General features: G+C 43.0%; 65 protein-coding genes (1 of these 65 running past the window's edge). 12 read left to right on the forward strand and 53 right to left on the reverse strand.

Features of this window, described 5'->3' with window-relative positions; translation table 11 throughout:
* Nucleotides 1-87: 87 nt before the first annotated feature.
* The 3 genes from NIE88_RS13275 to NIE88_RS13285 form a co-directional block, all read right to left on the reverse strand.
* Nucleotides 88-1,293 carry a Glu/Leu/Phe/Val family dehydrogenase gene (locus NIE88_RS13275; RefSeq protein ID WP_253062920.1) on the reverse strand — a complete coding sequence of 402 codons (1,206 nt, stop codon included), beginning with the start codon at nt 1,291-1,293 and terminating at the stop codon, nt 88-90.
* Nucleotides 1,294-1,517: 224 nt separating this feature from the next.
* Nucleotides 1,518-2,138, reverse strand: coding sequence for a genetic competence negative regulator (locus tag NIE88_RS13280; protein ID WP_253062778.1), 621 nt, complete (start codon nt 2,136-2,138; stop codon nt 1,518-1,520).
* A 212-nt stretch (nt 2,139-2,350) separates the two neighbouring features.
* Nucleotides 2,351-3,133, reverse strand: coding sequence for a metallophosphoesterase (locus NIE88_RS13285; protein ID WP_253062780.1), 783 nt, complete (start codon nt 3,131-3,133; stop codon nt 2,351-2,353).
* A gap of 178 nt (nt 3,134-3,311) precedes the next feature.
* Here NIE88_RS13285 and NIE88_RS13290 point away from each other — a divergent pair, with 178 nt between their 5' ends.
* The 3 genes from NIE88_RS13290 to NIE88_RS13300 are packed head-to-tail and all read left to right on the forward strand — an operon-like array spanning nt 3,312 to nt 4,402.
* Complete coding sequence (locus tag NIE88_RS13290; RefSeq protein WP_290446483.1) at nt 3,312-3,548, forward strand: spore coat associated protein CotJA; 237 nt, start codon at nt 3,312-3,314, stop codon at nt 3,546-3,548.
* Nucleotides 3,541-3,810 (forward strand): spore coat protein CotJB, encoded by a 270-nt coding sequence (locus NIE88_RS13295; protein WP_253062784.1) that lies wholly within the window; start codon nt 3,541-3,543, stop codon nt 3,808-3,810. The genes NIE88_RS13290 and NIE88_RS13295 overlap by 8 nt, the downstream gene beginning before the upstream one ends.
* Before the next feature lie 25 nt (nt 3,811-3,835).
* Nucleotides 3,836-4,402 carry a manganese catalase family protein gene (locus tag NIE88_RS13300; protein ID WP_253062786.1) on the forward strand — a complete coding sequence of 189 codons (567 nt, stop codon included), beginning with the start codon at nt 3,836-3,838 and terminating at the stop codon, nt 4,400-4,402.
* Nucleotides 4,403-4,465: 63 nt separating this feature from the next.
* On the opposite strand, the gene NIE88_RS13305 is transcribed toward NIE88_RS13300, so the two are convergent.
* The 4 genes from NIE88_RS13305 to NIE88_RS13320 form a co-directional block, all read right to left on the reverse strand.
* A complete protein-coding gene (locus tag NIE88_RS13305) occupies nt 4,466-4,924 on the reverse strand; it encodes a DUF2663 family protein (protein ID WP_253062788.1) in 459 nt (152 codons plus the stop codon).
* Between the two features lie 84 nt (nt 4,925-5,008).
* A complete protein-coding gene (locus tag NIE88_RS13310; protein WP_253062789.1) occupies nt 5,009-5,572 on the reverse strand; it encodes a CPBP family intramembrane glutamic endopeptidase in 564 nt (187 codons plus the stop codon).
* Nucleotides 5,569-7,119: a RecQ family ATP-dependent DNA helicase gene (locus NIE88_RS13315; RefSeq protein ID WP_253062790.1), complete on the reverse strand. Its 1,551-nt coding sequence runs from the start codon at nt 7,117-7,119 to the stop codon at nt 5,569-5,571. The genes NIE88_RS13310 and NIE88_RS13315 overlap by 4 nt, the downstream gene beginning before the upstream one ends.
* A gap of 14 nt (nt 7,120-7,133) precedes the next feature.
* Nucleotides 7,134-8,183: a YpbB family protein gene (locus tag NIE88_RS13320; RefSeq protein WP_253062791.1), complete on the reverse strand. Its 1,050-nt coding sequence runs from the start codon at nt 8,181-8,183 to the stop codon at nt 7,134-7,136.
* 399 nt (nt 8,184-8,582) lie between these two features.
* Here NIE88_RS13320 and NIE88_RS13325 point away from each other — a divergent pair, with 399 nt between their 5' ends.
* Nucleotides 8,583-8,840 (forward strand): ferredoxin, encoded by a 258-nt coding sequence (locus NIE88_RS13325; protein WP_253062792.1) that lies wholly within the window; start codon nt 8,583-8,585, stop codon nt 8,838-8,840.
* 91 nt (nt 8,841-8,931) lie between these two features.
* On the opposite strand, the gene NIE88_RS13330 is transcribed toward NIE88_RS13325, so the two are convergent.
* The 19 genes from NIE88_RS13330 to NIE88_RS13420 all read right to left on the reverse strand — a co-directional run bounded on the left by NIE88_RS13330 (nt 8,932) and on the right by NIE88_RS13420 (nt 25,551).
* A complete protein-coding gene (locus NIE88_RS13330; RefSeq protein ID WP_253062793.1) occupies nt 8,932-10,731 on the reverse strand; it encodes an ATP-binding protein in 1,800 nt (599 codons plus the stop codon).
* Nucleotides 10,728-11,450: a response regulator transcription factor gene (locus tag NIE88_RS13335; RefSeq protein WP_253062794.1), complete on the reverse strand. Its 723-nt coding sequence runs from the start codon at nt 11,448-11,450 to the stop codon at nt 10,728-10,730. Before NIE88_RS13335 ends, NIE88_RS13330 begins: the two co-directional genes overlap by 4 nt.
* Before the next feature lie 223 nt (nt 11,451-11,673).
* Nucleotides 11,674-12,396, reverse strand: a complete 723-nt coding sequence (locus tag NIE88_RS13340) for a pseudouridine synthase (RefSeq protein ID WP_253062795.1) — start codon at nt 12,394-12,396, stop codon at nt 11,674-11,676.
* Nucleotides 12,397-12,617: 221 nt separating this feature from the next.
* Nucleotides 12,618-13,148 (reverse strand): spore maturation protein, encoded by a 531-nt coding sequence (locus NIE88_RS13345; RefSeq protein ID WP_253062796.1) that lies wholly within the window; start codon nt 13,146-13,148, stop codon nt 12,618-12,620.
* Nucleotides 13,148-13,741, reverse strand: coding sequence for a nucleoside recognition domain-containing protein (locus NIE88_RS13350; RefSeq protein WP_253062797.1), 594 nt, complete (start codon nt 13,739-13,741; stop codon nt 13,148-13,150). Before NIE88_RS13350 ends, NIE88_RS13345 begins: the two co-directional genes overlap by 1 nt.
* 4 nt (nt 13,742-13,745) lie before the next feature.
* Complete coding sequence (locus NIE88_RS13355; protein WP_253062799.1) at nt 13,746-14,885, reverse strand: D-alanyl-D-alanine carboxypeptidase family protein; 1,140 nt, start codon at nt 14,883-14,885, stop codon at nt 13,746-13,748.
* A 175-nt stretch (nt 14,886-15,060) separates the two neighbouring features.
* A complete protein-coding gene (locus NIE88_RS13360; RefSeq protein ID WP_253062801.1) occupies nt 15,061-15,378 on the reverse strand; it encodes a hypothetical protein in 318 nt (105 codons plus the stop codon).
* 65 nt (nt 15,379-15,443) lie between these two features.
* The gene (gene scpB / locus NIE88_RS13365) at nt 15,444-16,040 is read right to left on the reverse strand and encodes an SMC-Scp complex subunit ScpB (protein ID WP_253062803.1); all 597 of its coding nucleotides are present in this window, start codon (nt 16,038-16,040) and stop codon (nt 15,444-15,446) included.
* Nucleotides 16,009-16,797, reverse strand: a complete 789-nt coding sequence (locus NIE88_RS13370) for a segregation/condensation protein A (protein WP_253062804.1) — start codon at nt 16,795-16,797, stop codon at nt 16,009-16,011. Before NIE88_RS13370 ends, scpB begins: the two co-directional genes overlap by 32 nt.
* A 113-nt stretch (nt 16,798-16,910) precedes the next feature.
* Nucleotides 16,911-17,288 carry a GNAT family N-acetyltransferase gene (locus NIE88_RS13375; protein ID WP_253062805.1) on the reverse strand — a complete coding sequence of 126 codons (378 nt, stop codon included), beginning with the start codon at nt 17,286-17,288 and terminating at the stop codon, nt 16,911-16,913.
* A gap of 125 nt (nt 17,289-17,413) precedes the next feature.
* Nucleotides 17,414-18,736, reverse strand: a complete 1,323-nt coding sequence (lysA, locus tag NIE88_RS13380) for a diaminopimelate decarboxylase (RefSeq protein WP_253062806.1) — start codon at nt 18,734-18,736, stop codon at nt 17,414-17,416.
* A 237-nt stretch (nt 18,737-18,973) separates the two neighbouring features.
* Entirely contained in the window at nt 18,974-20,464 is a 1,491-nt protein-coding gene (locus NIE88_RS13385; RefSeq protein WP_290446484.1) for a spore germination protein, read from the reverse strand.
* Nucleotides 20,465-20,493: 29 nt separating this feature from the next.
* A complete protein-coding gene (spoVAE, locus tag NIE88_RS13390; protein WP_253062807.1) occupies nt 20,494-20,844 on the reverse strand; it encodes a stage V sporulation protein AE in 351 nt (116 codons plus the stop codon).
* Nucleotides 20,841-21,860 (reverse strand): stage V sporulation protein AD, encoded by a 1,020-nt coding sequence (gene spoVAD / locus NIE88_RS13395; protein WP_253062808.1) that lies wholly within the window; start codon nt 21,858-21,860, stop codon nt 20,841-20,843. The genes spoVAE and spoVAD overlap by 4 nt, the downstream gene beginning before the upstream one ends.
* A gap of 77 nt (nt 21,861-21,937) precedes the next feature.
* On the reverse strand, nt 21,938-22,387 hold the full coding sequence (spoVAC, locus tag NIE88_RS13400; RefSeq protein WP_253062809.1) for a stage V sporulation protein AC: 450 nt from the start codon (nt 22,385-22,387) through the stop codon (nt 21,938-21,940).
* A 230-nt stretch (nt 22,388-22,617) separates the two neighbouring features.
* Nucleotides 22,618-23,376 (reverse strand): RNA polymerase sporulation sigma factor SigF, encoded by a 759-nt coding sequence (sigF, locus tag NIE88_RS13405; RefSeq protein WP_253062810.1) that lies wholly within the window; start codon nt 23,374-23,376, stop codon nt 22,618-22,620.
* Between the two features lie 12 nt (nt 23,377-23,388).
* Nucleotides 23,389-23,829, reverse strand: coding sequence for an anti-sigma F factor (gene spoIIAB, locus NIE88_RS13410; protein ID WP_253062811.1), 441 nt, complete (start codon nt 23,827-23,829; stop codon nt 23,389-23,391).
* Entirely contained in the window at nt 23,830-24,180 is a 351-nt protein-coding gene (gene spoIIAA / locus NIE88_RS13415; protein WP_253062812.1) for an anti-sigma F factor antagonist, read from the reverse strand.
* 198 nt (nt 24,181-24,378) lie between these two features.
* On the reverse strand, nt 24,379-25,551 hold the full coding sequence (locus NIE88_RS13420; RefSeq protein ID WP_253062814.1) for a D-alanyl-D-alanine carboxypeptidase family protein: 1,173 nt from the start codon (nt 25,549-25,551) through the stop codon (nt 24,379-24,381).
* Nucleotides 25,552-25,792: 241 nt separating this feature from the next.
* Between NIE88_RS13420 and NIE88_RS22835 the strand changes: the two genes are divergently transcribed.
* Complete coding sequence (locus NIE88_RS22835) at nt 25,793-25,960, forward strand: DUF5937 family protein (protein WP_373689440.1); 168 nt, start codon at nt 25,793-25,795, stop codon at nt 25,958-25,960.
* 548 nt (nt 25,961-26,508) lie between these two features.
* On the opposite strand, the gene NIE88_RS13425 is transcribed toward NIE88_RS22835, so the two are convergent.
* The 6 genes from NIE88_RS13425 to NIE88_RS13450 form a co-directional block, all read right to left on the reverse strand.
* The gene (locus tag NIE88_RS13425; RefSeq protein WP_253062815.1) at nt 26,509-27,318 is read right to left on the reverse strand and encodes a purine-nucleoside phosphorylase; all 810 of its coding nucleotides are present in this window, start codon (nt 27,316-27,318) and stop codon (nt 26,509-26,511) included.
* 38 nt (nt 27,319-27,356) lie between these two features.
* A complete protein-coding gene (locus tag NIE88_RS13430) occupies nt 27,357-28,256 on the reverse strand; it encodes a tyrosine-type recombinase/integrase (RefSeq protein ID WP_253062816.1) in 900 nt (299 codons plus the stop codon).
* Between the two features lie 4 nt (nt 28,257-28,260).
* The gene (locus NIE88_RS13435) at nt 28,261-28,503 is read right to left on the reverse strand and encodes a DUF4227 family protein (protein ID WP_253062817.1); all 243 of its coding nucleotides are present in this window, start codon (nt 28,501-28,503) and stop codon (nt 28,261-28,263) included.
* 146 nt (nt 28,504-28,649) lie between these two features.
* A complete protein-coding gene (gene fur, locus NIE88_RS13440) occupies nt 28,650-29,150 on the reverse strand; it encodes a ferric iron uptake transcriptional regulator (RefSeq protein WP_253062818.1) in 501 nt (166 codons plus the stop codon).
* A gap of 224 nt (nt 29,151-29,374) precedes the next feature.
* Nucleotides 29,375-30,007, reverse strand: coding sequence for a stage II sporulation protein M (gene spoIIM / locus NIE88_RS13445; protein WP_253062819.1), 633 nt, complete (start codon nt 30,005-30,007; stop codon nt 29,375-29,377).
* Nucleotides 30,008-30,102: 95 nt separating this feature from the next.
* Nucleotides 30,103-30,651 carry an NUDIX hydrolase gene (locus NIE88_RS13450; RefSeq protein ID WP_253062820.1) on the reverse strand — a complete coding sequence of 183 codons (549 nt, stop codon included), beginning with the start codon at nt 30,649-30,651 and terminating at the stop codon, nt 30,103-30,105.
* A 296-nt stretch (nt 30,652-30,947) separates the two neighbouring features.
* On the opposite strand from NIE88_RS13450, the gene NIE88_RS22985 reads away from it, so the two are divergent.
* Both NIE88_RS22985 and NIE88_RS22990 read left to right on the forward strand, forming a co-directional pair.
* Nucleotides 30,948-31,292 carry an MFS transporter gene (locus tag NIE88_RS22985; protein WP_444965495.1) on the forward strand — a complete coding sequence of 115 codons (345 nt, stop codon included), beginning with the start codon at nt 30,948-30,950 and terminating at the stop codon, nt 31,290-31,292.
* A 107-nt stretch (nt 31,293-31,399) separates the two neighbouring features.
* Nucleotides 31,400-31,621 (forward strand): hypothetical protein, encoded by a 222-nt coding sequence (locus NIE88_RS22990; RefSeq protein ID WP_444965496.1) that lies wholly within the window; start codon nt 31,400-31,402, stop codon nt 31,619-31,621.
* On the opposite strand, the gene NIE88_RS13460 is transcribed toward NIE88_RS22990, so the two are convergent.
* The 3 genes from NIE88_RS13460 to NIE88_RS13470 form a co-directional block, all read right to left on the reverse strand.
* Nucleotides 31,622-32,251 carry a DNA-3-methyladenine glycosylase I gene (locus NIE88_RS13460; protein ID WP_253062821.1) on the reverse strand — a complete coding sequence of 210 codons (630 nt, stop codon included), beginning with the start codon at nt 32,249-32,251 and terminating at the stop codon, nt 31,622-31,624.
* Between the two features lie 16 nt (nt 32,252-32,267).
* Nucleotides 32,268-32,810: a cysteine hydrolase family protein gene (locus NIE88_RS13465; protein WP_253062822.1), complete on the reverse strand. Its 543-nt coding sequence runs from the start codon at nt 32,808-32,810 to the stop codon at nt 32,268-32,270.
* 343 nt (nt 32,811-33,153) lie between these two features.
* Nucleotides 33,154-34,101 carry a cation diffusion facilitator family transporter gene (locus NIE88_RS13470; protein ID WP_253062924.1) on the reverse strand — a complete coding sequence of 316 codons (948 nt, stop codon included), beginning with the start codon at nt 34,099-34,101 and terminating at the stop codon, nt 33,154-33,156.
* Nucleotides 34,102-34,363: 262 nt separating this feature from the next.
* Between NIE88_RS13470 and gloA2 the strand changes: the two genes are divergently transcribed.
* Together gloA2 and deoD are read left to right on the forward strand one after the other, a co-directional pair.
* The gene (gene gloA2, locus NIE88_RS13475; protein ID WP_253062823.1) at nt 34,364-34,756 is read left to right on the forward strand and encodes an SMU1112c/YaeR family gloxylase I-like metalloprotein; all 393 of its coding nucleotides are present in this window, start codon (nt 34,364-34,366) and stop codon (nt 34,754-34,756) included.
* 75 nt (nt 34,757-34,831) lie between these two features.
* On the forward strand, nt 34,832-35,542 hold the full coding sequence (gene deoD, locus NIE88_RS13480) for a purine-nucleoside phosphorylase (RefSeq protein WP_253062825.1): 711 nt from the start codon (nt 34,832-34,834) through the stop codon (nt 35,540-35,542).
* Between the two features lie 181 nt (nt 35,543-35,723).
* On the opposite strand, the gene NIE88_RS13485 is transcribed toward deoD, so the two are convergent.
* The 7 genes from NIE88_RS13485 to NIE88_RS13515 all read right to left on the reverse strand — a co-directional run bounded on the left by NIE88_RS13485 (nt 35,724) and on the right by NIE88_RS13515 (nt 41,874).
* Nucleotides 35,724-36,035: an NUDIX domain-containing protein gene (locus NIE88_RS13485; protein ID WP_253062926.1), complete on the reverse strand. Its 312-nt coding sequence runs from the start codon at nt 36,033-36,035 to the stop codon at nt 35,724-35,726.
* Nucleotides 36,035-36,181 carry an NUDIX hydrolase gene (locus NIE88_RS13490; protein ID WP_253062827.1) on the reverse strand — a complete coding sequence of 49 codons (147 nt, stop codon included), beginning with the start codon at nt 36,179-36,181 and terminating at the stop codon, nt 36,035-36,037. The genes NIE88_RS13485 and NIE88_RS13490 overlap by 1 nt, the downstream gene beginning before the upstream one ends.
* Nucleotides 36,182-36,205: 24 nt before the next feature.
* Nucleotides 36,206-37,282, reverse strand: a complete 1,077-nt coding sequence (locus tag NIE88_RS13495) for an AI-2E family transporter (RefSeq protein WP_253062829.1) — start codon at nt 37,280-37,282, stop codon at nt 36,206-36,208.
* Between the two features lie 292 nt (nt 37,283-37,574).
* Nucleotides 37,575-38,813, reverse strand: coding sequence for a dihydrolipoamide acetyltransferase family protein (locus tag NIE88_RS13500; RefSeq protein WP_253062831.1), 1,239 nt, complete (start codon nt 38,811-38,813; stop codon nt 37,575-37,577).
* Between the two features lie 86 nt (nt 38,814-38,899).
* Complete coding sequence (locus NIE88_RS13505; protein ID WP_253062833.1) at nt 38,900-39,934, reverse strand: alpha-ketoacid dehydrogenase subunit beta; 1,035 nt, start codon at nt 39,932-39,934, stop codon at nt 38,900-38,902.
* A gap of 30 nt (nt 39,935-39,964) precedes the next feature.
* A complete protein-coding gene (locus NIE88_RS13510) occupies nt 39,965-40,960 on the reverse strand; it encodes a thiamine pyrophosphate-dependent dehydrogenase E1 component subunit alpha (protein ID WP_253062835.1) in 996 nt (331 codons plus the stop codon).
* 131 nt (nt 40,961-41,091) lie between these two features.
* The gene (locus tag NIE88_RS13515) at nt 41,092-41,874 is read right to left on the reverse strand and encodes an SDR family NAD(P)-dependent oxidoreductase (RefSeq protein ID WP_253062837.1); all 783 of its coding nucleotides are present in this window, start codon (nt 41,872-41,874) and stop codon (nt 41,092-41,094) included.
* A 331-nt stretch (nt 41,875-42,205) separates the two neighbouring features.
* Here NIE88_RS13515 and NIE88_RS13520 point away from each other — a divergent pair, with 331 nt between their 5' ends.
* Nucleotides 42,206-43,468: an ammonium transporter gene (locus NIE88_RS13520; protein ID WP_253062839.1), complete on the forward strand. Its 1,263-nt coding sequence runs from the start codon at nt 42,206-42,208 to the stop codon at nt 43,466-43,468.
* Between the two features lie 141 nt (nt 43,469-43,609).
* On the opposite strand, the gene rnz is transcribed toward NIE88_RS13520, so the two are convergent.
* The 6 genes from rnz to NIE88_RS13550 all read right to left on the reverse strand — a co-directional run bounded on the left by rnz (nt 43,610) and on the right by NIE88_RS13550 (nt 50,030).
* Nucleotides 43,610-44,545 carry a ribonuclease Z gene (gene rnz, locus NIE88_RS13525; protein ID WP_253062841.1) on the reverse strand — a complete coding sequence of 312 codons (936 nt, stop codon included), beginning with the start codon at nt 44,543-44,545 and terminating at the stop codon, nt 43,610-43,612.
* 63 nt (nt 44,546-44,608) lie between these two features.
* A complete protein-coding gene (locus NIE88_RS13530; protein WP_253062843.1) occupies nt 44,609-45,814 on the reverse strand; it encodes a DNA polymerase IV in 1,206 nt (401 codons plus the stop codon).
* A gap of 41 nt (nt 45,815-45,855) precedes the next feature.
* A complete protein-coding gene (locus NIE88_RS13535; RefSeq protein ID WP_253062845.1) occupies nt 45,856-46,977 on the reverse strand; it encodes a M20/M25/M40 family metallo-hydrolase in 1,122 nt (373 codons plus the stop codon).
* Nucleotides 46,978-47,194: 217 nt separating this feature from the next.
* Nucleotides 47,195-48,289, reverse strand: a complete 1,095-nt coding sequence (locus NIE88_RS13540) for a sensor histidine kinase (RefSeq protein ID WP_253062847.1) — start codon at nt 48,287-48,289, stop codon at nt 47,195-47,197.
* Complete coding sequence (locus NIE88_RS13545) at nt 48,286-48,960, reverse strand: response regulator transcription factor (RefSeq protein ID WP_253062850.1); 675 nt, start codon at nt 48,958-48,960, stop codon at nt 48,286-48,288. Before NIE88_RS13545 ends, NIE88_RS13540 begins: the two co-directional genes overlap by 4 nt.
* 152 nt (nt 48,961-49,112) lie before the next feature.
* Nucleotides 49,113-50,030, reverse strand: a complete 918-nt coding sequence (locus NIE88_RS13550) for a DMT family transporter (protein WP_253062852.1) — start codon at nt 50,028-50,030, stop codon at nt 49,113-49,115.
* A 118-nt stretch (nt 50,031-50,148) separates the two neighbouring features.
* Here NIE88_RS13550 and NIE88_RS13555 point away from each other — a divergent pair, with 118 nt between their 5' ends.
* Both NIE88_RS13555 and NIE88_RS13560 read left to right on the forward strand, forming a co-directional pair.
* Nucleotides 50,149-51,030, forward strand: coding sequence for a LysR family transcriptional regulator (locus NIE88_RS13555; protein WP_253062854.1), 882 nt, complete (start codon nt 50,149-50,151; stop codon nt 51,028-51,030).
* A gap of 223 nt (nt 51,031-51,253) precedes the next feature.
* On the forward strand, nt 51,254-51,538 hold the full coding sequence (locus tag NIE88_RS13560) for a chorismate mutase (RefSeq protein WP_253062856.1): 285 nt from the start codon (nt 51,254-51,256) through the stop codon (nt 51,536-51,538).
* 76 nt (nt 51,539-51,614) lie between these two features.
* On the opposite strand, the gene NIE88_RS13565 is transcribed toward NIE88_RS13560, so the two are convergent.
* From NIE88_RS13565 to NIE88_RS13585, 5 genes are all read right to left on the reverse strand, one after another.
* A complete protein-coding gene (locus NIE88_RS13565; protein ID WP_253062858.1) occupies nt 51,615-52,907 on the reverse strand; it encodes a dihydrolipoamide acetyltransferase family protein in 1,293 nt (430 codons plus the stop codon).
* Nucleotides 52,908-52,925: 18 nt separating this feature from the next.
* Nucleotides 52,926-53,909, reverse strand: a complete 984-nt coding sequence (locus tag NIE88_RS13570; RefSeq protein WP_253062860.1) for an alpha-ketoacid dehydrogenase subunit beta — start codon at nt 53,907-53,909, stop codon at nt 52,926-52,928.
* A 15-nt stretch (nt 53,910-53,924) separates the two neighbouring features.
* Nucleotides 53,925-54,950, reverse strand: coding sequence for a thiamine pyrophosphate-dependent dehydrogenase E1 component subunit alpha (locus NIE88_RS13575; protein WP_253062862.1), 1,026 nt, complete (start codon nt 54,948-54,950; stop codon nt 53,925-53,927).
* A complete protein-coding gene (lpdA, locus tag NIE88_RS13580) occupies nt 54,947-56,371 on the reverse strand; it encodes a dihydrolipoyl dehydrogenase (RefSeq protein ID WP_253062864.1) in 1,425 nt (474 codons plus the stop codon). The genes NIE88_RS13575 and lpdA overlap by 4 nt, the downstream gene beginning before the upstream one ends.
* 242 nt (nt 56,372-56,613) lie before the next feature.
* A protein-coding gene (locus tag NIE88_RS13585; RefSeq protein WP_253062866.1) for a DUF4003 family protein crosses the window boundary here: on the reverse strand, nt 56,614-56,990 show its 3' portion. The gene runs 607 nt beyond the window's last position; only the last 377 of its 984 coding nucleotides appear in the window; the start codon falls outside the window, past its right edge; the stop codon is at nt 56,614-56,616.

The following is a 56,990-nucleotide window of genomic DNA, read 5'->3' on the forward strand; positions in this document are numbered from 1 at the left end:
GATCGTTTTTACTGCACAAAAAAAACGATTATGGACACACATAATCGTTTAAAAATATCATTACTTTTTTATTTATCATTCATTCATTTAAATCCAACCGCGAACACGTGCAGATTCTGCGAGTGTGTATACACCAGCGAAACAGGACGCTGTCTTCAATGAAATACCGCGTTCCTGAGCAATATTATGAACACGCGTAAACGCATCTGCCAAGATCTGACGTACTCGGCGTTCGCCCTCCTCTTTGCTCCAGATCAAGCCTTGTCTGTTTTGAACCCATTCAATATAGGAGGAAGTCATATCACCTGAACTGGTCAAGATTTCAGGTATAAAAAGAATTCCATTTTGTGTCATCCAATCGGCAGCCTCATCGGATACCGCTCCATCCGCGGCCTCAACCACAAGTTTACTTCTGATTTTAAGAACATTGTTAACTGTAACTTGGTTCGCGACAGCGGCAAGCACCATAATATCGCATGGCTTTTCAACAAGTTCCTGACTTGTCAGCGTATGCTTGTAAAGCTTGGTTATTGTTCCAAAACTGTCCCGACACTCAATCAATGTGTTCATGTCTAATCCTGCCGAACGATAAACCGCCCCATAGGCATCTGATAGCCCGGTAATGGTCACACCCGAATCTGCCAGCGATTTGGCGACATAGCTTCCCAGTGACCCGAATCCTTGCACAATTGCGGTTGAATGCTGCAAATCAATACCTTTTTTTTTCGCCGCTTCGGAAATAAATAAGACGATACCTCGGCCGGCCGAATTTTCGCGGCTTTTCAGACCTCCAAGAACAATTGGTTTACCTGTTATAAATCCGGCCGACTGATCTGGGCATAATTTGCTGTATTCATCCATCATCCAGGCCATCACCTGAGAATTGGTGAAAATATCCGGAGCCGGAATATCCTGATAGGGTCCGATAACGGAACGAATCGCTTGTATGTATCCTCTGCTTAGAAGTTCAAGCTCATGGAAAGACAGCTCCCTAGGTTCGCAGATGACGCCGCCTTTCGCACCGCCGAATGGAATATTGAGCAAACCGTTTTTAAGACTGTTCAGCATAGACAAAGCTTTCATCAAGGGCTCCGAAACCTCAGGATGAAATAAAACGCCGCCCTTAGTTGGTCCTGTTGAAAAGCTGTGTTGAACCCTGTAACCCAAAAAGATGCGTACCTGTCCGTTGTCCATTTTTACGGGTATTCGAACAGACAGCATCCGCTGCGGCTCCTTCAACAGCTCAAACACATCCTGCGAATAGCCGAGTTCAACAAGCGCTTCTTCGATCATCGCCTGAGCCGATGCTAAGAAGCGTTTGTGCTTCGTTATAAGATCGTGTTGATCAACCGACACCCAAATCTTCCTTTCTCTTCTTCTGCAGAACATTTTCTCTGTCGTCTTTCCATTTGACGCAGCTATTGATTCATCAAGAGGCATGCTGTTGCATAAAGTCTAATGTAGCAATCATCCATCCTTAACCTGATTATGCAACCGCAGGGAAAAACCCCGCGTGATTAAGAATGCGGAGCTTTAATAAAATAGCGATATAGCTCGGATATGGCAATGTCCTTTATCAGACATTTACCATATTCTCCAAGTCTGTAAATGGTAATGGTTGATGTATTTCCATACTCCGCAAGGATAGCGACAAGCGTTTCGATATCAAATGCGTCCGTTAAGTGCTGTTCATTAAAATGTATATAATATTTGTTTTCAAATAGAAAAAGGCTTCCTGTTCGAACCCCTAAATCATAAAGTGCTTTCGATAATGCAATCACATCATCGAATTGTTCAAACTGATAAAGTACGTCCTGACTTTCATCCAAAGTTACCTGCATTTGAATGAAATCCTCATCATCTTCAAAGTCATCGTCGGAATCATCATCACGATCTTTTCTTCCCCTTGACACAATGACAACCATTCCTTGCGCAGGGAGAGAGAATACTTCAACATCGATCGAGCCGGATGCTTCAAAACCCAGCTCGTCATCCGCCTCAAGCATCATGTCCCGAAATAATTTCTCGACCCTCGGCAAGTCGTGCCACATATCTTCTTTTGTAATGCCTCGTTCTTTGAGATCGTCAAAAGTCAGGAAAATTTTGATCCTGTCGCCATTTAAACGTTCCAGTCGCATCGCAAATATCCTCCTTGCCGTCCAGCCTAATCACTTTTGTGTAGTGTCGCAAACCTATACTATAGTTATATGATCTTGACGAATTTCGGTGTCTCTTGCCAGGACATGTATCCAACAATGATGATGAGAGCAAAGAGCAGATTCGCCTACCAAATCGTCGAACGAGAGACTTGAATGTAGTATACAACGCAAAGACATAATTGTACATGCTTTTACACATTTTCAATTTGTTTCCGCATGAAAGTAAGCATTAATGCATCAGGCTTTGCACCTAAACGCAAAGGCAGTTTGGTTGTTCCGTAACCGCTGCTGATTATTAGTGTTCCAAATGGCAGCTCTTTTACCCCTGCCTTCTCTTTCAAAGTAAATCCAAATAAGTTAATTTGTCCGCTGTGCGTATGTCCTGAAATGCAGTAAGCGATACCCATTCGCTTTGTCAGTACCTTCTTAATATTCGGATTGTGACTGAACAATAGCGTAGGTGCTCCGTTTTTTCGCGCGGCAAGTGTTTTATTTAAATTCGCGTGATGATGCAGCAAATCATTTACACCCGAAAAATTAAGAGTCGCACCATTTTTTCTTACACTATATGTCGTGTTGTCTAAAATCACAACATCGCTTTCATCAAGCAGCTTTTTTAACCGATCATATCCGAAATCCCAATCATGATTCCCCCAAATGAAAAAAACGGGAGCAATTTCCGACAGTATTTTGATATTTTTGCGGACTCTGGCAAGCGGCACACCTTTCTCAGCGAGGTCCCCTCCAATAAGAATATAGTCTGGAGAATACATAAACGAATCGATCCATTTTTTCGAAATCGTACGTCGATGAATATCTGAGATAAAAAAAAGTTTCTCTCCAATAAATGGTTCGGGCAGCTCATCAAATTCAAGGTTAATGGAAATTAAACGATTCAAGTGCGCTTCACGAAACATGTAAGCAATTAATAATACAAAAAAGGTCATCATTGCAGCCAATAGATCAACAGTCATTGGAAATCACTCCGCATCATAAGGCATATAGCCGTGCCTCTGCTAAAAGATTCGAACGAATGTGCGTTTATACGGTCCTGATTAATAAAATCAATGGAATCAATCGGTCTATGTACAAGCTGGAGCAGCATATAAAGAACTGATGAATCGAAAAATAGTTGAGAAAGGAGGCACAGATTTGTCAACATCTAGAAAATGGTATATCCCATACGTCAGTCCCTATGATCCATGTCCGCCGCTCGGACCAATTTCTTATGAGACACCCGTGCAGCTCTATCTTGGTTTTCAGCCGCAGGGCATGGAACAGTTCTCGCCGTTTGAAGCACTCGCTCACGGCACACTATGGCCGGGACTTTTTACACCATATACCAATCCATATCTCTCAAAAAGAGGGGAGCTGAACACAGATGGATGAACCAACACAAGTACCGGACAGCTATTACTCTGATCTGAAGGCACTTCAAGCCGTCGACTTTACGCTTGTTGAACTGACTCTTTATCTGGATACTCATCCTAATGACCTTGAAGCACTGAAGCAGTTCAATTCAACTGCTAAGAAAAGTGCCGAACTTCGTGACGGATTCGAAGCACGGTACGGCCCTTTGAGACAGTTCGGGCACAGTTTATCCGCTTATCCGTGGCAATGGAAGGATACACCATGGCCGTGGCAAGTATAATTGATGACCGAGGAGGCGGATTTAAGTGTGGTACTACGAAAAGAAGCTGCAGTATCCGGTGCGCGTCGGCATCTGCAATCCAAGGATGGCAAAATTCCTGATTGAACAATACGGCGGTGCCGACGGCGAACTTGCTGCGGCCCTGCGCTATCTGAATCAGAGATACACCATACCCAGCCGGGTTATGGGCCTGCTCAATGACATTGGGACCGAGGAGTTCGCCCATTTGGAAATGATTGCTACAATGGTTTACAAGCTCACAAAAGACGCAACGCCGGAACAATTAAAGGAAGCCGGTTTGGGCGAACATTATGTCGATCATGGCAAGTCCGTCTACTATCACAATGCTGCCGGTCAGAAGTTCGACATGGGCGTTCAGTCAAAGGGCGATCCAATCGCTGATTTGTATGAAGACATTGCAGCGGAAGAAAAAGCGCGCTCGACTTACCAATGGATCATTAATATCTCAGATGACCCGCAGATCAATGATTCCTTAGGCTTTTTACGCGAGCGTGAGATCGTTCATTCGCAAAGATTCCGAGAAGCCGTCGAACTGCTTAAAGAAGAACAATCAAAAAAAAGAGTGTTTTAACGACGAACAAGACAAGCGATTGAGCGGCTGCTTTTCAACAGATTGGAAGCAGTCGTTTTATCATTACTTATAGAATAAATTGATATCAAATTCTTTTTTCAAATATCGAAGAATCCCATATCGAACAGTGTCGCCAAACTGGTCGGGCTGATCTTTCAGCCACAGCTCTTTCTCACGGTCAATAACTTCTTCCCGCAATTCGTCGTAATCATCCTCAGCATCCTCACGTTCCCCGTGACAATAAGTAAAGAAAAAAAGAAAAGTGCCGCAAAGGATGAGGAAAGCCCAGCTTGACGGACGGCTGATCATTGTATGCAGATGATGCATCGAATTGAGCGTACCGGGATAAATGAAAAAAATAGAAATAATTCCAATACTTGCAAACAATGTAAGACAAAGACCAAGAACTGCTTCTCTGCGCTTCCATTTGTCTTTTTCCTTCTTCCTTTTAATGAGCTCCATCAAAATAGTGAATGTGATTCCGGAAATCCGACCTTTATCGCGATACTCCTGAAGCGACATGTCCTCCACCTCTCTCATACTCATAAATATGAGTGTGACCACAAAATTAGGACAATCACAGCTTACAAGTCATTATTGAACGTATCAAGGACGCCCCCTTTTCACATCATTGATCACAAGAGCCAATGTATCCATTGTGAAATGTGCGATGATCGGTGCAGTCAGGCTATTGGTTTGAATGAACAGAAAACCGAGACCGAAACTCAGGGCAAGAGTTATTGCCAGAAGTGCCGGCTTTGTCACATAACGAACATGTACAAAGGCAAAAATGAGACTGGCAGCAGCATATCCGAGTAAATGCTGAAGAATACCTCTGAACAGAGTCTCTTCAATTAAAGAAACAGCAACCATAATAAGAGCAAGCACCGGCAGAGGAAAGGCATGAAACAGCTGTTCATCAATCCCCTTGTCATCAAACCATGCGCGCGGCAAAATATGCTCAATCATCGCCTGGAGCACAACCATAACCATTCCGAAACAAACACCAATCATAAGATCCATCCAACCGAATACATACCATTTTGTCGGAAGAAAGGATGCAGGGAACATCAAAATAAACACGACGGACAGCAGCAAAAGCAGACCTTGTGATACATAGAGCGCGCGACGTAGTTCAGCATTGGAAAAATGATGATCAGATCGGTTCATTGCATCGACCGATCACCTTCTTTAAAAATATAGGGCAGTCTTTCTTTCCAATTCATCAGCTGTTCCCGATGAATCACCGTATCATCAAAGTTCGCCTGATCAAAATCAGCAAGACTGATCCCGCATCGATCACAGCAATAAACAGGCTTTTTCCCTGGACTTTCATGATAAATATTTAAATAATAAGTTCGTCTGCATTCTGTTGCTGCTAAATAGTTCTTCATGACGAGAAGATCGCGCAGCAATACGCTTCGGCGCTGCTCAATAATTGACCTGCTTCGTTTAAAAATTGATTGAAAGGATTGATGTACAGGCTTTTCACGCACTCGTTCATAAATGAAACGGGCAGCGGTTTCGCTCGATCCCCGCTCCTGTAAATCGTTCAAAAACTGATCTTTATTTTTAATCGTCAGGACTCCATTGTCTAATTCGTAATAAATATGACGCAAAAAGCTCTCCTCCGGAAAATTACTGTTAATAAATCCCTCAGGGTATTGATTATCTTGCGGTGAATAATACAGAACGGCAAGACCCTGCTGTCCGTCACGTGAAACGCGGCCGATCTCCTGAAGGTATGCATTCATTGTTGCGGGAAAATGAAAATGAACAACGAGTCGAATGTCAGGCTTGTTGATCCCCATACCAAAGGCATTGGTACAGCACAGAAGATCTAACTGATTATCTAAAAATTGATTTTGTATTTTTCTTCGATCAAGTGCCTCCATTCCGCCATGATAAAAAGCGGCCCTGATTCCGAGTTTGCAGTGCACAAGTTGAGCCAGTTTCTCAGTCCAGTCGCGGCTCGCACAATAAACAATTCCCGGAAGCCGTGTGGAGCGAAGCAGCGTGCACAAACGTTCCATTTTTTCATCGTCACTTGAGACTTCCCGAACAACAAGTGCAATATTCGCTCTGTCAACGCTCATGATCGTCTGGGCAGCCTTATGCAACCCCAAAGATCGAATGATATCTTCCCGCACACGTTCATCCGCTGTCGCGGTCACAGCGAGGCAGGCAGGATGCCCAAGCTGTTCTCGGATACGGGCGAGGTGCAGATAGTCCGGTCTGAATTCATGTCCCCATTGCGATACACAGTGTGCTTCATCAACGACAAAAAGGGAGATTTTTATTTTCGCCAAGGCTTCACGTATGTCAGAACGACAAAGCATCTCCGGAGAAATATAGAGAAAGCGCAGGTCACGCAAATGGCGAAGCACCCGGACACGTTCTCGTGCGTGCATCATTCCGTTCAATGCGCGCGCATGCATTTCACCCGCGGAACGCAATGCCTTAATCTGGTCCTCCATTAATGACAAAAGCGGTGAAACAATTAATACAGTACCATTAAGCATGTACCCGGGAATTTGATAACATAGCGATTTACCGCTCCCCGTCGGCATCATCGCAAAGACGTCCCTACCGTTTAAAACGTCTTGAATGATTTTCTGCTGTCCCGTGCGAAACTGACGATAGCCGAATTTTTTCTTTAGTATTGTCTTAGCCTGGCGCAGCCAATCTTCCTCGTCTAAATCGATCATTTTCTCCATATAAATCCTCACCTTTATCGAAGTGTATTTTTTGCAAGAGCTAAGCGGATTTGAAGATAGGAAGCATTTTCCCGCAGGTCGTTTTTAATCGTTTTAAGCCGACGCGTATTCAGGCGATGTGCACGCTCAACTATGTGCTGCTCCAATTCTTCGGCAAGGTACTCAGACAAGTCAAATGTTGGTTCTTTCAACGCAATTTCAACTAAATGATCCTCAATCGTGCTCAGTGACAAATTTCTGTGATTTGCTGTTTCCAGAGCTGAGAGACCGGACCTCAAGAGACGCAGCGTAACCGCGGCAGTGTTCGAAAGGCTGCTCACTGCAGGACTTATTAATGAAGCAACAAGAGGGTAACGCGATTTATTATTTGATACATCCGCCATGAGTCTTCTGAGTGCCGATTTGAAAAGCATTCGGCATTCATACAGATCCTTCCCGGATTCGTCGGCGATTTGTTTCATGGTAAGCCCGATCATTTGATATCCGGAAAACTGGGCTGCAAACAGATCTGCTTCAGCTCGGGGAATATGAGTCAACAATCGGCATAGTTCTTGATACAATTGATGAGCTAATTCATTGCGAGTCAGTGAACGATTCAAAACAATACGTCGAATCGCTTCGGTCACCGGTGGCTGCTTGGTTATTGGCAGAAAAGCAGTCTCATGATAGCGGAGTGCCGATAATGTTTGAATAAGAAGCTGCAGTTTTAGCCAGAATTGTCCTTCAGTCGTTACGTAATTCGTTATCTTAACACCATCTGGAATCGTATGTTCAATACCAGATTTATTCAGTTTGTTCTTTCCTGCTTCAGTGATAATGAAGGTTGTCTGTTTTGAATTTACACACTGTATCCACCCACAATCATGCAGACGTTCAATTAATTTTTGGAATGATTGACGTTCCAAATCATCACATAAATGAAAGAACGGCTTCACCCCAAACAAATAACTGTCCTGTATGCTTTGAGACGATTGTTTGCCTTTTAATAAATGATATATTCCTGATACAGTACGTTCTCCGTGGAACTGCCTAATCAGGAACAGAAGAAGCGCCTCGCTGAACATTAGGGCACCAACTCCAATCCGTGCTTGTCTATCGTACAATGCTTTCTTTTATTTTACCCTTTTCCAAGCCATGTTTCGACAAATGTTCATGAATTCAATCGGTGAATACTATTGAAAAGATCCAACCGCTTCTTTAAAATAAGAGCTGTGTTAAAAAATTATGCTGTCCGTCACTATTTTTTGGCTCATTCGTGAACAGCCTAGAATCATGCCTTTCTTTCAGCCTTCTGAAAGGTTCATCTGCTTGATGAACGAAGTGTGAAACTACGTTCACCTCCAAAATCATCAACCATGAAAAGGAGCCAAGAAACAACATGATCGTTTAACATCGCTAAAATAAAAAAGATCGCGTATAAAGATGTGAAAGTCATCTGAGTAGATTATGGAAAGGAAATAGCTATGGATGAAAAATATACAATCGTAGATAAAGAAACATGCATTGCCTGCGGCGCATGTGCAGCGACCGCTCCGGATCTGTATGATTATGATGATGAAGGTATTGCCTTTGCACTCCTAGATGACAACAAAGGCAACACTGCTGTTCCTGAAGAATTACTTGAGGATCTTGCCGATGCTTATGAAGGCTGCCCAACCGAATCCATTCGCATCTCAGATACCCCGTTTAACGGAAAGACAGATCACGCTGCCGGCATTTAATCATCTGATTGTGTACATGAAAGAGGTTTGAAGCAAAATAATTGCTTCAAACCTCTTTCATCATTTGCCGGTATTATTCCTTGGATTTAATTTAGTCGCGGGAACGATCATCACATCTCAGCGTAAATTGAAATGTGGTTCCTTCTCCCTTTATGCTGTTAACACTTATTTCGCCGCCATGTGCCTCAACAATATGCTTCGCGATGGCCAGACCCAGCCCGGTGCCCGCCTTTCCTCTTGTTCTTGCTTTATCTGCTTTATAAAAGCGTTCAAAAACAAATGGAATATCTTCTTTAGCAATGCCGACTCCAGAATCACGAACAAAGACATAAAGCAATTTTTCCTCAATGTAGGCCTCGACGCATACCGTGCCGCCCCTTCGTGTGTGCCGTAACGCATTGTCAATAAGATTTGTCATGACCTGCTCCACACGATCAGGATCCAAGAAAAATGATTGACCGTTCACTCCTGCTAATTCGGATTTTACTTCAATTCCTGTGTCTTTGGCTATTCTGCTGAATTTCACAACAATATGTTGAAAAAACGCATCAAGCGCGATTTCACGGCGAACAAGCTGGAAGTGTCCCGTCTCAAGCTTAGCTAAATCGAGCAGTTCATTAACCAAACGTCCCATTCGCTTCGATTCATCCAATATAATTTGTGCCATATCTTTCTTTTCTTGGGCACTTTCAGCAACATCATCGATAATCGCTTCACTATAGCCTTGCATCATCGCAATCGGCGTTCTCAATTCATGGCTTACATTAGCTACGAAACTTTTAACCATTTGATCATTGTGCCTTTCCTCGGTCATATCACGCAGCACGGCCACAGCACCGCGTATTTTTTCTTTATCATAGAGAGGCTTCATGATTACTACCCAAACACGCCCCTGAACACTCAATTCGCGCGCTTTTTGCACACCGTCTTTTGATACATCAAGAAACAGTGCTTTTAAAAGATCAGGGGTTTTTCGTTCGTTTGATTCCGTGCTATGCTCATAGTTCCAGGAATAAATAAAATGATCTGCCGGAGGATTGCTGGCGGCTATTTGCGCATTCATATTCATCAAGAGAACGCCATCCGCCATATTCTGCAAAATTCCGGAAAGTTGTTCTTTTTCCTGATTCAGAGCATTCATATTCATTTTCAGCTTTTTTCTCATATTATTAAAAGCAACAGCCAGATCGCCGACTTCATCACGCGTAATAACAGGAACGTTCATATCAAAGTTTCCAAGCGCAACTTGGAGTGCAGCTTTTCTCATCTTTCGCAGCGGAGATCCGATTCGTGTTGAGAGAAAGAAGGCGAAAAATGTGGTGAGCAGAATGGAAAAACCGGCACAAATAAAAATCAGTTTTCTCGATTGATCGAGTGCGCTTTGTGCAATTTGAACAGGCTGAATAATATACACAGCACTATGCCCGCTTGCATCTTTCTGTATCGGAACACCGACAATCAGCAGCCGTCTGCTCACCTTTTTATTCCTCTCTTGCACTTGAAAAGAACCGACCTTACTCACCGTTTCTTTTCCATTGAGAACAGCCTTCAATACCGCATCCGTTTCAAAAAAATTGCGCGTCAGACCGGGATTGGAATCCCCCTTAGGACCGCTGTATACCCGGTCATCAATAATCAGCACATAACCCGCATTATATACATCCGCAATATCATTTACCGATTTGAGTGTTTCTTTAACCGTATGATCCGATGTACTTGTGAGTAAATGTGCTGATTTTACACCAATTTTTTCCATTTGCTGTTCTGCTTGCTGAATATTACTGTTTTCAAAAAATTGCAGCAAAAACAAAGTCAGGAACAGGAGTACGATTGTAACGATTGCAATAATGGTTGCCCAGAGTTTGCCGATCATACTGCGCCAAATCATCATGTTGCGGAATCGACCTCAATTTTATAGCCAACACCCCAAACAGTAATAATCATTTCTGCTGCTTTTTCAGAAACCTTGTTCAACTTTTCACGCAGTCGTTTCACATGAGTATCCACCGTTCTAAGATCACCAAAAAATTCATAATTCCAGACATCCTTAAGCAATTGCTCTCTTGAAAATACCTTATCCGGGTTTTGAGCAAGATAATAGAGAAGCTCATATTCCTTAGGCGTCAAATTAACCTCATGCTGATCGACCTTTACGCGATGCGCATCGTGATCAATCATCAAGTGAGGAAATACGATCACATTTTTCGTCGTCGTTTCAGTCTCCAAAAATTTCGTTTTTGAGGAACGGCGCAATAAAGCCTTTACGCGAAGCACAACCTCTCGCGGACTAAACGGTTTGACAATGTAGTCATCTGTGCCGACTTCAAATCCCTGAACTCGATTTGCTTCCTCGCCTTTTGCAGTCAGCATAATCACCGGTGTCGCTTTAAATTCACGCAGTTTTTCGCATACTTCTTCGCCGTCCATACCCGGCAGCATAAGATCAAGGAGAATTAAATCATAATCTTTGTCCAATGCTTTTTGAAGCGCTGTTTCTCCGTCTCCCGCTTCATCAATTGCATAATTTTCACGCTCAAGATACATTTTTAGAAGCTTACGGATTCTCTCTTCATCATCAACAAGCAGAATCGCCGCTTTCTTCTCTTCCATTCAGATCCTCCCTTTTTCGCCCAAGTCCGTCGTTATCTCTCTTCTTTATCACTTTACCGATCTCAAAGATGATTTCTGCGAGCTAACCCACTTAAGGAAATACATAGATGTTGTTCGATTATGACTCATTCCATTGTTTCAAAATACAAAAGCTGACTTTTTTTGCATTTGTGTCAATCCTATGTCTTATTTTAAACAACTTCTTTAAAAAATACAGTATTATTTATGAATGTCGCGTTATATGCATTAATGTTTTCACTTCATGCGGTTTTAATGCACGACTTTCACCCGGATGCAGTCCAGTCAATCCAAGAAATCCATATCGATCGCGTTTCAGTTTACGAACATGAAGATGCAGAGCGGAGAACATGCGGCGAATTTGTCGATTTCTTCCCTCATGTATCGTGAGCTGAACCGAAGCCGTTCCGTTCTCTTTATCGGAAACGAGCAGTTGAACGCGAGCCTTTGCGGTCATGCCATCTTCCAAACGAATTCCTGAAGCGAGTTGACGTAATTGATCCTTAGTTGGGATCGGATTAACATGAGCTATGTACGTCTTATCAAATTCAAAACTTGGATGCATCAATTTGTTAGCGAGCTCACCGTCGTTCGTCATTAAAAGAGCCCCTGATGTATCATAATCCAACCTGCCGACCGGAAAAATACGTTCTGGCACCTGTTTAAAAAAATCAACAACAGTTGTTCGGTTGCGGTCATCCTTTACAGTCGTGATCACGCCGGTCGGTTTGTAAAATAAATAATAGACGAGCCTTTCCTTGTCAAGCGGTATGCCATTAACAGTCACCTTATCGTTTACCGATACCTTTGTACCAAGTTCCGTAATGGTAACACCATTAACTTGTACTTTACCTTCTACGATTAGTTGTTCGGCTTTGCGCCGTGATGCGACGCCTGCTCTGGCAATGATTTTTTGTAAACGTTCCATCCTTCCACCTCAGAAATATCATAACGCGCCGAAAATGTTTTCTCAAGTTTCATTATTTATTCACTTTCCATTTACATAATTAAAGCAAGGATTTGCTAAAGAATCTTATTTACTACTTAAATGAGCTTATTCATAAAAAGCTCATTTTTTTAACAAATGAGCCCGTAAATTAATAGCGCATGAATCATGGAGAAAAAGCCCTGCCGGACAGCAATGTGTGCTCAGCTGAACATTAAAGTTACGATCCATACAGCACAGATAACACCGACTAAGTCCGCCAGCAGACCGACTTTCAACGCATCGCCTATTCGATGAATACCTACTGCGCCAAAATAGACCGTAACAACGTAAAAAGTCGTATCTGTACTCCCCTGCATCACGGATGCAAGCCGGCCGATAAACGAATCAGCACCATAAGTATGAATAAGATCAGTCATTAATCCAAGCGCTCCTGTCCCCGATAACGGACGCATCAGCGCAAGTGGAAGAACTTGCGGAGGCATTCCGACAGCCGAAAGCAGTGGAGCGATTAGGTGGAGCAATGCGTCCATGGCACCGGAAGCACGAAACACGCTTATGGCAACAAGCATCCCCACTAAAAAAGGCATCACCGATATGGCTAAGGAGAATCCTTCCTTTCCTCCTTCAACAAAAGCATCGTATGAAGGGATTTTTTTCAATGTTCCATAGAGTAATACAATAGCGATCAGACAAGGAACAAGCCAGGTTGAAAACGTTGTGATTAAACCCATCATTTTCTCCCCTTTCGTTTCCTTCGATGATAGAAATAACGGTCAATGCAAAGAGCCGCGGCAGTCGTGCAGCATGTTGCAATTAAGGTTGGACCAACAATCTCTGTCGGTACGGACGCTCCATATTTCATACGGATCGCAATCACCGTTGTTGGAATTAACGTCAGCCCCGATGTATTTAAAGCGAGCAGAGTGATCATGGATCGGCTTGGTGTCGTTTTCCCCCCATTGAGCCGCTTGAGCTCTTCCATTGCCTTAATTCCCATTGGTGTCGCGGCATTTCCAAGTCCAAACATATTTGCGATTGTATTTGATAAGATATAGCCCATTGCCGGATGATCCGGTGGTACCTCAGGAAAAATCTTTTTCATCACCGGTTTGAATAAACGGCTCAGTTTATCCAACAATCCGGATTTCTCTGCTATTTTCATCAACCCAATCCAAAAGATCAAAACACTGATCAATCCGAAGCAAACTTGCACAGCATCGCTTGCTGAAGTGAATAATGCTTTGTTAACCTGATCCATTGTTCCATTAACGGCAGCATAACCCATACCGATAAGAAAAAGAGCGACCCAAATTATATTGATCATAGGCTTATCGGCCTTCCCCAGTAACGATTGCATGCAGAAAACCATTAAAACGCGACCAAATTCCTTTTTTCTTCTTACTATTTGAATGATAATAGACAGGGAGCGAAGCAAGCCTCTGCTTTTCCACATACACGTTCAAACGTCCTGCAGGCGATGCAGGCTTCCAATGCGGATCCTTCTTTGGCTTTATAAGCAATAAATTCTTTTTCAACTGATTTTTTTCACTGTTGGTCAAAGGGAGTATTATAGAGCGCTTCACATAGAGTTTATTTTGGTAAAAAGGATGGACATGTGCCTTTAATTTTCCTTTTTTTACGACTTGAATCGGCTTGAATCTGTCAAAGGCCCAATCGAACAGATCTTGATGATCTTTCCAATCATCACCATCATTTAAGGTGACCGCAATTAAATCAAGATGATTTCTTGACGCGGTTGAAATCAGTGTCCTTCTCGCTTTTTTAGTAAAACCTGTTTTTCCTCCGGTCGCATATTTATACAAGCGAAGCATTTTATTTTTATTTTTCCACGCCCGTGCCGCTTCTTTATTAGTAGCGGAAACGCGGTGAATTTTTGTCGCGACGACTTTGCGGAATTGTGCATTTTCCATCGCATAACGCATAAGCAGCGCCATATCGTAGGCGGTTGAATAATGATCCGGATTTTCAAGACCGTTAGGATTCGTAAAATGGGTATTGGTCATTCCAAGTACACGTGCCTTCTCGTTCATCAATAGAACAAACCCGGATTCACTACCCCCTACCGCTTCAGCAATGGCTCGTGATGCATCATTTCCTGAGCGGAGCATGAGTCCGTACACCATATCTTCAAGCTTCATTCTCTCTCCGGCCTTTAAATATATGGACGATCCTTCTGTATGGAGTGCTTCTTGACTCACTGTAAATGTTTGATTGATTTTGCCGGATTCAATAGCTAGAATCGCTGTCATAACCTTAGTAATGCTGGCAATAGGTAATTTCTCATTGCTGTTGTGCTTAAATAGAACGCGTCCGGACGATTGATCCATAAGCACAGCAGACTGCGCGGATACTTTAGGTTCCGCGGCCCTTGTTATATGCGGAAAGAAAGCAAAAATCAATGCAAAGCAAAGCAGATAAAAAAAGACTCTCTTTAATACAATCCCCACAAATTCCATCCCCTGTCCTGATCCAGTCGGACTTTTTCAGAAGGGCAAACGAACCGGGAAGATCAGGCAAAGAGAGCCTGGCCAGAATGCAACGTATTCATTGCTTTTCCCGGAATTTTTTGGACACCCTTGGTAACAAGTTATGCCGGGACAAGCAGATTATGATTTTTTTCATTCAAATATAAAACTTCGCAACCTGAAAAAAAATAAACCAGAGAATAAGACAAGCGGCAGATAAAGCACACCAGACAACAGTGGTCCTCTCGGCCAAGCAGCAGAAATAAAAAGCAAGAACAACGGCGGCAAAAAGTACAAGGAACAAAACTTCAAGCAAGAAAAGAAGCGGAGGCGATAAAAAACTTCCGTGAATTATAGCGGCTGCAATTATGGCAGGAACGGCAGCAAGTGCCGGCACAGACAAGGCAAAAGCAATAACCTGTCCGAAAATTCCTTTAACAAATGGATGCCAATAGCTTTTTAAGTGCTTATACATTACGATGATTTTCCAAATTAAGCCATCTGTTGAGGACACATGCTGCTAAGAATCCGGGCTTTCCTTTAAAGTTCTTTAATCGTTTCTTTATAGTGATCGTAGAATAAATCATAGGCATCGATCTGCTCGTTCTGATGCTTCATCATTTCAGAAAGCGGCGGAAGTTCGCTTAAGTCATGCAAACCGAAATAATCGAGAAACACAGGCGTAATACCGTAAAGGATCGCCCGGCCGCTGCCTTCTGCCCTTCCTACTTCTTTAATGAGTCCTTTGACGACTAACGTCTGCAGTGCCCGTTCCGACTTGACACCGCGTATTTCTTCGATATCGATACGCGACACCGGCTGCTTGTATGCAACAATCGCAACCGTTTCAAGTGCTGCCTGTGAAAGCGGTGCAGTTTTTGGTATAGCTGCGAATGATTCCGCGTAGTTCGCCATAAACGGCTTTGTTGTCAGACGATAACCCTTTGGCTGATCAACAATCATCAATCCGCTCGCCTCATCTGCCTCATAATCTTTTTTCATTTGTTCTACGTAATTTATAATTTCTTGATTGGTGCATTCGGGAAGCACTTTATTTATTTGTTCGATCAAACACCCTTCTTCTCCTGTCAGATAAAGAAGGCCTTCAATAATCGAACGGATTTTCGTTGGCTTCAAAATCATCTGCTCCTTCTCCAAGATTAATCAATATGTCATCAAAATTTGCACTCTGCACACATGTGACAGCGTTCATCTTCATCAGTTCAAGCAGAGCAAGGAAGGTGACAATGAGATGCGTCCGATCTGGATAAGAGAAAATAGAGTGAAAGGATAAACCATGATCCGATGTTTTCAATTTCTGTAAAACCAAATTCATTTGCTGGCCAATCGGTAATACCTGCCGGTCAATTTTCGTGTTCAGCGGCTGCTCCAACTTTTTCTTCAGCATTAAACGCCGGAACGCACGAAGCATATCATGCATCGTTGCTCTTCCCGAAAGCGGTATCGTCGTTAAATCGTTATTCTCATAACGTGTCAGATCCGATGGCGGTTTAGCAAACAGCAGCAGACGTTTCTTCTCACTATCCTTCAAGGCTTCCGCAGCTTCCTTAAAACGTCGGTAATCGAGAAGCTGTTGCATAAGTGCTTCGCGTGTCATTTCCGGATCTTCATAGGAATCATCATCTTCATCATTTAACAGCTCCGGTTTCGGCAGCAGCATCCTGCTCTTCATTGCAATCAGTGTTGCTGCCATCAGCAAATATTCACTGGCAACATTCAATTCCAGTTTTTGCATATGATGAATAAAGTCCAAATACTGATCTGTGATTTCAGCAACCGGAATATCATAAATGTCAATTTCAAGTTTTTTAATCAGATGCAGAAGCAAATCAAGAGGGCCTTCAAAAGCATCAATTTTCACTTTGTATTCCAAGCCGTATCCCCCTGATTCCAAACTTAATGCCATAATCATAGCACAGAACATGTATTCCGTGAATTCTTCTTTTTCTTATGTATAAGGTGCAGAGGCAAAAAAAAGAAACCAGTTTATGAATTGGTTTCCTTTTCATCGCCTTCCTCAAAACATTTGTCAAAGTATGACTTGATTGTCTGGGAAGGAACCAAGTGTACCTGTTCGCCAATCATTTTACCGAGTGCCAGAATCATCTTCTTGCCGACACCTTCAGCACGGTAAGACGGATTGACACTAATATGTTCAACAACCGCTTCATGGTCGGAAATCATCTGAATTCCAATCACACCGAGTACATCTTCATCATCTTTCCATAAAAACAGCTGCCAGCTCTCTTCATCTTCATATCGTTTGATGGTTTGCAGCAGTAGCTTTATCTCTTTTTCAGACGGGATAAAAGACAGCAGACCCATGGCTATCTTTTCATAACTCTTCTTATAGCGAATCAGCATTTTGAACCCCTCATAACTATGAGATACCGAAATCTTCACAAAATATTTAGGAATTATGTTCACTTTTTATATTATAACCAAAAGAACAGACCTGTGCATCCATTCGATTGTTCACATCCACAGGTTCAGTTGTTCCGCGATAAATCCTTGAGCGCAAGATCCTGACGAATTAAGTCCTCATATGTCTCTCGGCGCACGACCAGTGAAGCTTCCCCATCTTCAACAAAAATAACAGCAGGATTTGCAATACGGTTATAATGACTAGCCATAGAATAACCATAAGCTCCTGTTGAGAACACAGCAATGAGATCGCCGTTCGTGCACGACTCGGGCAAAAATGCCTCCTTAATTAAAACATCACCAGACTCACAGCATTTTCCAGCAAGGGCAACCTGACTTTGTGCAGCTTCATTGGCTTTATTGGCGCAGATTGCCTGATACTGGGCCTGATAGAGCGAGGGTCTAATGTTATCCGACATGCCGCCGTCTACAGACAAATACTTGCGTATACCTGGAATGTCTTTTGATGAGCCCACTGTATATAACGTGGTACCCGCTTCACCGACAATTGAACGCCCCGGTTCAATCCACAGTGACGGCAATGATAAATTATAGCAGTCACATTCCTTCTTCGCCGTAGTCACAATGGTATCGATATAACATTCAATGGGCAGAGGACGATCACTATCCGTATAATGGATACCAAACCCGCCGCCGACGTTGAGCACCTGAAGCTGAAAGCCAAAATCATGTGTCCATGCACTCACATGCTTTATCATTATTTTGATTGCACCAGCAAATCCGTCTGTTTCAAAAATCTGAGATCCAATATGACAGTGGATGCCGATCAAATTAAGATGCAGCGATTGAAGCGACTGTTTCACCGCCCGCTCCGCCATTCCATTACCCAAATTGAATCCGAACTTTGAATCGTCCTGACCTGTCATAATGAATTCATGTGTATGCGCCTCTACCCCCGGAGTAACGCGGAGCAAGATATCAATCTCTTGATTGCGATCTGCGCACATTTTTTCAAGAAGATCTAATTCAAAAAAATTATCGACAATGATGGCTCCGATTTTCGCGTCTAATGCCATCGCTAATTCCGCGTGTGATTTATTGTTTCCGTGGAAGTGAATCCTCTTTGGGTTCATTCCTGCGCTTAATGCCGTATACAGTTCACCGCCAGATACAACATCCAGAAACAGCCCTTGTTCATCAATCAGCTGAATGATGGCAATCGATGAAAATGCTTTGCTGGCATAAGCAATCTGCCAATTTACGCCGGCATGCCGTGCAAATGCTTGTTTAAATTCATTGATCTTACTTTTAATCAAAGCCGTATCATAGACATAAAGCGGTGTCCCGTACTCTTTGGCGAGCACTGTCGTATCAATGCCGCCGATACACAGATGTCCCCGGCCGTTAATTGCTTGTGTTCCGTACAATAAACTACCTCCCCCATCGAAAGACAAAACTGCTTAATCAATAGCAAAATCCCCTGATCAGCAGGAAAATGTTCCGTCTCTCGATCCCATTTCATGGTTACGCCCCAAGTCGCCCAAAACTAATTTAACAGCACAGCCGGAGCCACCATTTTCCTCTGAAATCGGCACAATTCCGAAAAATTGAATACGATCAAAATTTTAGTGTTAGTGTATCATGATTTACTATGGAAGACAAGATTACTTCGTCTTGCCTTTTGCAGGTTGGCGGTATTTATCAAGTGGACGCACAATACTTGGCCGAACGATTGATGTCGGAAGTGCACGACGAATCATAATATTATAAAGTCCCGTTGGATTGAATGGAATAAACGGCCACAAATAGGGTGTATTCAAATTTACGACGTGCGACAAATAAATGATAAGCAGCGTTGTAGTAATCATAAAACCAGGTATGTGAAACAAACCTACTGACAAAATTAAGGCGATACGAGCCATTTTATTTGCTAATTGGAGTTCATAACTAGGTGTTGCAAATCCGCCGATCGCAGCCACACAAGTATAGAGAATGACCTCATTAACAAAAATTCCTGCTTCAATCGCTATTTGTCCTACCAATACCGCGGCAATGAGTCCGAGTGCGGTAGATAGCGATGTCGGTGTGTGAATGGCAGCCAGTCGCAGTGTTTCGATACCTACCTCAGCAATGAGAATCTGAAGAAGTAACGGAACATTGAAGTTCTTATCATTCGGACCGATAAAGCTGAGAAAATCCGGCAGTAAATGATCTTCAACAAGCAGGAGCCATAATGGAACAAGAAATACAGACGCCAAAATTGCCAGAAAACGAAACCAGCGAAGCAACGCGCCCGAAGCGGTGACCTGTCGATACTCTTCCGCATGCTGCACGTGATGAAAGAGCGTCGTCGGCAAGATCATAACACTTGGTGATGTATCGGTGATGATCACCACATGACCTTCAAGCAAATGTACTGCAGCCACATCCGGTCGGCCGGTATAGCGAACAAGCGGGAACGGGTTCCAACCTTGTTTTAAAATAAATTCTTCAAGTGCATTATCTGCCATAGGAATACCGTCTACATTTATCGCGTTTAACTCTTTTCGAATCGTTTTAATCAAACCGGGATTAGCCACATCTTTCAAATAGCAAAGGCAGACATCCGTTTTTGAACGGACACCGATTTGTGTTAGTTCACAACGAAAACGAGGATCTCTGATACGTCTTCTAATAAGGCCGGAATTTTCAATAATATTTTCTGTGAATCCGTCTTTAGAACCGCGCACAACCTTTTCAACATCGGGCTCCTGCGGCTGCCTCCCAGGGTAGTGTCGTAAATCAATACATAATGCCTTTGTTTCACCGTCAATAAACACAACAATACGTCCGGTCAGCACCTTGTCTACAGCATCATTAATCGTATTAATTTCTTCGACCTGCTGATGCACTAAATGTTGCTTGATTTCCTGAAACACATCAACATTCTTTGAACTTTCATTGGAGAAGCGCATAAATTCGCGCATCATGACAACAAGGATGCTGGAATCTACCAAGCTGTTTGTATAATATATTCGGCATTCTCGATCAAGCAACCTGATTTCTCTTAAACCAACATCAAAATTATGCGGACCGAAATCAAGAGTTTTCTGCATCGTATCCGCATTATCAGCAATGTCCGTATGAATGGGCAACCGTTCTTTTTGATTTTCCATGATTATGACTCCTCCATAATGCTGCCGGTTCAACCCTTTGGTTTAAAAAACAGAGCGATCAAAAACCCAAATAAAATCGCCGATGTAATACCAGCCGATGTCAGCTTGAAGATTCCCATTGCAATCCCCAGATAGCCATGTTCATGGCCCTCCGACATAGCACCGTGCAGCAGTGAATGACCAAAGCTGGTAATCGGGACTGTAGCGCCCGCACCGGCAAAATCAATTAAATGGTCATAGATACCAAATACATCAAGCAGCGCGCCTATGACCACAAAAGCTGCGACAACATGAGCAGGGGTCAATTTAAAGACATCCATTAAAATTTGTCCGATGACACAAATGGTGCCGCCAACGAGAAAGGCATACAAAAAAATCACAATTGTCCCTCCTTTGCTGATTCAAGCAAAACGGCGTGTGCAATACACGGAATTGTTTCTTTCTCTTTTGGGGTCGAACTGTTGAGCAGTGCACCTGTTGCAACAACAAGCACGCGCCTCAGTGATCCCTCAGCAAGTCGATTGTACAAGTAGCCATAAGTAACCACAGCAGAGCAAGCGCAACCGCTTCCTCCGGCGTTTACCGGTTGATCCGGTGTATAAACCATCGTTCCGCAATCCTGATGAACATTCGTAATATCTAAGCCCTTTTCAAGAAGAATCTCATCAAGAATCGGAGAACCGACGCTGGAAAGATCACCAGTAACGATCATATCGTAATCCTCAGGGCTACGTCCTGTATCCTGAAAATGATTCCAAATTGTGTCGGCAGCAGCAGGTGCCATTGCAGTACCTAAATTGCTCGCGTCGTCAATTCCCCAGTCAATGACTCTTCCTATTGTCGCTTCTCGCACTCTGACCTTTCCCGGTTCTTTTGTAACTAGGGTTGCCCCGGCACCGGTTACGGTGAAGGTTTGGGTTAATTTTGTCGGTCCGCCATATTCTGTTGGATAACGGAATTGCCGCTCTGCAGTTGCATTATGGCTGCTGACCGCACACAAAACATGATCAGCAAACCCGCTGTCAACAAGCTGTGCGCTCGTCGCTAGCGTTTCCATTGATGTGGAGCAAGCTCCGAACATACCGAGGAAAGGAATGCGATTCTCACGTGCAATGAAATTTGACGTTACGCTTTGGTCCATTAGATCACCGGCCAGGAACAGATCGATATCGCCTTCTGCCTTTCCGGCCTTCGCCAGGCAAAAAGAGATTGCTCGGCGCATAAGCGCCCGTTCCGACTTTGCCCATGTCTTTTCACCGCAATTCAAATGTTCATACTCTTTATCGAAGCTTCCTGATAACGGCCCCCTGGCCTCTAAGGGACCGACAGCCGTCCCTGTAGCTGCTAAATAGATCGGATGATTAAATCGCCACGTCTGTTTTTTTATCTTGCTCATTTCACCGCTCCTCCTCATATCATAAGTTTTGAAGTTAATCGTCATCCTGATCAGATCGGGTACTGCGTGATATTCTCTTAGAACGCATGTTCAATGAACAACCGAAGAACACCTAATACCGCTGCTGACACGACACCAAATACAATAACTTCTCCTGCGAGTTGAAACAGGTTCGTAGCAATTCCGAGCACCACACCCTCGCTTTTATGTTCCAAGGCACTGCTTGTAATTGAATTAGCAAAACCGGTAACAGGCACAATTGTTCCTGCTCCCGCAAACTTCGCGATCTTGTCATAAACACCGAATCCGGTCATAAGCGCCGCTATAAGTATGAGTGTCGCCACCGTCGGATTTCCCGCCGTTTGTTTGGAGAAGTGGAAAAAATGCATATAAAAGGTTTGTATTCCTTGCCCAATAATGCAAATGATCCCCCCAACCAAAAAAGCCTTTAAACAATTCATGAAATACGGTATTTTAGGCTGATATGCCTTGACGTTTTCTTTATAATTCTTGGGATCATTCAACATGAACAGATACTCCCTTCCAAATCTGTGCTGAAGGTTAGTATTTGCCATGCGCGGAAAATTATGCTTAACCAAAGGCTTAATCGAATGAATGGGGGAACGAAAAACATACTCCTTTTAACAAAAACACAATGAAAAAAAGAAAAATAAGCATCATTACTGCTTCCGCTGAATTTCGCTGATCTTTTAAGCATTTATCCTTTTTAAGCAAACTAAAAAAGCCAAGTGACCGCTCATTCGGCCATCTGGCTTTTGATTTCTTCAAGAATCTTCTTTTCGAGCCGCGACACTTGTACTTGCGAAATGCCAAGTCGCTGCGCAACCTCTGTTTGCGTTTGGTCTTTAAAATAACGAAGATATACAATCAGTTTTTCACGATCATTCAATTGTTCCACCGCCTCGCGAACAACCAGTTTGTCAAACCACTTCCCACTGTCATTGTCCGAGATCTGGTCCAGAATGGTGATTGGATCGCCATCGTTTTCAAAAACTGTTTCATGAATTGACGACGGTGCGCGAATTGCTTCTTGAGACAGAACAATATCTTCTGGTGAGAGCTCCATCGCATCGGCGAGTTCTCCAACTGTTGGATTTCTGCCAAGTTTTTTCGATAACTCGTCCTTTTTTTTCCGAACTTTAATTCCTGTTTCCTTCAATGAACGGCTGACTTTAACCGCACCGTCATCACGAATAAAGCGCTGGATCTCACCGATGATCATCGGTACGGCATAAGTAGAGAACCGAACATCATAGGAAAGGTCGAATTTGTCAACGGATTTTAGCAGTCCGATGCAGCCAATCTGGAACAGATCATCTGGCTCATATCCCCGATTAATAAAACGCTGAACAACCGACCATACAAGGCGCATATTCTTCTGAACAAGGCGGTCGCGCGCTTCATGATCACCAGATTGACTCTGCTTTATCAACCGCTTTACTTCATCATCGTCCAGCAACGGTTCTTTAGATGCTGCTTTGCGATCAAGTTCCATGTGCATGTCTCCCTACTTGCATACCGCTCGGTTTCGGGCGATTTCCTTGGTCATGATGATCGTCGTTCCCTTTCCTTCCTCCGTTTCAATCGTGACGTGATCCATAAAGTTTTCCATGATTGTGAAGCCCATCCCTGATCGTTCAAGCTCGGGCTTCGTTGTGAAGAGCGGCTGCTTTGCCTGTTCAACATTTTTTATGCCTACACCGTCATCATGAACGGTTACGGTCACAACTCCATCCTCAAGAAAAGCATTTATCATCACTTTGCCTGCGCCGCTATTTTCATAGCCATGAATAATACAATTCGTTACCGCTTCAGAGACAACCGTTTTTATTTCTGTCAATTCATCAAGTGTCGGATCCAATTGAGCAACAAACGCAGCCACTGTCACTCGAGCGAATGATTCATTTTCACTGATTGCCGAGAATGTTAATGACATCTCGTTTCTCATTCAGGCCACCCCCAGAGTGTGAAGCGCATAGTCTTCATCAGTTTCCAGACGGATAATTTTAAACATGCCGCTTAATTCAAATAAGCGTCGAACAGCTGGAGAAATGGAGCAAACAACCATTTCTCCTCCAAGTCCAGAAATTCTCTTGTAACGACCAAGAATCACACCCAGTCCTGAACTGTCCATAAAACTGAGTCTGCCAAGATTCAGCAAAATATGATGAACCGGTTCATCGTCCATGACATGGTTTACCTTTTCTCTCAATTCATCTGCAGTATGATGATCAAGTTCACCCTCAAGCCGGATACACAGCACGCCGTATTTTACTTCTAAATCCATTTTTAAACTCAATGCTGCTTCCTCCCTCCCTGAACGGAAATTGTATCTTTTCCAAGTTCATTCCGATCCTTTGCGGTCGGTTCACCATCGAATCCCGATGACTTATGATACTAGTTTCTCTCTTTTTCTCTTTGACTCCTGCCTGCCGACAGAACTAGTGTCAATTCAACAAAACAAGAACATCATTGTCACGAATCTGGCCATAATTCGTTAATGCGTCAAAATAGTGCCCGCGCTTCGCTTAAATAACTGCCACCATGACGCACGCTTCACATTATCTTTGATAACCAGAGGTGTCTGTGAAATCACTTTGCCCTTCTTCTTCACAATAAACCGACCGACAACCGTGCCTGATTTTATAGGTGCCTGAAGCGATTTGTCTATTTTTACTGATTTCTTTAATCCCTTGGTACTTTCTCCTTTTTTCAAAAGCAGAACAGCCGGTTGCTGCGTGACGATTGGGACTTGTGCATGATCGCCCTTATTAACTTTTGCCATCGCTACCGTTTTATTTTTATTTAATAATGGTTTTGTCACATAGGCGGCAAATGCATTGTCCATCAAGCCTGCAATTTCTTTATTTCGCTCCTTTGGCGAAGCCGCGCCCATTACCACTGCTACAACACGCATCCCGCTCCTTTGTGCGGTTGCCGTCAGACAGTATTTGGCTTGATTCGTAAAACCGGTTTTTAAACCATCCGCACCAGGATACGTTTTAATCAATTTATTGGTGTTAACGAGCCAGAATTTCTTGTCGGTATTTTCTCTTAAATAATCTTCATATTTAGATGTGTAGTGAAGCACTTGCGGATACTTCAGAAGTGCCCGAGCCATCACCGCCATATCATGAGCAGTTGTATAATGATTTTTAGTAGGAAGCCCTGTAGGATTGACAAAATGTGTGTGCGTCATTCCAAGTTTACTTGCTTCCTTGTTCATTTGAGCCACAAAAGCTTTCTCCGAACCGGAAATATGCTCTGCCATCGCAACCGATGCATCATTTGCGGAAGCAATACAAATCGCTTTCAGCATTTCGTCCACTGTCATCGACTCACCAGGTTCAAGAAAAACTTGAGATCCTCCCATCGATGCCGCGTACTCACTTACATTCACTTTATCTTTTAATGAAATCTGATGATTTTGCAGTGCTTTAAAGATTAAAAGAAGCGTCATTACCTTGGTCATACTGGCGGGCGGAAGCTCTTTATTTTCATTTTGTTTAAATAGAATCTTCCCTGTATCCTGTTCGATAACGATTGCCGATTTCAGTTTACCAGTCTCCTTATCTGCGTTTCCCCTCGCTTCAGCAAATGCCGAAGCGGACGGAACAAAAGTCGCAAAAAGGAGTATGGCACAAGCCATCCACATAGAAAACGCCTTCATGAAAAAACCTCCTCACTATGATCCTTATCATTCTGTCCATGAGCAATTCTTTTATACGGATCAAAAAAAGAAAAGCTATGGAGCAGACAAATCATTGTTTCAGAAGTTTTCTATCTGCTGTTGACAGGTTGATAGCCGGTCTTTATAATACTTAATAATTTTGCAAAATTAATTATTTAATTCGTTAAACAGCGAATCAACTATCTAGAGGGAGCATGGCCATGCGACTCATGAACAATGGATCAAACAAAAGGTTCACGCGGTTTATTCGCCCTACCGCGAATTACTGACAAGCCTGCATGTCTTGAACAAACCGGAACACCATCTTGATCGAATTGAATGGGCGAATCGCATCCAAAAATTCTTGTCGGCTGAGATGCTTCATACGCTATCTTTTTTGGAAAAGTGACGGATGAGTGGCTGTTTATTATGGATTGTGAACAGGTGTTTGGATTTAATAATCGCCATGTGGAAGATTCAATTGAACAATGGAATTCTATTGATTGCGAGAGGTTCGTTTCATTTCTTTTAGGCGAGCGCCGTAACTTGAAGCGTACACAATTAAACCCTGATGAACGTGAGGTTATTCGTAATCCGAAAAGATATCAAAAGTTGTTTTACCATTTTCTTCATGACTATCACAGCACGGTTTTGCGCGCGAGCTCTATCATATCGAGCCTTGGATTATCCGCTCGGTAAACACTTTTAACAAACAACTTCAAAAAGATCCGATTCAAGCGCTGAGCTCCGTCCATCCACGCTTTATCATCGGTAAGAAGTCGATTCAATCTTTGAAAGCAAGGACGGAAAGCGGCAACCTAACGTTCTTTTGAACTTGAATCGTAAAATCACCTACAAGAAAAAAGCACAAAATCGAAGCAAGACGTTCTCTCTTAAACAAGAAAAGAGCTATGGACTTTATCCATGGCTCTTTTCTTGTTTTGTTTAATTAAAAGTTCAAATTGAATAAATAATTGATTTTATAAGTGCTGTAAAATCAGCTTTAACCCGATCGGCTGTCTCAATGACTTCTTTATGAGAAAGCGGCTGATCTAGAATACCGCATGCCATGTTGGTAATGCATGAAATGCCGAGAATATCTAATCTCAAATGGCTGGCTGCAATTACTTCGGGAACGGTCGACATGCCTACTGCGTCCGCTCCCATTATGCGCATCATTCGAATCTCAGCCGGTGTCTCATATTGCGGACCATGAGTAGCCAAATAGACACCCGCTTGAACATGAATGCCAAGCGTCTCAGCTGCTCTCTTCGCCTTTTGAATAAGATCCGGGCTGTATGCATGCGACATGTCGGGGAAGCGTGGCCCTATTTCATCATCATTGGGGCCAATAAGCGGACTGTCGCCAAGCATGTTAATGTGATCCGTAATCAACATAAGATCGCCAGGATGAAACGCTGTATTAATGCCGCCGCATGCATTTGTTACAATCAATTTCTCAATGCCCATTGCCTGCATGACATAAACAGGAAATGCCACTTGAGCAAGTGAATAGCCTTCATAGTGATGATAGCGTCCTTGCATGGCGACCACCGTTTTCCCTTCAAGTTCACCAAGGACAAATTGGCCTTTATGACCTTTAACCGTAGACTCGGGAAAATGAGGAAGGGATTGATAAGGAATTTGTTCTGCATTCGCTAGTTCGTCAGCAAGATCTCCGAGACCCGAACCAAGAATCAATCCGATCTCCGGCTTACGGGCTGTCTGCTGTCTGAGTTTCTCCATTACTTCTTCAATTGATCTCATGCGTTTATCGCCCCAGTCATTATGTACGTGTTTTCTTATTATAATTTAACACGCGGATGATACATTGCGTAAACTTTTTTTAAGGGTAAACGATTCGGACGCGGGTACTGCATCGCAGCGGAAGTATGCTGGCGTCCCATCAGCTCATCAATGAATTCGAGCGGGGCACCGTTTTGCAGCAGATGTGCCGTCAAAGATTTTCTCAATGTTTCCGGTGAAATAGGTACAGAGATACCTGCGATTTCCGCATAATGTTTGAGAATCTTCCATATTCCTTGCCTTGTTAAGCGCCTATTCATCCGGTTCATGAAAAGCGGCCGGTTTAAATCTACTTTTTCTTCATCTGAATGAAGTGCCTTTATGTATATGTGGAGTGCAAAGATGGCCTGAGAATCAAGAGGCACTATTCGTTCGTTACCTTTCTTCCCCAAACAACGGATAAATTCTAAATCAAGATTCACATGTGAAGTATCAAGACGAATACATTCGGAAACGCGCATTCCTGTAGCGTAAAGAACCTCCAATAAAGCGCGGTCGCGTTTCCCGATTTTCGTTCGCAAATCCGGTGCTTCCAAAAGCTGCTCCACTTGATTTTTAGTTAATAAAGGGGGAAGCGGACTCTGCTGGGTTTTAGGCAGTTCCAAAGAATAGGACGGGTCAGCGATCGTTTTCCGGTTAAGGAGCAGATAGCGATGCAGTCCGCGGATGGCGGCAGCTTTTCGTGCAATCGTTGACGGCGCGCACCCTGAATCTCTAAGGAAATACATATAATTAAGCACGATCATCTCAGTGACATCCTGCCATGAACTACAGTGCTTCTCAACGGACAGATAGTTTGTATAGTGCATTAAGTCACTTCGGTATGCTTCAATTGTATTCTTCGACAATCCGCGTTCCGTATTAAGCAATTCCAAAAAATTCTCTACCAGTTTTCTCAATCGCTTATTCACCATCTCTCAAAAAATCGAAAAAACGTGAGAAATCGGGGCTATTTTTCACTTTAATATTTTCTGATTGTGTATGCCGAATCACTGCCACCGCACCCGATCCTGGTTCATCATATCGATGTGCTTGATCTAAAAAATGATCCATCCACATCATACCGAAATAAAAAGCAGCAGTTAGTAAAGCAAACAGACAGCCTATTTTAAAACACTTAACTCCAACATGGTAAATCGTGTTCATCCATTCATCCCGCCTGTCCAAATAGAGTTGCTACCTCATTATATGAAACAGATGGATCAATCATTTCAAAAGTAAAGACTTAAAAAAGAAAAACTGACAAAAAGAAAAAACAGTCTGAACGTTTCAGGCTGCCGAAGACAGAACAGTCACACCTTTTCTGTTTCCTGTTCTGTCTCTTTTTCTTTATTTAAACGATTTTCTTCTTCATGCTTCTCTAGGCAACGATGACAAATTCCGTGGAACGTTAAACGATGATCCTTAACTTTGAAATGCCATTTGCGCTCAACCACTTTTTCTACTTCTCCAAGCAGATCTTCTTGTATTTCATCCACAGACCCGCATTCGATACACACAAGATGGTGATGAAAGTGACTGGCACCTTCTCTGCGCAAATCATAACGGGAAACACCATCACCAAAATTAATTTTGTCGACAATTTTCAATTCTGCTAACAATTCAAGTGTTCGATATACTGTGGCAAGCCCGATTTCAGGCGCTTTCTCTTTCACAAGGAGGTACACATCTTCAGCGCTGAGGTGATCTTGTTCGTTCTCCAACAACACCCTTACAGTCGCTTCTCGCTGAGGCGTCAGCTTATACTTTTGCCCATGAAGCTGCTTCTTAATTCGATTGATTCTGCCTTCCATACAAGCCCCCCCTTTGCAAGAACGATGCACAAAACGGATTATCCGTCATTAAGGAATACCGGTTATCAATCTGCGCCGCTACCCACACCAACACGGAATGAACCGAAAATAACTATCGGTTATTACAGAGAAATTATAATCCTTATTGATAATCATGTCAATTAAATATAATTATTTTTAAATTATAATTATTTTATTTACAAACGTTAGTTATTGGTTACTGATCATGATATAAAAAGACGTATTAACGCCGGAGATACGTATGCTTCATATCCCGAGGCAAACGCAGCTACCAGTACTGTACTTGCTAAAACAAGCCCATAATTGATAAATTGAGGCAGCATTGGCTGATTTCTTGTTTTCATCAGAAGCTGACGAATCATTTTCAATGAAAAGGCGACCGACAGAACGGTAATAAACAAATAGTTAGGTATGATGAGCAAATTTTGCGGGAAGACACTGACAAGAACAGCCATTAATCCTTTCATTCCCATTTGACTGACAAGAAAGCCGACAGTAAAGCCAAGAAAAATCCCCTTAACAAAGATAAGCAGAAAGATAAGCGGAAGTCCGATCACGGAAAGACCAAGAACCCAAATCAAAATAAGATACTGTAGGTCGTGAAATAAGCTTTCTTTAAAAAGCAATCTCGGATCAGCAATTTGATTCTTTGCCAGTTCACCGAAGAATTGCTGCAGATAACGGAGCAGATCACTTCTGGATTCATAAGGCAGGCAGTTTACCAAAATTGCCCCAAAGATAATTCCCATGAGCAGCAGCCCCGCGACAAAGGTATAGAGTGATAAATAGTCGTTAATATGCTGATGAAGCACCTTTTTTAAACGTTCTGCAATCATTTTGTCAGCCTCCCGACATTCGATCATATGAAATCTATAATTTCATTCTATGATTGCTAGCGATAACTATGATCGAATTGAGAGATTTTACGACTCTAACCTATGTTTTTATTTTGGCGAAGCTGCATGTATTGAACTGCGTAAATAGATTTCGCATCATAAATACGGTGATCTTTAACCATTTGAACCGCCTCTTCAAGATTTACTGCACATACTTCCAGAAATTCATCTTGATCAAGGTGCTGTTTTCCTTCAATAAGCGAATCTGTATAATAGACATGAAGCAACTCGTCAGAGAATCCCGGTGATGAATAGAACGAAGCTGTTTTCTCCATTTTTTCACAACGGTATCCGGTTTCTTCCTCAAGCTCTCTTAATGCCGAATCATCAGGATTCTCGTCAGGTTCTAACTTGCCCGCTGGAATTTCATAGATTATTCCGTCCAACGGATAACGATATTGTCTGACCAGCAATAGTTTTCCTTCCTTGTTGACAGCGATTACAGCAACTGCTCCGGGATGTTTTACGACTTCACGCGTTGACATTTCACCGTTTGGCAGTTCCACTTGATCGACAAACAAGTGAACAATTCTTCCTTTAAAAATTTCTTTTGAGTCTTTCTTTATTTCGGTAAGTCCATCCATTAGGTACACTTCCTTCATCATTTTAAACGTTCTAGTCCCGCTAATCACTCATGTTCTCTTCTCATTTTATCACAGCAAATCAGTCCACTGTAATGAACGACTGTCTTTTTTCACCACAGCCTGACCTATCTTCTTCCCAGTTAAGTTACTTGAAAATTAGCAATAAACAATTGATGACTTATAAGTTATTCTGCTTTATAGTGATTAGGGGAAAAATGCTTTTTTGGGGGTGAAAAAATGACTTCCACGCAAGAAGAACCTCCGCTGTTTCCAAAAGGGGAATCCCGCACTTCTTTATGCCGATTTATCAATCGCAAGCCTTTCGGGCGCTATGGATCGGAAATACACTCTCTGTGTTCGGCTCATCGATTACAGGTATCATCATTCCCCTCCTCGTTTACTCACTGACACAATCAACGGTAGCCATGGGATTTGTCATGACCGCCTATATGCTTCCCAACGTCATCCTGCCTTTTGCGGGAATCATCGTTGATAAAGTGAATCGGGTAAAATTGATGCGTCTGACAGACATTGTCCGCTGCGTGATGTCGTTCACAATTATGGCTATGGGATTAAACGGATCGTTAACCATTCATCTTCTGTCGATGATTGCGATTATACATGGCATCACCGCAGTTTAATTGCCTATTTAGGGGTCGCTCTCGGCGGACTTGCATTCATCGCTATGCCACTCGTACATAACATTGTTCTTCTCATCGTGCTCATGATTTTCGAAGGGTTGGGAAGCATGGCCTTCGGATTAATCTGGGAAACAAACCTTCAAGATCCTGAAGCATTTAGACGGGTCGCAAGCATCGGCATGCTCGGATCATTTGCACTCATTCCTGTCGGCTATATGTTCACGGGCTGGTTTGCCAATGCAATTGGAGGCGTCTCTGCGATGCTCACCCTCAGCTTGCTGACACTTTTGCTGATCAAGTCTGCGCATTCTGACAATTCGAAAATTTGATTAGTGATCCACAGCCCTTTCTTGGATGCTCAATGATCTCTTTTTCATACCCATTAACTCTCGAAAACAGAAGCAATGGGTTACATGATCGTTAACCATCCCTGTCGCTTGCATAAACGCGTAACAAATCGTCGGGCCGACAAATTTGAAGCCTCTTTTTTTCAGATCTTTACTCATCAGAAGTGATTCCTCAGTTGATGCAGGAATCATTTTTGGTTCCGTATAATAATGAACGATCGGCTTGCCTTTCACAAAGGACCATAGATACTTATTAAAAGGTTGCTCTTTCTCAACTTCAAGAAACATGCGTGCATTTGTAACAATGGCATTAATCTTGAGCCTGTTCCGGATAATTCCTGAGTTGTTCATTAACCGCGCTATTTTATCGTCTGAAAAGGTCGAAATGGATTGAGGATCAAACCCATCAAACGCCTCCCTGTATGCTTCACGACGCTTTAAAATGGTAATCCAGCTCAATCCGGCCTGCATTCCTTCCAGACAGAGCATCTCAAATAACTTCTGAGAATCATATTGGGGACGTCCCCATTCATGATCATGATAAGTTAAATAGATCGGGTCTGTTGTGTTCCAGTTACATCGCCTGAACTTTTCGTCATGTGTACTTGTCAACTTGCTTCCTCTCCCCCTAATCAGTCAGTTTCGTTTTAAATATTGCCCTCATGTGATTAAGAAACACGTCATGCTGATTCGTAAAGGTCGCCATTCCCCTGCGATGGGCAACCGTCTTGTACCCTCTTGAATACGCCCCATATGCAGTCAGAAAATCACAGATGTCCGTGCATACCCCCGTTAAGTGAACAGTGTCGATGCGGCGCTCTTTCAGCTGCTGATCAAGGTTCGTTCGGATAAAAGCATCATACTCAGGCTTAGGGATGAACATGACATTTTGGTCCTTCTCATGTGTTTGAAACCATTCTCCAAGCTGGCCATATATTTGGGCTCCCCATGTTCCTTTTACATTATGAGGAGGCCAAAGCTGAAAATGCGGATCGTTCGGTTCATGTGCATCCATACAAAAAAAGATTGGTTTCGTCTCATTTAAAAACCTGTCAGCAAGATTCACAATATGCGGAACAATTTTCTGCGCGGGTTGTCCCGCAGTCAGTCCGCCTCGATCATCAACAAAATCATTGCTCATATCAATAATTAGAAGAGCTTCATGTTGCATTTGAAAAATCTCCCATCTGCTGTTGACATCGATTTTTAATAACATTCAAAAGCTTATCTTTAAACCAATTTACCCATACCGTTCATCGCCCAACTTTTTAACTAATGAACGATCCAGAACGAATGCCTTTTTGCAAAAGAGAAATCTCTTTTCATTTCATTATAGAACATTCGTTTGCATTTAGCTATAAATAAATGATTCATTCACTTAGGCACGAGTTAATTGCTTAAGATAAACATTTACTTTATTAAAATATGGCCAAAAAAATAAAAAGGAAGAGCAATGAATTCCTTTTTAAATCAATGATAAAGCTCAACATGTGTCCTTTTTTTGCGCCGCTGCATCATCCATGCCGTTGATGTGAGCAATCGGAATGGCAGCCTTGAAACTTGACACTCTCGATTTGAATGGTTGAGTGATCCAGATGATAACCAGCGAGTAATTGCTCAACCTGTCTCAGTATCTCATCATGATTAATGCCTTCTTCAACCGTCAGATGACAGCTTAATGAAAAGAAACCCGAAGTAATTGTCCAAATGTGAAGATCATGGATTCCGTTAACACCCTTTAATGTAGTCATTCGATTGCGGATTTCATCCAAGTCAAGGTTATCGGGCTTAGCTTCCATTAACACGTTAATTGAATCGCGTGTAACACTCCATCCGCTCTTCAAAATAATTACGGATACAATCATGCTGGCAATCGGATCGGCAATTCCCCAACCGAAGAACATAATCAGTGCTGATGCGGCAATAGCCCCAACCGAACCGAGCAAATCACCCAGCACATGTAAAAATGCACTCCGTACATTCAAATTGTCATTTTTTTCTCCCTGCATCAAAATTTTGGCCACAATAACATTGACAATAAGTCCAATGAATGCGATGATCATCATTTCACCGCTCGCAATCGTGACTGGTTGCGCTATTCTGGCTATTGCCTCAATGATAATCCAGATTGAAATAAGAAAAAGCAATACTCCGTTAAACAGAGCTGCCAATATTTCAAATCGTTTGTAGCCGAATGTTTTCCGATTATTTGCTGAAGCTCTGTTTCCAATTAGTATGGCTGTAAAGCTCATACCCAGAGAAACCGCATCACTAAGCATATGTCCTGCATCAGAAATCAATGCCAGACTGCCGCTTAAGTAACCGCCGACCGCTTCAACAATCATGAATACGAAAATAATCAGAAAACTGATAAGCAGAGCATTTTGATTTGTAGTATGGTGATGCATATGGCTGTGTGCCGTCTCATGATCATGCTTTGAATGAGCTGTCAAATTTTTCATCTCTTTTCTAAAAAATAATATAAAAGCCATAACATATGACGGATCGTTCATATGTATAGTATCCAGCTTTTTCAACGAACTGTCAACATCATTTTTGTCGCTCCCCATAACCTTCTCATGCTGCATTTTTGATATACTTTTAAATAATAACTCGGTTGCTTCAAGGGATTTGCTTGCATTGTCACAAAGTTCCTACACATGTTGCTTAATAAGACAGTGGGCCGAATGCCGCTAAACGAAGCCGAAGAAAAGGTGTGAGACCATGGAATTTCAAGGGATTCATCATTGCGCAATTATCAGTTCTAATTATGAACGATCAAAACATTTCTATGTAGATGTGTTAGGGTTTTCTATAATTAACGAAGTCTACCGAGAGGAGCGCAACTCTTATAAACTGGATCTTGCCATCGGCAATGAAAAAAACGGAAAAATCGAACTTTTTTCATTTCCAAATCCACCTCAGCGGCCAACACATCCTGAGGCATGCGGGCTGAGACATCTCGCTTTCGCCGTGGAGAACTTAGAGAAAAATGTTACCGAACTGAACAACAACGGGATCAAGACAGAACCCATTCGTATTGATCCGATTACCGGAAAGCTCTTTACATTCTTCAGAGATCCCGATAATCTGCCGCTTGAACTCTATCAAGATTAATTTATTTTAACTGCATTGCTGTATGCATGATAAAATTAGGTTAGACTTGTTTCATTTTGAAGGAGGAACGATATAGTGAGCATTCATATCGAAGCAAAACCTGGTGAAATCGCAGAACGCATTTTGCTTCCTGGTGATCCATTGCGTGCGAAATATATTGCTGAAACATATCTAGACGAAGTAACCCAGTACAACAATGTGCGCGGAATGCTCGGATTTACCGGTACTTATAAAGGGGAGCCGGTTTCGGTACAAGGTACCGGAATGGGGATTCCCTCAATATCTATTTATGTCAATGAATTGATTCGTAACTATGGCGTAAAAAAATTAATCCGTGTCGGTACCTGCGGCGGCGTTCAGAATGGAATTCATGTTCGAGATGTTATTCTGGCCATGTCCGCAACTACTGATTCATCCATTAATCACGGTGTTTTCCCAAATATCGATTATGCGCCTACTGCCGATTTCGAGCTTCTCCACAAGGCGTACAGCATCGGTACAAAGCTAGGCCTTTCATTACGAACCGGCAACATTTTATCTGCCGATGTTTTCTATCGGGACAGTATGGAAGTTGTAAAAAAATTAGGTGAGTATGGCGTACTAGCAGTGGAAATGGAGACCTCAGCGCTTTACACATTAGCAGCCAAATATGGGGTTCAGGCATTGACTGTTTTAACGGTCAGCGATCACATTTTCTCAGACGAGCCGGATACGACAGCCGCCGAACGTCAGACAACATTCAACGACATGATTAACATTGCTCTTGAAACTGCAATCAGCAACTGAGTTATGCATCGTTTTCATTAACTTAGTTGAAATCAATTTTGGTATTGATTTATTGGTTCATTTACTGCCGATGAATGTCAAGTTGAAAAGGCCTTTCACGAATGAACCAAATAACAATCCATTAATAAAAATTTCAAAGAAAAAAGCATTGATCCATCATCCATTGATCAGTGCTTTTTCCCTATTCATGATTCTGCCGTGCGAAATAATCATCAAGGATTCTTTTCTGGTTCTTCAGAATAAAATTCGGAAGATCTTTTTGTGTTCGAAACTCAAAACGTTCTGATTCAGTTTTGTCAATATGCCATTCGCCTTCAATCGAGCCTGCCTCATAAGCGATCGTTACGGGGTAGTACTGATCCCCGTTTTCAGCCACAGAAGGTGTCTTTACACCGGAATAAACTTGAAAGAGACGAAGTCCGCAAACGCTTAAACCAGTCTCTTCACAAATTTCTCGGCTCGCCGTTTCTTCTGCAGTTTCGCCAATCTCCATCAATCCTCCAGCCCCCAGCTTCCTTCTGGAAATTTGCGCTTTTGAAGGAGCACTGCTCCTCGCTGATCGTGAATGATTGTAACTGCACCAACCAGAATAATCGGTTCATGTCCAATCTTGCTCCTCAGATTCTGTATATACCCCATAGATTAATTCCTCCCCTGATCATGTTACTGCTTGCGCAATTGGAACAATTTGTAAACACGAGTCACAATCACTTTACACACAGCATAAAAGGGTATTGCGAGCAGCATGCCGATAATACCGGCCAAATTTCCTGCAACAAGTAATATACAGATGATAGTCAGTGGATGAATATCTAATTTTCTTCCCATGACAAGCGGCGAGATCACATTGCCCTCGATTTGCTGGACAACAGTAACCCCAATAATGACATAAAGGGCTAAAATCGGTGATTGAATAAAGGCGACGATTACGGCCGGTATTGTTGCAATAAATGAACCGATAAACGGGATAACATTTGTAAACAGTATGACCAGAGCGAGTACCAGCGAGTAGTGCAGCCCGATAATCAAGTACCAGATATAAATAAAAATAAAATCAAACAGCAAAACGATCATTTGACCCTGAATGTAGCCGCTCAGCGTCTGATCCATATCCTTAAGTATCTCTACCGCCTTTTCGCGATGCTCCACAGGAATAAATTTCATGACACCTCGAGACATGCGGTCACCATCCTTTAAAAGATAAAAAAGGATAAAAGGAATGACTGCAATAATGAGCACCGTACCGGTAATTGATTGAATAATTGACAGAATGTTATTTCCAATTGTAGTCGCCATTGTAGACAGCGATTTTGAAAAACGGTTGGCAAAATCAAGGTATGGAATTTCATCCAAATGCATCTTCGAAAAGATTTCGCTCTGTTGAAAGTTAACCAGCTGCTCGCCAAGCTGCTGTACCAAACCCGGCATGCTTGTAATTAAAGAAAGAAATTGATTATATAGGAGCGGGCCAAAATTAAATAGAAGCAAAGTGATCAGTCCGAGGACGACTAAATAAATAATGATTATGGCAACAACTTTTGGAACCTTAAGCCGTACCAATCCTCGAACAAGCGGGCGCAATAAATAATACAACAGTCCAGAAATAATGAGAGGAGCGGCTAGCGACGTAAACAGAACACCAATGGGCTGTAAAATAAAGGTAAGTCTAGAACCTACCATAAGTATTATTAATATCAGAAGCACCCAAACTGCAAAACGAAAATATTTAGATTTCGGCATGACCATTCCCCAATCTTTCAAAGATGCCGATAAAACGGCTAACATCCACCTCATTATTGTACCCTATTTCATAATCACTAATCCAATATAATTCAAGTCTCAGATAGAATCCCAAAAACAATGGGTGTTAAAAAGTTGCTGAACGATCCGTTTCTTCATCAATCCTTTCTAAACAATAAAAACAGGAAACAGCCGTTTATCCGGATCCGTTTCCTGCATAACTTGTCTATTTGATTCAATTCATTTAATTTAACAACATTCAACTCAGTAAATAATCACTAAATCAAAGATTTTAGAGTACCAGTTTAAATGGCGCTTCCAGGTTTTGTTTAACCGTCGCTAAAAATGCTGCCGCCGGTGCTCCGTCAACTGCCCGGTGGTCAAAGGTCAGACTGAGCGGCATAAGGCTGCGCTTCTTCAACTCATCGCCAACATAAACCGGCTGCTCTGAAATAGTTCCCACACCAAGAATCCCTACTTCAGGAGGATTAATCACCGGAGTAAAGAAACCGACACCATATGTCCCTAGTGAAGTAATGGTAAATGTTGAGCCGCTTAACTGAAGTTTATTCAATTCCGAACCGCGTGCTTGCTTGCTCGCTTTGCGAATCTCGCGTGAAACAGCGCTTAAAGATTTTTTGTCCGCATCTTTAATGACCGGAACAACGAGTCCTTCATCAAGCGCCACAGCCACGCCAAGATGAACGGTATCAAAAGTCGTGATCGTATCCCCTTCATAAATACTGTTCATCGCTTTGTGTTCAAGCAATGCGTTTATTGCCGCCTTAGCAATAAAATCAGTTATCGTTAGGCGCACTTCATCATTGATTTGATACGCTTCACGCGCTTTTTTCTGGAAAGCAATCAGTTCCGTGACATCGACAGTAGTCTGCAGAGTCAATTGCGCCGTTGTCTGCAAACTGTTGAACATTCGATCCGAAATAACTTTACGCATCCCGGTCACTTTCTTTGCAGTCCCGTTACTTAGTGAAGATACCGGTACCGGAGTTGGAGCAGATTTAGCTGCTTCGGCTGGCTGCTGAGCTTTTTTAACCTGAGCTGCGGCGACGTCTGCCTTTGTAATTCGTCCCATTGGTCCTGTACCGGTAACAGTGGCTAAATCTACATTTTTGATTTTCGCCAAACGTCGAGCTGCCGGTGATACGCGAAGTCGCGGTTCTTCACCTTTTAACGGTTCAGGATCAGACGCTACTTCCGGAACTTCGACAACCTGATCTTCTTGTTTCTTTTCCGGCGCCGGTGCAGACGCTGCTGGCGAACTTACCGCTTCGCCCGGAGCACCAATGTATCCTAATGGTTGGCCGATTGGAACGACATCATCAACATCTGCTTCAATATCAATAAGAACACCTTCTTCCGGTGCCTCCAACTCCTTTTCAATTTTATCTGAACTGATGGAAACAACAGACTCGCCCTTTTTTACTGAATCCCCTTTTTGTTTCAACCATTCGACAACCGTTCCTTCTTCCATGCCCATGCCCATTTTTGGCATGATGATTTCTACCGCCATTTTTTCCTCGCTCCTTTCGGATAAACTCAGAAGGGATACCAAGATCACTCAAGGAGTATCCCACTATACTATTGATTGCTGATTACTTACACGGCCGAGAAAACTTTATCGCCAACCATAACGCTGAATGCATCGATAATTTTCTCAGGTGTCGGCATATACAGCTTCTCAAGCGGCGGAGAAAACGGTACTGGTGCATGAGGAGCAGTCACACGCTTAATTGGCGCATCCAAATAATCAAAGGCTTTATCTCCGACAATCGCTGCAATATCAGTGGCCGCGCTGCAGCGAGGATAAGCTTCATCGACGATAATCAGTCGTCCTGTCTTTTTTACTGAATTGATAATCGTATCTTCATCAAGAGGTGACAAGGTTCTCGGGTCGATTACTTCCGCTTCAAAGCCTTTCTTTGCCAATTTATCGGCGGCTTTCAAAGCGGTATATACTTGTTTCCCAAGGCCGACAATTGTCAAGTCATTGCCTGCACGCTTGATTTCGGCCTTTCCAAACGGAATCGTATAGAATCCTTCACCGACCTCACCCTTCATTCCATAAAGGGTTTTATCTTCAAATACCACGACAGGATCGTCATCAAAGATTGCGCTGAGCAGCAGTCCTTTCATATCATATGGATTGCTTGGGATGACCACTTTGATTCCCGGAATATGTGTGAACAACGCATAGAGACTCTGCGAGTGCTGAGCCGCTGCGTTGAATCCGGCACCGTCAATTGTTCGGATGGTTAACGGAACTTTGGCTTTCCCACCGAACATATAATGAAATTTCGCGGCTTGATTCATGACTTCGTCTAAACAGCTGCCGATAAAATCATTAAACATCAATTCTGAGATCGGGCGCAATCCGGTTGCTGCCGCAGAAACAGCCGCGCCCATATATCCGGCTTCGGCAATCGGTGTATCAATCACTCGATCACGTCCGAATTCCTCAACGATTCCTTTTGTAACTCCAAAAACGCCGCCCCACGCACCTTGATCCTGCAAATGATCGACTTCCGCGCCGCCCGCGACATCTTCGCCGATTAAAATTACATCATCGTCTTTACGCATTGCAACTCGTATTGCATCATTAATTGCTTCTGAATAACTCATTTTAACTGCCATTGCGAGCACCTCCAGATTTATCCAAACGATTTAATAAGAGACATAGACATCGGTGGTGACTTCTTTATCATCAGGGAATGGACTTTCCTCACTGAATCGGACCGCCTCATCGATGGCTGCCTTTACCGAATCATCAATTTCCTTGATCTCTTCGGCCGATAAAATTTTGTTTTTCTTTAAATAGCCCTGGAATCTGAGAATGGCGTCTTCATCAGTAACAGCATTCTGTTGTTTTTCCTTGTCTTTATATGATTGCGTATCGCCTTCAAAGTGTCCGAAGTCACGATAAGTCATGCATTCAAGAATCGTCGGGCCTTCACCTTTGCGCGCGCGAGCAACAGCTTTTCCCGCAGCATCATAAACGGCAGTTAAATCCTTCCCGTCCACCGTCTCTCCTGCGATCTTATATACTTTAGCAAAATCTGAAATCCGATCAGCCGCCGCCGCATACTCAAAGGTTGAAGCTTCACCAAATCCGTTATTTTCGCAGACAAAAATAACGGGAAGTTTCCAGATGGCAGCCATATTCACTGCTTCATGAAACGTACCGTGGTTGCTTGCTCCATCGCCGAAGAAGCAGACGGCGACATTATTTGTTTTCTTAACTTTTGCCGTTAGTCCCGCACCGATTGCAAGCGGCAGTCCCGCGCCTACAATACCATTGGCGCCCAACATGCCTTTTGATACGTCCGCAATATGCATGGAGCCTCCCTTGCCTTTGCAGAGTCCCGTCGCACGTCCGTAGATCTCAGCCATCATACCGTTCAAATCACAGCCTTTTGCGATACAATGTCCATGTCCACGGTGTGTACTCGTGATACTGTCACTGTCAGTCAAGTGAGCGCACACTCCTACCGCGACCGCCTCTTCTCCCGCATATAAGTGAACAAAACCCGGTATCTCACCTTTTGCAAAGATTTCATGCACAGCAGTTTCAAACTGACGAATCTCTTGCATTTTCGTATAAATCCATTTTGCTTTCTCAACGGTCATGTCTTTAGCGGATGCTTGTGTTTCAGTTTGCATTCTGACTCCTCCCGTCATATAGCGCTTACAAAATAGAGCAGACAAATAAATGTAAGCGTTTTCTTACGAATTAATGATACACTTTTTGCACGCAATATGCAAAATATATAAATATTCATCTAAAAAAATGCTTATTTCATATTAATAATACGTCCGAAAATTTTCTCAAACACTCCGGGCATTAATTGATACAGCTTTGCACCCATCCCCATGTACCAAGGAAGATTAATTTCCCTCTTATTTCTTTCAATTGCTCGAATCACTTTTTCCGCTACAGTGCGGGCATCAAGCATAAAGCGTCCTGCCTTTTCCAAATAATGTCCTGAAGGATCGGCAAGCTTTAGAAATGGAGTACGAATCGGACCAGGATTCACAACAATTACGCGGATCCCTTTCTTCGCTACCTCCATCCTCAACCCATTCGAGAAACCGATTACCGCATGCTTTGTTGCACCATAGACGACTGACTTTGATGTCGTTATGATTCCTGCAAGCGACGCAATGTTAACGACACACCCATGTTTTTGTTGCATCATTGATGAAAGAACTGCCTGAGTGCAGTGAATAAGTCCTTGTACATTAACCGCAAACATTTGATCAATCATTCCGGAGTCCATTTCCGAAAATAATTCGAATTTTCCAACTCCCGCACAATTAATTAGTACGTCGATACGGTGGAAACGTGAAATAATTTTTTTTACGATCAAGTGAATCGAATCGATGTCGGTTAAGTCAAATAAATAATAATCAGCCAAGCCGCCTTCAATATTAATTTGTCTCTGTAATTCGGCTAGTTTCTCTACATTGCGGGCAAGAAGCACAACTTGAGCACCTTTTGAAGCAAACAAACGTGCAAGTTCACTTCCAACCCCGCTCGAGGCACCGGTAATTACAATTATTTTATTTTGAAACATAAATGATACTCCCTCAGTTTTAAATCTTCATTGTCTACACAAGACTATTATAATAACATTGCATTTAATAGAAAACATACTTTCTCTCCGTTTCAGATGCTAATCAATCGGATTTATTCACAATTATCTAAATAGAATAAAAAAAGAAAATCAACATGAAAAAACTCAATAAATGAAGAATATCGGGTATAAAGTCATGAAAAATAGTGACTAAATTGTTGAAATTGAAAAGGCTTACACAAATAAAAGAATATTTTTAATATTTAGTTGTAACTTTTACTGACATGATATGTTATAATTACTTCATCAAAAAAAAGGGGGCATTAACTTAATGAAACCAACAGATGCAATAACAGTAAGTCTGGATTCTTTATGGGTTATGGTTGCAGCAATTTTAGTTCTCCTTATGCAAGCCGGATTCGCATTTCTCGAAGCAGGTTCACTGCGCAGCAAAAATGCGGGCCACATTACAGGAAAGCAGATTATTACACTCGGCGTTTCCTCAATCGTTTTTTGGGCAGTTGGTTACGGGGTCGCTTTTGGCGATGGTAATGCATTTATTGGCGGTTCTAAATTTTTCCTGAGCGGCGTCCCAAGCGGTTATGATTCGATTTTCTTCCTTTTCCAACTGGCGTTTGCCGCTGTTTCGCTGGCAATTGCCTGGGGTGGTTTTGCCGAACGCGCCAAGCTGTCTGTGTATTTTATTTTCGGAACGATTTTCGTTGCGATCATTTATCCGGTCGTTGGTCACTGGGTATGGGGCGGCGGCTGGTTAAGCACGCTTGGCATGCAAGACTTTGCCGGATCGACAGTCGTTCACCTTCAGGGTGCGACAGCCGCATTAATCGGAACCCTTCTCCTCGGACCTAGAATTGGTAAGTTTGTCGATGGAAAAGCAAAAACAATTCCTGCTCACAGCATTCCATTTGTATATCTCGGTACATTTATTCTGTGGATCGGCTGGTTCGGATTCAACGCCGGCAGTACCGTATCAACCGGTGTTGCAACGAAAGGCTACGGACAGTTCTTCGGCTATGTTGCGCTGACCACCAATCTGGCGGCGGCAGCAGGTGCACTTGGAGCGTTGTTTGCAGCGATGATCCTCTCTAAAAAGGCTGATATTGGCGCAATGTGTAATGGCGTGCTGGCTGCTCTAGTTGCCATCACTGCATCCTGTGCATTTGTCGAACCTTGGGCAGCAATCGTTATTGGAGCTGTTGCCGGTGCGTTTACTTACTGGACTTCAATTTTCCTTGAAAGCAAAGGTCTTGACGATCCGATCTATGCATTTTCCGTACATGGCATCTCCGGTGTTATCGGTACTCTTTCAACCGGACTCTTCGCCGCTCCGAAGCTTGTTGCCCTTGCCGGCGTCGGCAAGGCGGGACTTTTCTACGGCGGTGGCCTGCATCAATTAGGTGTTCAGGCACTCGGCGTTATCGCTGCATTTGCTTTTGTTGCTATTGCTTCACTGATTGTGCTTTCGATCATGAAAGCAACGATGGGACTCCGTGTATCTGCTGAAGCCGAAAAGGCAGGACTTGATATCAGCGAACATGGTGCATACGGTTACGGTGAAACAGAAGCAAAATAATCTGCCTACTTAATGAAACATCGATGTACATGAAAAAATAAGGCTCCCTTTTCTGGGAGTCTTATTTTTTACTTTGGTCAGGCACACACATAGATCGAATGCTTAAATTACAATTATTCCCGAATGACAAATCCTTTTTTATCAATGCCGTGATTGATACTTTAATTCATAAGTCCACAAATCATGAGCGAGAAAAGTAATCGGGAAAATTGCTTTTGCTTCGTCAAGCAGTGCCGATTGCTTTTTTTTCTGATATCTTGAACTTAAATGAGTTAGAATCAACGCCTTCGCTTGTGCATGATCTGCTGTTGATGCGGCCTGCAAGGATGTAGAGTGGTGATAATCATGAGCAAGCTGATCACAATTACCGCTGAATGTCGCTTCATGAATAAGCAGATCTGCATTTTTAGCAAGATGCAAGGACATCTCACAGGGCCTCGTGTCGCCTAAGATCGTGATTGTTCGTCCCTTACGCCGCTTGCCGATAAAAGCGGCCGTATCCAAAACGCGTCCGTCCGGCAGCGTAACGCTTTCCTGCTCTTTTATTTTCTTGTAGATAGGGCCCGGACGTACACCGAAATTCAATAGCTTGTCCACAAGCAATTCTCCAGGCTGATCTTTTTCAGTGATCCGATAACCATAGGTTTTTATGCCATGATCCAATTCGCCTGCATCTACAATAAAATGATCATTCTCATACACAGTACGTTCTGAATCAATTTCATATACATTAACCGAGTAACAGAGATGTGTTCCGGAAACTCGAAGTGATGTTTCTATATAGTCCCTTAACCCTTTTGGACCAATGAGAGTTAACGGTGTAAGTGCCCCTTGAAAAGATCGGCTGCCAAGTATACCCGGCAAACCGAAAAGATGATCCCCATGTAAGTGTGTGATAAAAATTACAGATAACTTCGTCAATTTAACTGACGTATAAAGAATCTGTCGTTGAGTCCCCTCACCACAATCAAAAAGCCATAAATCGCCATCATATTCTGGAAAGTTCACGGCTAATGACGTAACATTTCGTTCCTTCGCCGGCATCCCCGCACCTGTTCCTAAAAATGTAAACCTCATTCTATCCAATCCACCCTTTATACCACTAACTACACATATTTTTAACCTTTTGTTTTACGATTTTTACATTCCAAATGAATCTCCCATTCGTTTCTTATCAAGCAAGCGCGTTGCCGGCAGCAAAGTTTCTTCTCCAAATTGGTCGTTGATTTGATCAACTAAATTGATCAGACGCTCAGACTGAGCATCCTTCTGGTACGAAAACAAATCGAGCTGTTTCGTCGAAGCGCTCACGGATTGAAAAGAGGCAAGCGTAATGCCAAGCAAGCGAACAGCATCTCCTTTCCAATTGGAACGAAAGACAGAAAATGCAAGATTCTCAATTTCTTCCAAGCTGCGCAACGGTTGTACCGTTGTTTTATGTCTTGTAACCGTAGTCCAATCATAATAACGGATCATCACAATAAGTTCGTAGCTGGCCACATGTTCTTTCTTTAACTGAAAAGCTAATTTAGCCGATAACTGATGCAGCGTATCTTGAATTATTTTCAGTGATCGTGTGTCCTGAGACAGAGTCACTGAATGTCCGATGTTTTTATAACGCTCCCAGGCACTTGGATCAACTGAACGATCGTCCTGTCCATTGGCTAATTCAAAAAGTCTGCGGCCATTTGCTCCAAAATGTCGTTCAACAAGAATCGGATCATGATTTGCAAGATCTCCGATTGTCACGATACCTTCCGAATTAAATTTCTGTTCTGTTTTCGGTCCAACACCATGCATTTTACCAATAGGCAACGACCATAGCAGATCCGCCAACTGTCGTTTTCGAATGACTGTCATACCCATTGGTTTTTTCATATTCGATGCCATTTTTGCGAGAAACTTATTAGGCGCGATACCAATACTGCACGGCAAATGAAGCTCACTGACGATCCTGTTTTGGATATTGCCTGCAAGCTTCAAAGGATGTATTTTATTCTGGGCACTCACGTCAAGATAACCTTCATCAATGGACGCTTTTTCGACCAATGGAGTATATTCTGTAAGCATTTCGAATAGTTGATCCGAAGTTCGGCGATACAGGGAAAAATCAGGATGACGCACAACGAGGTTCGGACACAGTTTTTTCGCCTCACGAACCGTCATTGTTGTCTGCACCCCTCTTTTTCTTGCCTCATAACTGCTCGTCACAATGATGCCATGCCGTTCCTCCGTCTTTCCAGCGATCGCGAGCGGCTGTTCTTTTAGTTCCGGATGATTGGCGATTTCAACTGAGGCGTAGAAGCTGTTCATATCAATATGAAAGATGATTCTTGCGCTTGTCATCACCATTCGCCGCCTTATTCGTACATCATTCTTTCTTAAGATTAATCTTTTTCAACCGCTTGATCAACTAAAGCAAGAACGAGTTCAGTTGTTTTTGCTAATTCCTTAATTGCAATTTTTTCTTTGACTGTATGAATGTTTTCATAACCGACACCTAAATTGACTGTTGGTATTCCTTTGCTGCAAAATACATTTGCGTCGCTCCCACCGCCGCTTTGGAACAAATGCGGTGTTCTGCCAACTGCTTCAATCGCCCTTGATGCAAGCCGCACCACAGCATCCTCACTGCCGAATTTGTATCCTGGATACATGAAATCAACATGAACCTCGGCTTTTCCTCCCATTTTCATGGCAGTATCCTCAAAGGCTCCATTCATTTTCATAATCTGCGTCTCCATTTTTTCTTTAACCAGTGAACGAGTTTCCGCAATCACTTTAACGTAATCACAGACAATGTTTGTCGCTTTACCACCTTCAAAGCTGCCAATGTTTGCGGTTGTATCATTATCGATTCGACCGAGTGGCATTTTTGCAATAGCTTTAGCTGCCAATGTAATTGCCGATACACCTTTTTCCGGTTCAATACCGGCATGTGCCGGTTTTCCGAATAGATCAACCGCGAGTTTTGCTTGATAGGGCGCTGCAACTACTACATCCCCGACAGGTCCGTCGCTATCGAGAACAAAACCATAATCAGCATGAACCAAAGACATGTCAAGCGCTTTTACTCCGAGCAAACCAGACTCCTCGCCAATAGTAATAATGAACTGAACCTCGGCATGTTGCTGCTGTTCTTCATTCATTGTTTGAATGGCCTCTAGTATTGCTGCTATGCCCGCTTTATCGTCAGATCCGAGAATCGTTGTTCCATCTGAAGTAATATAGCCATCTTTAATTACCGGCTCAACACCTTTTCCCGGAAGTACCGTATCCATATGCGTACCAAGAAAAATCACTGTTCCCTTTTTTGTTCCGCGAAGTGTGCAGACTAAAATGTTCGCACCATGACCGGTTTTTCTTTTTGCCTGATCCTCTTTAACCTCCAGCCCGAGTGCTTCACATTTTCGCTTGAGCAGTTCAAAAATCTTGCCTTCGTCGCCGGTTTCGGAATCAATACGAACCAGTTCACTAAAGGTGTTCACTAAACGTGCTTCATTGATCAAAAAAATCCCTCATTTCTTGAACCTTTCACTATATCATAACATATTGCTCCTATTGAAAAGTTTAACCAAGATCTACTATAATAGACAAGTATCAAGGAAGGAAGGGATTTTTGTACAATGTCAAAAAAGTTGTTTCGAATTGTTATTTATATATTGATTGCCACACTGTTGCTTTCAACCATATCTGCCTTTATTGTCTCTATTCTTAACGAGGCTCTCAATTAACCAGTGTTGATTCATTCATGTTTCTTTGCTGCAATGTTACGAAGAAGGTTGTTCCTTTTCCATATTCGCTCGTCACATGAATTTCTCCATGATGCAGATCGACGATTTTTTTAACAATCGATAAGCCAAGTCCGTTTCCGCCGCGCTTTGCCGTTCTGGAACGATCTGCCTTATAGAAGCGTTCAAACAAATGAACAAAGTCTTCTTTTTTAATCCCTATTCCTGTGTCTGACAACCGAAATTGTACTTCACTGTTTTTCTCCTTCAGTTCGACCGTTATTTCTCCATGATCCGGAGTGAACTTAATGCTGTTATGGATTAAATTCATCCACACTTGATTCATTAATTCATGATCGGCATAAACAGAGGCAGGCGCTAATTTAATCGTTAAAGTCAATTTTTTTGAACTCCATTGCGGTTCCAAAGTAAGCAGACATGAGCGGATTTGCCGGTCTGCCCGGTAGTGTTCAAGCTTCAACGGCTGCCGATCATTTTCCAATGCGGTTAATTTTAGCAGGCTGTCACTCAGTTTGGAAAGCCGATCCGCCTCTGTCTGAATAATATTCAAATAATGTTCGCGTTTTTCATCGGACAAGTGTTTGTCCTCAAGCGCGCGCGCGAATCCTTTGATTGAGGTAAGAGGCGACTGTATTTCATGGGACACATTAGAAATGAATTCCTGACGCACTTGCTCAAGCTGCCCCAGTTCTTTGGCCATATAGTCCACACTTTCCACGAGCTGGACGAAAGGATTAGCACGGTTTTTTCCATCTCCGGGAAGGGCAACATCAAGCTTTATTTCAAAATTTCCCTTCGCCATCTGTTTCAGTGCTTGAATAATTGTCTGAAAATAGGACAGGCGTTTCGGCGTTAAATGCCTGGTAATCAATGATATGACCAGGCCAAAGAAAAGCAGGCCGAGCAGTGCGCTCGCCAGATGCACAGCAAGCGGTGACAAATGAAGCGAAGCATAGTGCAGAATAAAACGAATCAAGAAATAGAAAACAGTCCATAATACCGTAAGTGAAGCGAGCATGCCGATAATCACTGTCAGCGATTTGATACAGTTTATCACTCGATTTTTCATAGGCACTCTACCAGTCGATATCCGATTCCCCGAACAGTTTTAATTTTAAATCCGCATTGCTGTTCATCAAAGCGCTCGCGCAACCTCTTGATATGCACATCAATCGTGCGCTCGTCTCCCCCATAGTCATAACCCCAAATGTTTTCGATTAAGTCATCTCGAGTAAATGTGCGCCCAGGTGTTCCTGCGAGCATAAAGAGCAGTTCAAACTCTTTCATCGGAATCATAATATGCGCACTTCCCTGTGAAATCGTATAGGATTTTTGATCTAAGATCAGTCTGCCGATCCGCACTTGCTGCGAAACAGCAACTTGATAGCGCTTAATCAAAGCCTTCACACGCATGACAAGCTCAATAGGTTCAAAAGGTTTAACCAGATAATCATCCGCCCCCAGTTCAAAGCCCTTAACCTTCTGCATCGTTTCTCCTTTCGCCGTCAGCATTAAAATCGGAATCTGCTGTGTGCGGCGCACTTCACGGCAGAAGGTCCATCCGTCCATCTCAGGCATCATAATATCTAAAATAATAAGTACAATCGATTCTTGATCAAGTATTGTTAATGCCTGCTTCCCGTTTTCTGCTTCAATGCAGGGCAAGTTTTCATTTTCTAGAAACACAGTCACTAACTCGCGAATATGCGGATCATCGTCAATAACGAGTATTTTGTTCACGGTTTCTTCAGCTCCTTTTCACACAACCTTGTTATGTACAGTGTGCATGCAAACTGTGAACGGAAAATGAATCAATGAGCGCTGATAAAGATTATAACGCATAGTAATTCCAAATGCATCTCAGAAATCGTGTACTTCCCTATTTATCTATTTTACTTATCTGGACGGCTGAACTTCTTAAACAGAGAGACAGCAAACCATGTCCGAAGCATTTTACGCTCATCACCAAGTCTGATTTCCATAATGACAATACTGAACAAAACAAGTACGGCTCCGATTGACGCCTGAGCAGATAACCGTTCTCCGACAAACAGGTAGGCAAACAGCGCTGCAAATACAGGCTCTAATGAAAAAATAAGTCCTGCGTGGAGATCCGAAGTATATTTTTGTGCAATGTTTTGCAGCAAATAACCGACTGCGCTGCATAAAATTGCCAACCCAAGAACGGAAGTCCATGCCATTAAGGTTACAGGCAATTGAAACGGCTCAAGGATCAGGGCAAGCAGCAAGGACAGAGCACCGGTGAACCCCATCTGCCAGATACTGAACGCAAGCGCAGGTACCTGCTTACTGACATGGCCGGCAAAAATAATATAACCTGCGTTGAATAATGCACCAATAATACAGAACAGATCACCACTGCTGAGCATGAGTGAAGAGGTACCGGTTAAAAGAAAAATGCCAATTAATGAGACACCTGCTCCGGTCATCATGCGTCTTGACGGCAGACGTCGCGTGATCAGCAAATGAAGAAGCGGGACAAAGATAACTGTAAGGCTATTCAGAAATCCCACCTTTGATGCGGATGTCGTCAGCATGCCAAACATGAGAAATGCAAAAACACCGAGAAGCATCAGACTTTGCAGCAGGCTGTAGACCAGTGTTCTGAAATCCGTATGAAGAAGGGCACGGTGGAAAAATAAGGCCATGATGATAAAAGCAATTAAAAATCGCAAAGCAATAAAAGTAAAGATCCCTAAATCATCCAGTCCAGTTTTCATAAACAAGTAAGAGGTACCCCAAAGAACAGTGACCATGACAAGCACCCAGTCTGCTTTTTTTTGATTCATGCTGCAAACCCCCGATTCGATTATTTTCTTCATCAGTATAATTGATACATTGTCATTAATAAAATGAATGTTTATAATATTAAGTATTAATCTATTTCATAGATAAACGAGGATAATCATGAGTTTAATTAAGTATCAAATTCTGACTAAAGTTATCGAATTCAACAGTTTCACAAGGGCAGCCGATCATCTCGGACTTACGCAATCTGCGGTCAGTCATGCCATCACAAATTTGGAGCAGGAATTTGGATTTCAATTGATTAACAGAAATCGCGTTGGACTCTCCCTGACACATGAAGGTGACTTGCTCCTCCCGTCCATAAACGCAGTGCTGCAAATGGATGAGACCCTGCATCAGGAAGCCTCGGCAATTCTTGGGGTGAAAAAAGGGACCGTGTCCGTCGGTGTATTTACAAGCGTCTGCAGACATCTCTTGCCGCAAATTGTTGAGAGGATGGATAAGCTGTACCCTTTAGTAAAAATCCGCCTTTTCGATGGAAATTATGAAGAAATTGAGCAGGCATTGATTCGCGGAGAACTGGACTGCGGATTTGTGACGAAAACGGAGATCAAGTCTGTCTGCGTCACTCCATTAAAGAAAGATCGCATGCTTTGCATTGTTTCACCGAAAAGTCCGCTCTACAACCAAAAGAAAGTAGCCTTTAAACAGATTGAAGACGAGCCCTTTATCATGCCGGCGTTCGGAGGATTTCACGAAATTAAACGTCTGTTATCCGAACACCAATGCACGCCCGCTATTCGTTTTGAGCTCATGGAAGAAAATGCGATACTTGCGATGGTCGCTCATCATCTCGGCATCAGCATTCTTCCGGAACTTGTTCTTCCCGAAAACATTAAGCCGCTTCGAGCAATTCCGTTTACTGTTGATCGTTTTCGAACGATCGGGCTTGCCTCACGAATACCTGCTTCACCTGCTGCCCAATGTTTCGCGGATATTGTTCGTGAATTGATTCACGACGATGAATCTGCAAGCGGGTAATCCAGAAATGTCACATGAAAACCAATCTTTATTGACAGATACTTTTTAAAGCACATGGAATTTACTCCGGTTCATTCCTATTCAATTAATAAAAAGCTCATTTGCTGCCTATTTGATGATTTGGAGGGTGAAAGCAAGTTCACATTCCGTTTCACCAAACAGTTGAACCAATAATCGTGCAGCATTCAACTAATAGAAACAACAGAGGATTGGAGCACTGGCTATGACCGATTTACGTAAGCTGCGCCAAAATATTGATAAGATTGACGAACAGTTAAGCGGTCTCATTAATCAACGTATGATGATTGCGCGAGCTGTCGCTCAATACAAAAAAGATCATAATTGCCGCGTACTTGATACGGAACGCGAAAATGAAATTATTCAAAAAGCATGTGAACGAAGTGCCAGTGAGGCATTAAAGCCTTATCAGGAAATCTTTTTCAGACAATTGATGGCTCTGAGCCGAGACTATCAAAGGGAAATCATTAAGAATGAAAACGATAAATAAACAAAACGGGCAAAATCCTCCTGTCTTTGTTCCGGAACAAAGACAGAAGGATTTTTAATACGTAACTGTTTAATTCTCAATATATGGGCGTATTCTCCGGGTTGATCGTTTCCAACAATTCCTTCACACGCGCAAGAAAACGACCGGTAATCAGTCCATCCAGTACGCGATGATCAATAGAAATACATAGGTTGACCATATCCCTGATCGCGATCATGTTATTGATAACGATCGGTCTTTTGACAATCGACTCAATCGAAAGAATCGCTGCCTGCGGATAATTAATGATCGGCTGTGATTGAATCGAACCGAATGACCCCGTATTATTGACCGTAAAGGTTCCTCCCTGCATATCGTCCGGAAATAATCGATTTTCACGAACATTAGCCGCGAGTTCATCTACCGCAAATGCAAGTCCTTTAATGCTTTTTTCATCCGCATGCTTAATCACTGGTACATAGAGTGCCTCATCTGCTGCAACAGCAAGTGAAATGTTAATAACCTTCTTCTCAATAATCTTGTCACCAGCCCAAGTGCTGTTTATACGCGGAAATTCTTTCAGTGCAGTAACAATTGCTTTAATAAAAAAGGGCAGATAGGTCAATTTATGGCCCTCTTTTTTAAAAAAAGCGCCTTTGATCTGATTACGATAGTTCACCAAATTCGTGACATCCACTTCGATCATTGTCCACGCATGCGGTATTTCATGCTTACTGCGAAGCATATTCGACGCAATGGCTCGGCGAACACCTGTCAGCGCCACGACTCGATCTCCCGCTTCATTAACAGAGGTTCGCGGAGCATGGACCGCCGGCTTTACCACTTCTTTGGCAACAGCCTCAGAAAAGCATCCGGCTGCTGAAGGCTGCGAAGCAGCTGCGACAGCTGCAGGCTCTGTTATGGTACGTTCTTCAGCTGCGGACGCAATATATTTTTCAACATCCTTACGTGTAATTCGGCCGCTTCTGCCCGTTCCGGCTATCTGATCCAAGTCCAGTTCATGTTCCTGAGCCAGTTTCAAAACAGCGGGTGAATAACGTCTCTTCATTGATGTATCCTTTTGTTCTTCTTTTTGAGTGGTTTTTCCTGCCGCACTCTTTACCGGCTTTTCAGCAGTTGGTTCCGCCCCCTCGACTTCAATGGTACAAATCGGTTCACCAACGGGCAATGTATCTCCTTCATCTACAAGAAGTTCAGTTATTTTCCCGGAAAAACTCGACGGAATTTCCGCATTGACTTTATCTGTCGTTACTTCGGCAATCGGATCATATTTTTTAACCGTATCTCCGACGGAAATCAGCCATTGACTGATCGTTCCTTCTGTCACACTTTCACCTAATTGCGGCATTGTCATTTGTTTGACACTCATTCAACTGCCCCCGTCCTGTTAAAATTCAGCTAAATTCCGGATTTCCTTTTCTACTTGTTCCGGTTTCACCATAAATGCGTGTTCTAAAGGTCCGGCATAAGGCATGGCCGGCGCATCCGGGGCAGCGAGCCGTCTGATCGGCGCATCTAAGTCAAACAAGCAGTTTTCGGCGATAATTGCCGCTGCCTCGCTGATCACGCTGCCTTCCTTTGTGTCTTCAGTTAGAAGCAATACTTTACCGGTTTTTCGTGCAGCCTCAATGATTGCTTCCTTATCCAAAGGATATACCGTACGAAGATCAAGGATATGTGTTGAGATCCCCTCGGCGGCAAGCTTATCAGCAGCCTGCATGGCATAATGCACCATTAGCCCATAGGTGATCACGGTAACGTCAGTACCGACGCGTTTAACATCCGCCGTGCCAAGTGGAATTGTATAGTCATCCACCGGAACCTCGCCTTTAATCAAACGGTAGGCACGTTTATGTTCAAAGAAAATAACAGGGTCATTATCCCTAATTGATGCTTTAAGCAGCCCTTTTACATCATATGGAGTCGATGGAATGACAATTTTCAGTCCAGGCACATTGGCAAAGATTGCTTCCATTGATTGTGAATGATAGAGACCGCCATGTACGCCACCGCCAAATGGAGCACGAATGGTCATAGGAACAGACCATTCATTGTTCGAACGATAGCGTGTTTTCGCCGCTTCAGAAATGATTTGATTGGCTGCCGGAAGCATGAAATCGGAAAACTGCATTTCCGCAACGGGACGCATGCCATACATAGCCGCACCAATTCCAACTCCGGCAATTGCTGATTCGGCAAGTGGCGTATCGATAACGCGATTTTCTCCATATTTATCGTATAGTCCCTTCGTTGCTTGGAATACACCTCCACGTTTACCGACGTCTTCACCCATCACAAACACATTTTCATCTCGACTCATTTCTTCATCCAATGCCTGAGTCACGGCTTCAATATACGAAAGTACAGGCAATTGCACTCTCCCCCCTCAGTTCTTTTCCTCATAGACGTAACGTAAAACAGAGTCAGGATCAGCGAACGGTGCATTTTCTGCATAATCGGTCGCTTCGTCAATTTCGTTGCGAATCTGATCTTCCATTTCTTTTTCTCGTACTTCAGTAAGGACGCCGACGGATCGCAAATAAGCGGCAAAGGTAAGGACACCATCGTGTTTCTTTGCTTCATTGACCTCCTCCTTTGTCCGGTAGGTCATATCATTATCATCACTGGTATGCGGCATTAAGCGGTAGCAATTTGCTTCCAGCAAAGTCGGCCCTTCTCCGCGGTGAGCCCGATCAGCGGCTTCTTTGACCGCTGCGTATGCTGCAAGCGGATCATTGCCGTCAAATGATTTCCCGAACATACCGTACCCGATTGCTCGATCCGAGACATGGGCGCAAGCTAATTGATGCTTCAGTCCCACTGAAATCGCGTATTGATTATTTTCACACATGAAGATGACCGGCAGCTTATGGACGGCCGCAAAGTTGGCTGCTTCATGAAAATCGCCTTGGTTTGATGATCCTTCACCAAAATCCACAAAGCTGACAAGATCGTCTCCTTTGATTTTGGCAGCAAGTGCAATACCGACTGCGTGCGGATTCTGAGTTGTCACCGGTGACGAATGACTGAGCATCCGCAATTTGCGATAGCTGAAGTGCCCAGGCATTTGGCGTCCTGCAGAACTTGGATCTTCTGCCTTAGCAAAGTTATTGAGCATCATTTCTTTGATCGTCATGCCCCAAGCAAAAACAAAACCAAAATCACGATAATACGGTGCAACGTAATCCTTCTCGCGGTTCAGGCCAAACGCTGCACCGACCTGGGCCGATTCCTGTCCTTGGCAGGACACGACGAATGGAATTTTTCCGGCTCGATTAAGCAGCCAAAGCCGCTCGTCCACTCTTCTGGCCTTCAGCATGTTCTCATACATTGACAAAACAACTTCATCGGACAGTCCTAAATTTTGATGCCGGTTTTTCACGAGCGTCTCTCCGCTTCTTGCTTTAATCATATATGAATCGCCCTCCCGTCTGCCGCTAGTGCGGCTTCTCCGATCACTTCAGATAATGTTGGATGTGGATGAATCGCTTCAGATAATTCCCATGGCGTCGCATCAAGTAATTTTGCCACCGCGGCTTCACCAATCAAGTCTGTCGCATGCGGTCCGTAAATATGAATTCCTAAAAGATCATTGGTCGTTTTATCCGCTACAATTTTTGCAAAGCCTTCAGAATCACCGTAAACAAGTGCCTTTCCAATCGCTCCAAACGGTACTTTTCCAACCTTGACAACGTGTTGCTCCTTCGCTTGTGCTTCTGTCAATCCGATTGAAGCGATCTCCGGGTGTGTGTAGATACAGCGAGGTACAACAAGTTCCGAATGAAGCGGTTCAACCGGAAGTCCTGCCAAATGCTCAACTGCCTTTATCCCTTCATGTGAAGCAACGTGCGCAAGCTGCAGTCCGCCGATCACATCACCGATGGCGTAAATATGCGATTCCTTCGTCTGACCGAAGGCGTTTGTTTTAATATAACCATGATCTGTCTCAATTGATGTATTCGCCAGACCAATATCCTCAGTGTTTGGTATTCTGCCTACAGACACGAGCATTTTCTCAGCTGTAAAGGTTTCAAGCTGACCGCCGATTTCTGCGCTGATTGTGACTTCTTCATCCGTTTTCTTCAACGATTCAGCAAGTACCTTTGCTGAGGTCACAATTTTGATTCCTCGCTTCTTCAGGCTTCTTGCAAGTGTGATTGAAAGTGTTTTGTCTTCTGTGGGAATGATTCGATTGCTGTATTCAACGATCGTCACCTGTGCGCCAAAGTCCGCCAGCATCGACGCCCATTCAACACCGATGACTCCGCCGCCGACGATTAAAATTGATGCCGGACATTCCTGCATTTGCAGAGCTTCATCCGATGTCATGACTTGCTTTCCGTCAAGGTCCAGTCCTTTTAACGATCGCGGCCTCGATCCGGTTGCCAGAATAACATTTTTTGAGATCAGAATTTCATTTTCTCTTCCATCGGCAAATTCAACAGATATTGCTCCGGGAAGTGGTGAAAAAATCGACGGTCCGAGCATTCGCCCCAAACCGTTATAGACATCAATCTTTCCCTTTTTCATCAATTGCTGAATGCCATGATGCAGCTTTTCCACAATCGCTTGCTTTCGTTCTTGAATTTTTTCGAAGCGGAGTGCAACTTCGGAAACGTCAATGCCAAATGAACTGCTTTTCTTGATTTCATCGTATACCTCAGCGCTTCTGAGCAACGCCTTCGTCGGGATGCATCCTTTATGGAGACAGGTACCGCCAAGTGCGTCTTTTTCAACGATGGCGGTTTTTAATCCAAGCTGACTAGCACGAATCGCCGCAACATAGCCGCCGGTTCCACCACCTAATAGGACCAGGTCATAATTTTTGGCCATAAAAAAGTCACTCCTTATTCTTGCATGACTTACATACGTTTTGGTTTTAAAAAGGTTTCATTCGTCCTGATTTTATAAAAACAGTGACTGAAACCATGCATGTACTTTCTTCTTAATGTTATTTTACTCTCGTTTTAAGACAGGTACAAATAATAAAGCAATAGCCAACTTAAAAAACACTCTATAAAACGGCAATGTGCACATTGCCGTTTCTCAAGTATATTGTTTACTAACCTTTTTAATTAATTCCCGCTGTTTGATGCTGCTGCGGCACTCGTGGATGCGGCAATGGCCGCGGCTGTTGCTGCCTGCTGGGCACGAATCACCATTTCCGTCATGACAAGAAGACTTGGATCAATTAATCTTTGTTTGTTCTCGCCGTTTAGCACTTCATTGATGTATAGACTGGCCGCCGTTTGAAAGTAAAGATCTTTGCCGATAAATAAACTGATCTTCTTACTTCTCATCTGTTGATAGAACTCAATCACCGCGCCAGCTGTTTCATATTCGTTTGCAAGTAAAGCAAGCACGCCGTAAATTGGATAGCAGCTCGACCTAAGACGTATTTTTTGATCTTCCAGAGCCTCTTTGATTCGCGCGGTCTTTTGAGCAAGTTTTG

Origin of the sequence: Sporolactobacillus shoreicorticis (assembly GCF_024125445.1) — a bacterium.
Lineage (GTDB): Bacteria > Bacillota > Bacilli > Bacillales > Sporolactobacillaceae > Sporolactobacillus > Sporolactobacillus shoreicorticis.

Excerpts from the sequence above, each read along its gene's own strand:
- NIE88_RS13340 (WP_253062795.1), bottom strand. The coding sequence starts at position 12,396 with ATGGAACGTTTACAAAAAATCATTGCCAGAGCAGGCGTCGCATCACGG.
- gloA2 (WP_253062823.1), top strand. The coding sequence starts at position 34,364 with ATGGAATTTCAAGGGATTCATCATTGCGCAATTATCAGTTCTAATTAT.
- NIE88_RS13345 (WP_253062796.1), bottom strand. The coding sequence starts at position 13,148 with ATGGGTTTAATCACAACGTTTTCAACCTGGCTTGTTCCTTGTCTGATC.
- NIE88_RS13565 (WP_253062858.1), bottom strand. The coding sequence starts at position 52,907 with ATGAGTGTCAAACAAATGACAATGCCGCAATTAGGTGAAAGTGTGACA.
- NIE88_RS13385 (WP_290446484.1), bottom strand. The coding sequence starts at position 20,464 with ATGGAAAATCAAAAAGAACGGTTGCCCATTCATACGGACATTGCTGAT.
- NIE88_RS13350 (WP_253062797.1), bottom strand. The coding sequence starts at position 13,741 with ATGATCAATATAATTTGGGTCGCTCTTTTTCTTATCGGTATGGGTTAT.
- NIE88_RS13530 (WP_253062843.1), bottom strand. The coding sequence starts at position 45,814 with ATGACAAGCGCAAGAATCATCTTTCATATTGATATGAACAGCTTCTAC.
- NIE88_RS13515 (WP_253062837.1), bottom strand. The coding sequence starts at position 41,874 with ATGTTTCAAAATAAAATAATTGTAATTACCGGTGCCTCGAGCGGGGTT.
- NIE88_RS13425 (WP_253062815.1), bottom strand. The coding sequence starts at position 27,318 with ATGAGATCAATTGAAGAAGTAATGGAGAAACTCAGACAGCAGACAGCC.
- NIE88_RS22990 (WP_444965496.1), top strand. The coding sequence starts at position 31,400 with ATGGCCTTCGGATTAATCTGGGAAACAAACCTTCAAGATCCTGAAGCA.
- NIE88_RS13560 (WP_253062856.1), top strand. The coding sequence starts at position 51,254 with ATGACCGATTTACGTAAGCTGCGCCAAAATATTGATAAGATTGACGAA.
- NIE88_RS13375 (WP_253062805.1), bottom strand. The coding sequence starts at position 17,288 with ATGCTGATTCGCTATAAGAAGAGTTATGAAAAGATAGCCATGGGTCTG.
- NIE88_RS13450 (WP_253062820.1), bottom strand. The coding sequence starts at position 30,651 with ATGGATGGACTTACCGAAATAAAGAAAGACTCAAAAGAAATTTTTAAA.
- lpdA (WP_253062864.1), bottom strand. The coding sequence starts at position 56,371 with ATGGCCAAAAATTATGACCTGGTCCTATTAGGTGGTGGAACCGGCGGC.
- NIE88_RS13550 (WP_253062852.1), bottom strand. The coding sequence starts at position 50,030 with ATGAATCAAAAAAAAGCAGACTGGGTGCTTGTCATGGTCACTGTTCTT.
- NIE88_RS13295 (WP_253062784.1), top strand. The coding sequence starts at position 3,541 with ATGGATGAACCAACACAAGTACCGGACAGCTATTACTCTGATCTGAAG.
- NIE88_RS13540 (WP_253062847.1), bottom strand. The coding sequence starts at position 48,289 with ATGAAAAATCGAGTGATAAACTGTATCAAATCGCTGACAGTGATTATC.
- NIE88_RS13500 (WP_253062831.1), bottom strand. The coding sequence starts at position 38,813 with ATGGCGGTAGAAATCATCATGCCAAAAATGGGCATGGGCATGGAAGAA.
- NIE88_RS13305 (WP_253062788.1), bottom strand. The coding sequence starts at position 4,924 with ATGTCGCTTCAGGAGTATCGCGATAAAGGTCGGATTTCCGGAATCACA.
- sigF (WP_253062810.1), bottom strand. The coding sequence starts at position 23,376 with ATGGAACTTGATCGCAAAGCAGCATCTAAAGAACCGTTGCTGGACGAT.
- NIE88_RS13485 (WP_253062926.1), bottom strand. The coding sequence starts at position 36,035 with ATGGAGATTGGCGAAACTGCAGAAGAAACGGCGAGCCGAGAAATTTGT.
- NIE88_RS13505 (WP_253062833.1), bottom strand. The coding sequence starts at position 39,934 with ATGGCAGTTAAAATGAGTTATTCAGAAGCAATTAATGATGCAATACGA.
- spoVAD (WP_253062808.1), bottom strand. The coding sequence starts at position 21,860 with ATGAGCAAGATAAAAAAACAGACGTGGCGATTTAATCATCCGATCTAT.
- spoVAC (WP_253062809.1), bottom strand. The coding sequence starts at position 22,387 with ATGTTGAATGATCCCAAGAATTATAAAGAAAACGTCAAGGCATATCAG.
- NIE88_RS13335 (WP_253062794.1), bottom strand. The coding sequence starts at position 11,450 with ATGGAAGAGAAGAAAGCGGCGATTCTGCTTGTTGATGATGAAGAGAGA.
- NIE88_RS22985 (WP_444965495.1), top strand. The coding sequence starts at position 30,948 with ATGCCGATTTATCAATCGCAAGCCTTTCGGGCGCTATGGATCGGAAAT.
- NIE88_RS13495 (WP_253062829.1), bottom strand. The coding sequence starts at position 37,282 with ATGCCGAAATCTAAATATTTTCGTTTTGCAGTTTGGGTGCTTCTGATA.
- NIE88_RS13490 (WP_253062827.1), bottom strand. The coding sequence starts at position 36,181 with ATGGGGTATATACAGAATCTGAGGAGCAAGATTGGACATGAACCGATT.
- NIE88_RS13420 (WP_253062814.1), bottom strand. The coding sequence starts at position 25,551 with ATGAAGGCGTTTTCTATGTGGATGGCTTGTGCCATACTCCTTTTTGCG.
- NIE88_RS13575 (WP_253062862.1), bottom strand. The coding sequence starts at position 54,950 with ATGATTAAAGCAAGAAGCGGAGAGACGCTCGTGAAAAACCGGCATCAA.
- NIE88_RS13435 (WP_253062817.1), bottom strand. The coding sequence starts at position 28,503 with ATGAACACGATTTACCATGTTGGAGTTAAGTGTTTTAAAATAGGCTGT.
- NIE88_RS13465 (WP_253062822.1), bottom strand. The coding sequence starts at position 32,810 with ATGCAACATGAAGCTCTTCTAATTATTGATATGAGCAATGATTTTGTT.
- NIE88_RS13315 (WP_253062790.1), bottom strand. The coding sequence starts at position 7,119 with ATGGAGAAAATGATCGATTTAGACGAGGAAGATTGGCTGCGCCAGGCT.
- NIE88_RS13360 (WP_253062801.1), bottom strand. The coding sequence starts at position 15,378 with ATGTATAAGCACTTAAAAAGCTATTGGCATCCATTTGTTAAAGGAATT.
- NIE88_RS13280 (WP_253062778.1), bottom strand. The coding sequence starts at position 2,138 with ATGCGACTGGAACGTTTAAATGGCGACAGGATCAAAATTTTCCTGACT.
- rnz (WP_253062841.1), bottom strand. The coding sequence starts at position 44,545 with ATGAGGTTTACATTTTTAGGAACAGGTGCGGGGATGCCGGCGAAGGAA.
- fur (WP_253062818.1), bottom strand. The coding sequence starts at position 29,150 with ATGGAAGGCAGAATCAATCGAATTAAGAAGCAGCTTCATGGGCAAAAG.
- NIE88_RS13510 (WP_253062835.1), bottom strand. The coding sequence starts at position 40,960 with ATGCAAACTGAAACACAAGCATCCGCTAAAGACATGACCGTTGAGAAA.
- spoIIM (WP_253062819.1), bottom strand. The coding sequence starts at position 30,007 with ATGATTGCAGAACGTTTAAAAAAGGTGCTTCATCAGCATATTAACGAC.
- NIE88_RS13310 (WP_253062789.1), bottom strand. The coding sequence starts at position 5,572 with ATGAACCGATCTGATCATCATTTTTCCAATGCTGAACTACGTCGCGCG.
- NIE88_RS13470 (WP_253062924.1), bottom strand. The coding sequence starts at position 34,101 with ATGAAAAATTTGACAGCTCATTCAAAGCATGATCATGAGACGGCACAC.
- NIE88_RS13325 (WP_253062792.1), top strand. The coding sequence starts at position 8,583 with ATGGATGAAAAATATACAATCGTAGATAAAGAAACATGCATTGCCTGC.
- spoIIAB (WP_253062811.1), bottom strand. The coding sequence starts at position 23,829 with ATGAGAAACGAGATGTCATTAACATTCTCGGCAATCAGTGAAAATGAA.
- NIE88_RS13520 (WP_253062839.1), top strand. The coding sequence starts at position 42,206 with ATGAAACCAACAGATGCAATAACAGTAAGTCTGGATTCTTTATGGGTT.
- NIE88_RS13285 (WP_253062780.1), bottom strand. The coding sequence starts at position 3,133 with ATGACTGTTGATCTATTGGCTGCAATGATGACCTTTTTTGTATTATTA.
- NIE88_RS13275 (WP_253062920.1), bottom strand. The coding sequence starts at position 1,293 with ATGATCGAAGAAGCGCTTGTTGAACTCGGCTATTCGCAGGATGTGTTT.
- NIE88_RS13330 (WP_253062793.1), bottom strand. The coding sequence starts at position 10,731 with ATGATGATTTGGCGCAGTATGATCGGCAAACTCTGGGCAACCATTATT.
- NIE88_RS13320 (WP_253062791.1), bottom strand. The coding sequence starts at position 8,183 with ATGTTCAGCGAGGCGCTTCTTCTGTTCCTGATTAGGCAGTTCCACGGA.
- NIE88_RS13555 (WP_253062854.1), top strand. The coding sequence starts at position 50,149 with ATGAGTTTAATTAAGTATCAAATTCTGACTAAAGTTATCGAATTCAAC.